This is a genomic window from Pseudomonas sp. OVF7 (genome assembly GCF_030644265.1).
In the GTDB taxonomy this organism is placed as follows: Bacteria; Pseudomonadota; Gammaproteobacteria; order Pseudomonadales; family Pseudomonadaceae; genus Aquipseudomonas; species Aquipseudomonas gorinensis.
Genome location: NZ_CP128996.1, coordinates 7,097,240 through 7,152,981, shown reverse-complemented (window position 1 = coordinate 7,152,981; position 55,742 = coordinate 7,097,240). Strand labels below are relative to the sequence as shown.

General features: G+C 60.9%; 57 protein-coding genes (2 of these 57 running past the window's edge). 32 read left to right on the top strand and 25 right to left on the bottom strand.

Annotation, left to right across the window (positions count from 1 at the left end; genetic code table 11):
- Window positions 1-427, top strand: partial view of a hypothetical protein gene (locus QU606_RS32700; RefSeq protein WP_024072557.1) — the 3' portion only. Its footprint begins 11 nt before the window's first position; only the last 427 of its 438 coding nucleotides appear in the window; its start codon lies beyond the left edge, outside the window; it ends in the stop codon at window positions 425-427.
- 155 nt (window positions 428-582) lie between these two features.
- Here QU606_RS32700 and QU606_RS32695 read toward each other — a convergent pair whose 3' ends face one another.
- Window positions 583-1,305, bottom strand: a complete 723-nt coding sequence (locus tag QU606_RS32695; protein ID WP_024072558.1) for a response regulator transcription factor — start codon at window positions 1,303-1,305, stop codon at window positions 583-585.
- A gap of 293 nt (window positions 1,306-1,598) precedes the next feature.
- On the opposite strand from QU606_RS32695, the gene QU606_RS32690 reads away from it, so the two are divergent.
- Window positions 1,599-2,531, top strand: a complete 933-nt coding sequence (locus tag QU606_RS32690) for a FecR domain-containing protein (RefSeq protein WP_304998008.1) — start codon at window positions 1,599-1,601, stop codon at window positions 2,529-2,531.
- A gap of 3 nt (window positions 2,532-2,534) precedes the next feature.
- Window positions 2,535-4,814: a CHASE2 domain-containing protein gene (locus QU606_RS32685; RefSeq protein ID WP_024072560.1), complete on the top strand. Its 2,280-nt coding sequence runs from the start codon at window positions 2,535-2,537 to the stop codon at window positions 4,812-4,814.
- 181 nt (window positions 4,815-4,995) lie between these two features.
- Here QU606_RS32685 and QU606_RS32680 read toward each other — a convergent pair whose 3' ends face one another.
- From QU606_RS32680 to glyQ, 4 genes are all read right to left on the bottom strand, one after another.
- The gene (locus QU606_RS32680) at window positions 4,996-5,766 is read right to left on the bottom strand and encodes a 1-acyl-sn-glycerol-3-phosphate acyltransferase (protein WP_024072561.1); all 771 of its coding nucleotides are present in this window, start codon (window positions 5,764-5,766) and stop codon (window positions 4,996-4,998) included.
- A gap of 82 nt (window positions 5,767-5,848) precedes the next feature.
- Window positions 5,849-6,388 carry a D-glycero-beta-D-manno-heptose 1,7-bisphosphate 7-phosphatase gene (gene gmhB / locus QU606_RS32675; protein WP_172831391.1) on the bottom strand — a complete coding sequence of 180 codons (540 nt, stop codon included), beginning with the start codon at window positions 6,386-6,388 and terminating at the stop codon, window positions 5,849-5,851.
- Entirely contained in the window at window positions 6,388-8,442 is a 2,055-nt protein-coding gene (glyS, locus tag QU606_RS32670; RefSeq protein WP_024072563.1) for a glycine--tRNA ligase subunit beta, read from the bottom strand. The genes gmhB and glyS overlap by 1 nt, the downstream gene beginning before the upstream one ends.
- Window positions 8,439-9,392, bottom strand: a complete 954-nt coding sequence (gene glyQ / locus QU606_RS32665; protein WP_003213601.1) for a glycine--tRNA ligase subunit alpha — start codon at window positions 9,390-9,392, stop codon at window positions 8,439-8,441. The genes glyS and glyQ overlap by 4 nt, the downstream gene beginning before the upstream one ends.
- 81 nt (window positions 9,393-9,473) lie before the next feature.
- Between glyQ and QU606_RS32660 the strand changes: the two genes are divergently transcribed.
- Window positions 9,474-10,031, top strand: coding sequence for a DNA-3-methyladenine glycosylase I (locus tag QU606_RS32660; protein ID WP_304998007.1), 558 nt, complete (start codon window positions 9,474-9,476; stop codon window positions 10,029-10,031).
- A 40-nt stretch (window positions 10,032-10,071) separates the two neighbouring features.
- Window positions 10,072-10,959 (top strand): lysophospholipid acyltransferase, encoded by an 888-nt coding sequence (locus tag QU606_RS32655; protein ID WP_017848962.1) that lies wholly within the window; start codon window positions 10,072-10,074, stop codon window positions 10,957-10,959.
- Window positions 10,960-11,033: 74 nt separating this feature from the next.
- Here the strand turns inward: QU606_RS32655 and QU606_RS32650 are convergent, their stop codons facing one another.
- The 5 genes from QU606_RS32650 to def form a co-directional block, all read right to left on the bottom strand.
- The gene (locus tag QU606_RS32650) at window positions 11,034-11,345 is read right to left on the bottom strand and encodes a tetratricopeptide repeat protein (protein WP_024072566.1); all 312 of its coding nucleotides are present in this window, start codon (window positions 11,343-11,345) and stop codon (window positions 11,034-11,036) included.
- A gap of 18 nt (window positions 11,346-11,363) precedes the next feature.
- The gene (gene trkA, locus QU606_RS32645; protein ID WP_024072567.1) at window positions 11,364-12,737 is read right to left on the bottom strand and encodes a Trk system potassium transporter TrkA; all 1,374 of its coding nucleotides are present in this window, start codon (window positions 12,735-12,737) and stop codon (window positions 11,364-11,366) included.
- 22 nt (window positions 12,738-12,759) lie between these two features.
- Window positions 12,760-14,070 (bottom strand): 16S rRNA (cytosine(967)-C(5))-methyltransferase RsmB, encoded by a 1,311-nt coding sequence (rsmB, locus tag QU606_RS32640; protein ID WP_304998006.1) that lies wholly within the window; start codon window positions 14,068-14,070, stop codon window positions 12,760-12,762.
- A complete protein-coding gene (fmt, locus tag QU606_RS32635; RefSeq protein WP_069077290.1) occupies window positions 14,067-15,020 on the bottom strand; it encodes a methionyl-tRNA formyltransferase in 954 nt (317 codons plus the stop codon). Before fmt ends, rsmB begins: the two co-directional genes overlap by 4 nt.
- 69 nt (window positions 15,021-15,089) lie before the next feature.
- Window positions 15,090-15,596: a peptide deformylase gene (gene def / locus QU606_RS32630; protein ID WP_024072570.1), complete on the bottom strand. Its 507-nt coding sequence runs from the start codon at window positions 15,594-15,596 to the stop codon at window positions 15,090-15,092.
- Between the two features lie 135 nt (window positions 15,597-15,731).
- On the opposite strand from def, the gene QU606_RS32625 reads away from it, so the two are divergent.
- The 3 genes from QU606_RS32625 (at window position 15,732) to QU606_RS32615 (ending at window position 18,278) form a co-directional block, all read left to right on the top strand.
- Window positions 15,732-16,508, top strand: coding sequence for a peptidoglycan-binding protein (locus tag QU606_RS32625; protein WP_304998005.1), 777 nt, complete (start codon window positions 15,732-15,734; stop codon window positions 16,506-16,508).
- A 63-nt stretch (window positions 16,509-16,571) separates the two neighbouring features.
- Window positions 16,572-17,666: a DNA-processing protein DprA gene (gene dprA, locus QU606_RS32620; protein ID WP_024072572.1), complete on the top strand. Its 1,095-nt coding sequence runs from the start codon at window positions 16,572-16,574 to the stop codon at window positions 17,664-17,666.
- Between the two features lie 54 nt (window positions 17,667-17,720).
- Entirely contained in the window at window positions 17,721-18,278 is a 558-nt protein-coding gene (locus tag QU606_RS32615; RefSeq protein ID WP_024072573.1) for an L-threonylcarbamoyladenylate synthase, read from the top strand.
- A gap of 104 nt (window positions 18,279-18,382) precedes the next feature.
- Here QU606_RS32615 and QU606_RS32610 read toward each other — a convergent pair whose 3' ends face one another.
- Entirely contained in the window at window positions 18,383-19,360 is a 978-nt protein-coding gene (locus tag QU606_RS32610) for an NADPH:quinone reductase (RefSeq protein WP_277378922.1), read from the bottom strand.
- Window positions 19,361-19,536: 176 nt separating this feature from the next.
- Here QU606_RS32610 and hemF point away from each other — a divergent pair, with 176 nt between their 5' ends.
- A complete protein-coding gene (gene hemF / locus QU606_RS32605; RefSeq protein ID WP_024072575.1) occupies window positions 19,537-20,469 on the top strand; it encodes an oxygen-dependent coproporphyrinogen oxidase in 933 nt (310 codons plus the stop codon).
- Window positions 20,469-21,287 carry a shikimate dehydrogenase gene (gene aroE, locus QU606_RS32600; RefSeq protein ID WP_168233014.1) on the top strand — a complete coding sequence of 273 codons (819 nt, stop codon included), beginning with the start codon at window positions 20,469-20,471 and terminating at the stop codon, window positions 21,285-21,287. The genes hemF and aroE overlap by 1 nt, the downstream gene beginning before the upstream one ends.
- 53 nt (window positions 21,288-21,340) lie before the next feature.
- Here the strand turns inward: aroE and QU606_RS32595 are convergent, their stop codons facing one another.
- From QU606_RS32595 to betC, 3 genes are all read right to left on the bottom strand, one after another.
- Window positions 21,341-22,909: a SulP family inorganic anion transporter gene (locus QU606_RS32595; protein ID WP_024072577.1), complete on the bottom strand. Its 1,569-nt coding sequence runs from the start codon at window positions 22,907-22,909 to the stop codon at window positions 21,341-21,343.
- A gap of 314 nt (window positions 22,910-23,223) precedes the next feature.
- On the bottom strand, window positions 23,224-24,138 hold the full coding sequence (choX, locus tag QU606_RS32590) for a choline ABC transporter substrate-binding protein (RefSeq protein ID WP_024072578.1): 915 nt from the start codon (window positions 24,136-24,138) through the stop codon (window positions 23,224-23,226).
- A gap of 14 nt (window positions 24,139-24,152) precedes the next feature.
- Window positions 24,153-25,670, bottom strand: coding sequence for a choline-sulfatase (gene betC, locus QU606_RS32585; RefSeq protein WP_024072579.1), 1,518 nt, complete (start codon window positions 25,668-25,670; stop codon window positions 24,153-24,155).
- Window positions 25,671-25,773: 103 nt separating this feature from the next.
- Between betC and QU606_RS32580 the strand changes: the two genes are divergently transcribed.
- From QU606_RS32580 to QU606_RS32555, 6 genes are all read left to right on the top strand, one after another.
- Window positions 25,774-26,724: a LysR family transcriptional regulator gene (locus QU606_RS32580; protein ID WP_024072580.1), complete on the top strand. Its 951-nt coding sequence runs from the start codon at window positions 25,774-25,776 to the stop codon at window positions 26,722-26,724.
- Window positions 26,725-26,755: 31 nt separating this feature from the next.
- Complete coding sequence (locus tag QU606_RS32575) at window positions 26,756-27,082, top strand: DOPA 4,5-dioxygenase family protein (RefSeq protein WP_041161068.1); 327 nt, start codon at window positions 26,756-26,758, stop codon at window positions 27,080-27,082.
- A gap of 177 nt (window positions 27,083-27,259) precedes the next feature.
- Window positions 27,260-28,225 carry a 2-dehydro-3-deoxygalactonokinase gene (locus QU606_RS32570; protein WP_102623678.1) on the top strand — a complete coding sequence of 322 codons (966 nt, stop codon included), beginning with the start codon at window positions 27,260-27,262 and terminating at the stop codon, window positions 28,223-28,225.
- Window position 28,226: 1 nt separating this feature from the next.
- Window positions 28,227-28,847, top strand: coding sequence for a 2-dehydro-3-deoxy-6-phosphogalactonate aldolase (locus tag QU606_RS32565; protein WP_024072583.1), 621 nt, complete (start codon window positions 28,227-28,229; stop codon window positions 28,845-28,847).
- A 60-nt stretch (window positions 28,848-28,907) separates the two neighbouring features.
- Entirely contained in the window at window positions 28,908-30,056 is a 1,149-nt protein-coding gene (gene dgoD / locus QU606_RS32560) for a galactonate dehydratase (RefSeq protein ID WP_010565827.1), read from the top strand.
- 188 nt (window positions 30,057-30,244) lie between these two features.
- Window positions 30,245-31,549, top strand: a complete 1,305-nt coding sequence (locus QU606_RS32555; RefSeq protein WP_024072584.1) for an MFS transporter — start codon at window positions 30,245-30,247, stop codon at window positions 31,547-31,549.
- Between the two features lie 159 nt (window positions 31,550-31,708).
- On the opposite strand, the gene QU606_RS32550 is transcribed toward QU606_RS32555, so the two are convergent.
- From QU606_RS32550 to trpB, 3 genes are all read right to left on the bottom strand, one after another.
- A complete protein-coding gene (locus QU606_RS32550; RefSeq protein WP_024072585.1) occupies window positions 31,709-32,149 on the bottom strand; it encodes an anti-virulence regulator CigR family protein in 441 nt (146 codons plus the stop codon).
- Between the two features lie 136 nt (window positions 32,150-32,285).
- Window positions 32,286-33,095 (bottom strand): tryptophan synthase subunit alpha, encoded by an 810-nt coding sequence (gene trpA, locus QU606_RS32545; protein WP_024072586.1) that lies wholly within the window; start codon window positions 33,093-33,095, stop codon window positions 32,286-32,288.
- The gene (gene trpB, locus QU606_RS32540; RefSeq protein WP_024072587.1) at window positions 33,096-34,322 is read right to left on the bottom strand and encodes a tryptophan synthase subunit beta; all 1,227 of its coding nucleotides are present in this window, start codon (window positions 34,320-34,322) and stop codon (window positions 33,096-33,098) included.
- A gap of 110 nt (window positions 34,323-34,432) precedes the next feature.
- Between trpB and QU606_RS32535 the strand changes: the two genes are divergently transcribed.
- Window positions 34,433-35,329, top strand: coding sequence for a LysR family transcriptional regulator (locus QU606_RS32535; RefSeq protein WP_024072588.1), 897 nt, complete (start codon window positions 34,433-34,435; stop codon window positions 35,327-35,329).
- 8 nt (window positions 35,330-35,337) lie between these two features.
- Here QU606_RS32535 and QU606_RS32530 read toward each other — a convergent pair whose 3' ends face one another.
- Entirely contained in the window at window positions 35,338-35,664 is a 327-nt protein-coding gene (locus QU606_RS32530) for a YqjD family protein (RefSeq protein ID WP_003170746.1), read from the bottom strand.
- A 156-nt stretch (window positions 35,665-35,820) separates the two neighbouring features.
- On the opposite strand from QU606_RS32530, the gene QU606_RS32525 reads away from it, so the two are divergent.
- Together QU606_RS32525 and QU606_RS32520 are read left to right on the top strand one after the other, a co-directional pair.
- A complete protein-coding gene (locus QU606_RS32525) occupies window positions 35,821-36,036 on the top strand; it encodes a dodecin (protein ID WP_003214895.1) in 216 nt (71 codons plus the stop codon).
- A gap of 115 nt (window positions 36,037-36,151) precedes the next feature.
- The gene (locus tag QU606_RS32520; RefSeq protein WP_024072589.1) at window positions 36,152-36,373 is read left to right on the top strand and encodes a DUF1161 domain-containing protein; all 222 of its coding nucleotides are present in this window, start codon (window positions 36,152-36,154) and stop codon (window positions 36,371-36,373) included.
- A 60-nt stretch (window positions 36,374-36,433) separates the two neighbouring features.
- On the opposite strand, the gene QU606_RS32515 is transcribed toward QU606_RS32520, so the two are convergent.
- Window positions 36,434-37,435 carry an LLM class flavin-dependent oxidoreductase gene (locus QU606_RS32515; protein ID WP_304998004.1) on the bottom strand — a complete coding sequence of 334 codons (1,002 nt, stop codon included), beginning with the start codon at window positions 37,433-37,435 and terminating at the stop codon, window positions 36,434-36,436.
- A gap of 218 nt (window positions 37,436-37,653) precedes the next feature.
- On the opposite strand from QU606_RS32515, the gene QU606_RS32510 reads away from it, so the two are divergent.
- Both QU606_RS32510 and QU606_RS32505 read left to right on the top strand, forming a co-directional pair.
- On the top strand, window positions 37,654-38,085 hold the full coding sequence (locus QU606_RS32510; protein WP_024072591.1) for an OsmC family protein: 432 nt from the start codon (window positions 37,654-37,656) through the stop codon (window positions 38,083-38,085).
- Between the two features lie 145 nt (window positions 38,086-38,230).
- Window positions 38,231-38,470: a DUF1161 domain-containing protein gene (locus QU606_RS32505; RefSeq protein ID WP_193690006.1), complete on the top strand. Its 240-nt coding sequence runs from the start codon at window positions 38,231-38,233 to the stop codon at window positions 38,468-38,470.
- Here QU606_RS32505 and QU606_RS32500 read toward each other — a convergent pair whose 3' ends face one another.
- Window positions 38,471-38,893 (bottom strand): hypothetical protein, encoded by a 423-nt coding sequence (locus QU606_RS32500; RefSeq protein WP_024072593.1) that lies wholly within the window; start codon window positions 38,891-38,893, stop codon window positions 38,471-38,473. It abuts the gene before it with no gap.
- A 142-nt stretch (window positions 38,894-39,035) separates the two neighbouring features.
- Between QU606_RS32500 and QU606_RS32495 the strand changes: the two genes are divergently transcribed.
- Entirely contained in the window at window positions 39,036-40,073 is a 1,038-nt protein-coding gene (locus tag QU606_RS32495; RefSeq protein WP_304998003.1) for an aminopeptidase, read from the top strand.
- 309 nt (window positions 40,074-40,382) lie between these two features.
- Here QU606_RS32495 and QU606_RS32490 read toward each other — a convergent pair whose 3' ends face one another.
- Window positions 40,383-41,042: an HAD family hydrolase gene (locus tag QU606_RS32490; RefSeq protein WP_304998002.1), complete on the bottom strand. Its 660-nt coding sequence runs from the start codon at window positions 41,040-41,042 to the stop codon at window positions 40,383-40,385.
- Complete coding sequence (locus QU606_RS32485) at window positions 41,039-41,581, bottom strand: gamma carbonic anhydrase family protein (RefSeq protein WP_024072596.1); 543 nt, start codon at window positions 41,579-41,581, stop codon at window positions 41,039-41,041. The genes QU606_RS32490 and QU606_RS32485 overlap by 4 nt, the downstream gene beginning before the upstream one ends.
- 101 nt (window positions 41,582-41,682) lie before the next feature.
- Here QU606_RS32485 and prlC point away from each other — a divergent pair, with 101 nt between their 5' ends.
- Both prlC and QU606_RS32475 read left to right on the top strand, forming a co-directional pair.
- Window positions 41,683-43,734, top strand: a complete 2,052-nt coding sequence (gene prlC, locus QU606_RS32480) for an oligopeptidase A (RefSeq protein ID WP_150055490.1) — start codon at window positions 41,683-41,685, stop codon at window positions 43,732-43,734.
- A complete protein-coding gene (locus QU606_RS32475) occupies window positions 43,731-44,003 on the top strand; it encodes a YheV family putative zinc ribbon protein (RefSeq protein ID WP_024072598.1) in 273 nt (90 codons plus the stop codon). Before prlC ends, QU606_RS32475 begins: the two co-directional genes overlap by 4 nt.
- Before the next feature lie 109 nt (window positions 44,004-44,112).
- Here QU606_RS32475 and QU606_RS32470 read toward each other — a convergent pair whose 3' ends face one another.
- A complete protein-coding gene (locus QU606_RS32470; protein WP_024072599.1) occupies window positions 44,113-44,769 on the bottom strand; it encodes a tyrosine-protein phosphatase in 657 nt (218 codons plus the stop codon).
- Between the two features lie 274 nt (window positions 44,770-45,043).
- On the opposite strand from QU606_RS32470, the gene QU606_RS32465 reads away from it, so the two are divergent.
- The 3 genes from QU606_RS32465 to QU606_RS32455 are packed head-to-tail and all read left to right on the top strand — an operon-like array spanning window position 45,044 to window position 48,855.
- The gene (locus tag QU606_RS32465) at window positions 45,044-45,796 is read left to right on the top strand and encodes a gluconate 2-dehydrogenase subunit 3 family protein (protein WP_069074958.1); all 753 of its coding nucleotides are present in this window, start codon (window positions 45,044-45,046) and stop codon (window positions 45,794-45,796) included.
- Window positions 45,797-45,798: 2 nt separating this feature from the next.
- Window positions 45,799-47,583: a GMC family oxidoreductase gene (locus QU606_RS32460; protein WP_024072601.1), complete on the top strand. Its 1,785-nt coding sequence runs from the start codon at window positions 45,799-45,801 to the stop codon at window positions 47,581-47,583.
- A gap of 12 nt (window positions 47,584-47,595) precedes the next feature.
- Window positions 47,596-48,855, top strand: a complete 1,260-nt coding sequence (locus QU606_RS32455) for a cytochrome c (protein ID WP_150295402.1) — start codon at window positions 47,596-47,598, stop codon at window positions 48,853-48,855.
- A gap of 81 nt (window positions 48,856-48,936) precedes the next feature.
- Here QU606_RS32455 and QU606_RS32450 read toward each other — a convergent pair whose 3' ends face one another.
- Complete coding sequence (locus QU606_RS32450) at window positions 48,937-49,194, bottom strand: hypothetical protein (protein ID WP_024072603.1); 258 nt, start codon at window positions 49,192-49,194, stop codon at window positions 48,937-48,939.
- Window positions 49,195-49,416: 222 nt separating this feature from the next.
- Here QU606_RS32450 and QU606_RS32445 point away from each other — a divergent pair, with 222 nt between their 5' ends.
- The 3 genes from QU606_RS32445 to QU606_RS32435 all read left to right on the top strand — a co-directional run bounded on the left by QU606_RS32445 (window position 49,417) and on the right by QU606_RS32435 (window position 53,067).
- On the top strand, window positions 49,417-50,475 hold the full coding sequence (locus tag QU606_RS32445; RefSeq protein ID WP_069074955.1) for a PA0069 family radical SAM protein: 1,059 nt from the start codon (window positions 49,417-49,419) through the stop codon (window positions 50,473-50,475).
- A gap of 227 nt (window positions 50,476-50,702) precedes the next feature.
- Window positions 50,703-51,434 (top strand): carbonic anhydrase, encoded by a 732-nt coding sequence (locus tag QU606_RS32440; protein WP_024072605.1) that lies wholly within the window; start codon window positions 50,703-50,705, stop codon window positions 51,432-51,434.
- A gap of 85 nt (window positions 51,435-51,519) precedes the next feature.
- The gene (locus tag QU606_RS32435; RefSeq protein WP_150055494.1) at window positions 51,520-53,067 is read left to right on the top strand and encodes a SulP family inorganic anion transporter; all 1,548 of its coding nucleotides are present in this window, start codon (window positions 51,520-51,522) and stop codon (window positions 53,065-53,067) included.
- Between the two features lie 222 nt (window positions 53,068-53,289).
- On the opposite strand, the gene QU606_RS32430 is transcribed toward QU606_RS32435, so the two are convergent.
- A complete protein-coding gene (locus tag QU606_RS32430; RefSeq protein WP_069074953.1) occupies window positions 53,290-53,937 on the bottom strand; it encodes a hypothetical protein in 648 nt (215 codons plus the stop codon).
- 368 nt (window positions 53,938-54,305) lie between these two features.
- Between QU606_RS32430 and coxB the strand changes: the two genes are divergently transcribed.
- Together coxB and ctaD are read left to right on the top strand one after the other, a co-directional pair.
- On the top strand, window positions 54,306-55,433 hold the full coding sequence (gene coxB, locus QU606_RS32425) for a cytochrome c oxidase subunit II (protein ID WP_024072608.1): 1,128 nt from the start codon (window positions 54,306-54,308) through the stop codon (window positions 55,431-55,433).
- Window positions 55,434-55,491: 58 nt separating this feature from the next.
- On the top strand, window positions 55,492-55,742 hold the 5' portion of the coding sequence (ctaD, locus tag QU606_RS32420) for a cytochrome c oxidase subunit I (RefSeq protein ID WP_024072609.1). Its footprint extends 1,339 nt past the window's final position; the window shows 251 of its 1,590 coding nt (coding positions 1-251); its start codon is at window positions 55,492-55,494; the stop codon falls past the right edge of the window.

The following is a 55,742-nucleotide window of genomic DNA, read 5'->3' as shown; positions in this document are numbered from 1 at the left end:
CACACATGAGAAAATCGTACGCGTTGGCGCTATATACGACATTCTTGCAATGGCCCCATTCGCCTTGCCGATGGTGTCCGTCTGGGCCTATTCAATGATCCAATGGGTCGACCAACAACTGGGCTTCAACAGCCGCTTCTCGACGCTCGACCCCACGGCCATGTTCCTGCTCAACATCGGCGCCTGGGCATACCTTGTGTGGGGCTTTGTGCGTTGGCGAGCCCCCACACGCGAACATGCCCGTCTCAGCGCCTTGCTGCGCGTGATCGTCGTGGTACTGCAGGTATTGGCCGTCAGCGGTGGCGCTTCGCCTTTCTTGCTGGTGCTGGGTGTCGTTCAACTGTTGCTGGCGGTACTGGAGTTTTCCCACAGATTATTCGAGCGCAACGTCGCCAAACCCACCCGAGAAGGGGCCCGTTCTTACTGATGGTTGGCGCCGATGCCGAGTTGACCCAGTTGCCGAGATTTCACCGATCGGTCAATCCCGGGGTCGGCATCAACACGACAATCCTGTTGGAACCGAGAACGGCCTGGACTGCTCAGGCCGTTTTTTAAAATGCTCCACGTGGAACATCGTGATTTTCAGCGTTGAGTCGCCGGCGCCACACTCTCCAATCGATACCCATACCCATAGATGGTCAACAGCTGCCAACCCCGGTCGGCCGTCAGGCCAAGCTTGTTACGCAGCCGATAGATATGCGTATCCAACGGTCTTGAAGAGACCATTTCCTCATGGCTCCAGAACCGCTCATAGAGGTACTCTCGGGAAAGCGGCCGTGCCAGGTTGGCAAACAAGCAACTGGCCAATCGGTACTCGCGTTCGGTCAGGTTGATTGGTTTGCCCGCACGGGTAACGGTGAGTTCGGCGTCATCGAAGGTCAGGTCGTTGAAGCTTTGTACTTCGTTGTTCGCGGACTTCTGAAAACCATGCCGACGCAAAACGGCGGTGACTCGCGCTTTGAGCTCATTGGGTCGAAAGGGTTTGCTGACGTAATCATCGGCGCCGCTGTTGAGCGCAGTGACAATATCGCTCTCGGCATCACGGCTGGTCAGCATGATGACCGCGGGGGGCGCTTCCATGTGTTCGCGTGTCCAGCGCAGTATCGCGATGCCACTGATATCAGGCAATTGCCAGTCGAGTATCAGCAGGTCAAAAGTTTCGCGGCGCAGTTGGCGCAGCAGGTCTTCACCGCGTTCGAAGCAATGCAGAGACCAGGGCTGTTCCGTGATACTGGGGATTTGTCGCAGTGTCTGTTCCACCCGCCGCAGTTCAGCGGGTTCGTCATCCAGTATTGCGACACGCATGTCGAAGGTCCTTTCTTCTAATATTAGGCAGCCGACGGCCTTGGATATATGGCACATACTGCACAGTTGCCGGCCTCTGAATCTGAAGAATTGTGGTCAGATTCAACGCCCCCTTGGAACTCTCGGTACGCTGATATCAAAGGGCCGTTAAGCCATTGAAAGTCCTCGATACCCAGGTGGGAAAGATACCGGCTCCCGATCGTAAGTAAAAGGATCAGCCGACAGGTACGCTGCCGCCAACACCTGCGCGTTGATGTCAGATGCCTTCTGGAACCCATACCTTAATGAGCACCATGACCCTCTCTCCCCGCGCGACGCGCCGTACCCTCCCCGCCCTGTTGATCCTGGTAGCTTCGGCCAGCGCCGGTGCCAAGACGCGTCCCCCCTACCTCGAAGATGATTTTCTTTGCCGTGCGCAACCTTTGCCGGCCGTCGTCCAGCATGTCACCGGGGATGCCTGGAAACTCGACCCGCGAGGCAAGGCGATGCCTTTGCAGGAAGGCATGACCATCGATGAGCAGGAGGGTGTGAAGACATCGGCGTCGGCGTTTGTCAGCCTGTCGTTGGGGGATGGCTCGCGGCTGGTGCTGCCCTCCAGTTCCCAGGTGCGCTTGCGCCTGGTCGAGAAGCGGTCGATTCCGCAGGTCATACTCGAACAAGGCCAGGTTGAAGCGTATGTGATCAAGCGAGCCAGTGATTACGACCGGTTCCAGATCATCACCCCTGTCGGGGTGTTGGGTGTGCGAGGCACGCACTTTCGAGTACGTGATGACGGTGAACAGTCCATGCTGGAGGTGCTTGATGGTCAGGTGGCGGTCAATCGCGCCCTGAAAACCGCGCCTGCCGAAGCAGAGGTCAAGGTCGATGGCCGGCAAGGCCTGCTGTTCAAGCAACAAGGTGATCTTCACCCCGTTGAGTTACTGTCCGCGCCCAGGCTTATCGGCCAGGATGGGCAGAAAGGTGATGCGCCGGTCTGGCGTTTGTACCTGCGACCGTTGCCCGGTGCCCGGCGGTATCGCGCCCAAGTGGCGACTGATAAAGCCTTTATGAACATCCAGCAGGAAAACTTTTCCAGTGAGCCGAAAATGAGCTTCACTGGGCTCAAGGCATCGTTCTATCACGTTCGTGTATCGGCGTATGACGAGCATGGCCTGGAAGGAGAAACCGGGGTCTATGACATCTTCTACTACCCGCCCGCCACGCAGGCGCAGGCTTCCGGTGGCTGACCAATGATGTTCTGGCGCAAGGCCGAGAAACGCCAACCCACCCATGCCCAACGCCTGTTCCACGGGTTGGTCCGCGAGTGGTTGTGGATCGGTTTACTGTTGCTGCCGATCACGGCCTATCTGTCCTTGAGCCCCGGCCTCGCCCTGAACAATCCGTTGTATGACAGCCTGCGCCGTCTTACCCCCTTACCCGTTGACCCACGCATCTTGCTGGTAACAATTGATGACGCGAGCTTGAAAAAGCTCGGCCAATGGCCCTGGCCACGCAGCTTGCACGCCGACTTGATCGATCGCCTGAGTGCCGCGCAACCGGCAGGCATTCTGTTTGATGTGATCTTCAGCGAGCCCGGCAACGCTGCCAACGACAAACGCCTGGCCGAGGCAGTGTGCAACGCGGGGAATGTGCTGTTGCCACTGGTGCGCGAGGGCACCGCCAGCTACAGCGAGCCAGGGGAGCAGATGCTGCCGCTGCTCAAATGCGCCAAGGGGGTTGGGCATATTAATGTTGAGGCGGACAGCGACGGCGTGGTGCGCAGCCTGTACATGCGTGAAGGACCGCCCGCAGCCACCGCCGCGCAGTTGGCGTGGTTGGCGTACCAGTTGAGCGGCGAAGCCCAGGCCATGCCGGGGGAGCCCCAGGATTCAAGTGCTCAAACGTGGCATCGCGAGCACGCCATCCGTATCCCTTTCATCGCGCCGCACACTCATTTTCCCAGCGTGTCCTACGTCAGCGTATTACACGGTGAAGTCCCTTCCGAACTGCTACGTAATCGCCTGATCCTGGTGGGGGCTACCGCTTCGGGGATGGGGGACCGGTTCGTCACACCCCTCTCCTCCACCGTGGGCACGACCGCGGGGGTGGAGATCCAGGCCAACGTGCTCAATGGCTTGCTGCAAGGGCGCAGCATTGTCGATCTGCCTGGCTGGTTGGCGGCAACGATGGCGACGTTCCTGGTGGCGTTGTTGCTCGGCCTGCTGCTGTACCGGCCGCGCTATGCATTGTGGATGACGCTGGGCTGCATGGCGGTTGCGCTGCTCGGTTCCTGGGCGTTGTTACGCCTGGGGCACTGGTGGTCGCCGGCAGCCTGCCTGATTGGCCTGCTGCTGAGTTACCTGATCTGGAATTGGCGCCGCCTGAGTGTGATCCTCGCCTATTTCGGCTGGGAACTGGCGCGGCTGGATAACGAACCCAAAGTACTGCCCGAACGCCGTCGTGCGCCGGCCAGCAAGGGGGATGTGTTGCAGGCGCGCATCTTCGCCCTTGAGCAAGCTGTCGGTCGTACGCGGGACACTCGCCGCTTTATGGCCGATGGCCTGGAGTGCCTGCCGGTGGCGACGCTGATCACCGACCCCAAAGGCAACATCCTGCTGGCTAACCGCATCGCCCGCGATGTGTTCGGTAATGACCTGGTCAGCGAAAACCTTCTCGAACAACTCGCTGACCTGGGGTATCCACCGTTGCATAACGGCGTGCGACCCGCGCTTGCGGCGCTCGAACTCGTCGAGTTCCGCGACATTCATCAACGCAGCCTGCGAATGGAACTTGCGCCGCTGTTGCCCGCCGACGGTGACGTCGCACTCGGATGGCTACTGAGCCTGACAGACCTGAGTAAGGAACGTGAGGCCCAGCAGCACCGCGAGACGATGCTGCGCTTCCTCTCTCACGACTTGCGCGCACCCCACTCGGCGATCCTCGCGCTGTTGGATGTGCACAATGGTGAGTCGCCCGTATTCGCCCAGATCGAGCAACAGGTTCGACGCGCCTTGAGCCTCACCGAGTCCTTCGTGCAATTGGCCAAGGCGGAAGCTGACGGCTACCAATTCCAGCCGACGCTGTTCGCCATGCTGGTGATGGATGCCTTCGACCAGGTGGCGCTGATTGCGCAGCTCAAGGGCATTCACTTGGTCCATGACCTCGACGAGGCGGACGAAGGCATGGTTTCAGCCGATCAATCGTTGCTCACGCGTTCGTTGTTCAACGTGCTGGAGAATGCGATCAAGTATTCCCCGTCCGGTACCACGGTAAGGTTGAGACACAGCAGCGCACAAGGCTGGTTGGAATGCCGCATCAGCGACCAGGGCCCGGGGATTGCCGCTGAAGATTTACCCGAGCTGTTCAGCCAGTATCGGCGCTTCGAGTCCGCCCAAGGCAGTGAAGGTCTTGGATTGGGGCTGACCATGGTCAAGGCCGTTGTAGAGCGCCATGGTGGCCTTATCAGGTGTGAAAGCGTGGTAGGCAAAGGCACCACATTCAGCCTGCAACTGCCCTTGTTGGAAGACTGACCCACGTACTATTCGGCTGTGTATAAAAAACCGGTCTCAAGGACCGGTTTTTTACTGCGCAAAAAACTTATGCACGTTTTTATGGATTTTATGATGCAGGGAAATATGTAATTAAATCAGGTTGTTAGACGGTAAAAATGCCAATTTGCCAACAATCCGTACACAGGTTATCCACAGAACCTCAAATCACCGGCGTCTCGACCACCACCGGCTCCGGTGGCAGCGAACCCATGGCGCGTTGCTGGGCTTCGTTCCACGCGGCAGCGCGGTCATTCAGCGCGGCAATGGCCCGCGGCCCTTCCCCCTCGGCGTACATAGGTTCGCCAATCACCACGGTGATAGTTCCAGCACGCTTGGCCCAACCGGTCTTTGGCCAGAACTTGCCGGCGTTGTGGGCAATGGGCAACACAGGCAGGTGGGCATTGACCGCCAACGCGGTGCCGCCCCGGGAGAACTTGCCGACGGTACCGTAGGGCACGCGTGTACCTTCCGGAAAGATCAGCACCCACACACCGTCCTTGAGCAACTCATCACCCTTCTTGGCCACGTGCTTGAGTGCGGCCTTGGGGTTGTCACGGTCGATGGCGATCGGCCGCAACATGGCCATGGCCCAGCCGAAGAACGGCACGTACAGCAGTTCACGCTTGAGCACCTGGCTCAGGGGCGAGAAGTACGCCGACAGGAAGAATGTCTCCCAGGTGCTCTGGTGGTTCGACAGAATCACGCAAGGCTGGTCCGGGACGTTTTCCGCGCCCTTGACCTCGAAACGGATGTTCAGGAACACCTTGGTCAGCCACAACGCACAGCGGCACCAATAGACGTTGATGAAGCGATAGCGCGCCTTGAACGGCAGGAAGGGCGCGATAAAAAAGCTCAGGGTGCACCAGAGAAACGAGCTGGTGCCCAACAGCAGGTAAAAGAAGAAGGTTCTGATGGCCTGCAAAATCGACATGGCGGCATTTACCGTTGCGGGACAACGCCCGCCTGTTAAAAGCGCACTCCCGAACAGTCCTTGGTCAGGAAGTCGAGGGCGGCTAGTTGTTGATAAGTTCTGCGGCAACCGCCGCCAGATCGTCAAAAATCAAGGTGCCTACCGGCAGGTTTTTCGCCTGGGTCTTTTCGCCTTTCCCGGTCTTAACCAAAACTGGCTGAGAGTCGACGGCTTTGGCCGCCTCCAGGTCACCGAGGCTGTCCCCGACGAACCATAGCCCAGCCAGGGGCACGTTGTAATGTTCTGCAATGGTTTTCAGCATGCCAGGCTTGGGTTTGCGGCAATCGCAGCCCTCATCCGGCCCGTGGGGGCAGTACACCACCAGCCCCACCTCACCGCCCTGCTCGGCCACCAATGTGCGCAAGCGCGCGTGCATGGCGTCCAGTGTGGCGATGTCGTAATAGCCGCGGGCGATGCCGGACTGGTTGGTGGCAATGGCCACCGTCCAGCCGGCTTTGCTCAACTGCGCGATGGCCTCGATCGAACCGGGCAATGGAATCCATTCCGCCACCGACTTGATGTAAGCGTCGGAGTCGTAATTGATGACTCCGTCCCGATCGAGAATCAGCAGTTTCAACATGATCAGCCCAGTACGGAAATGTCAGCGATGTTGATGAACAGGCCGCGCAGACGCGCCAGCATGGCGTAGCGGTTTTTCCGCACGCCAGCATCTTCGGCATTGATCATCACCGCTTCGAAGAACGCGTCCACCGGCTCACGCAAGGTGGCCAGGCGTGCCAGGGCTTCGGCGTAGTTACGTTCGGCGATCAGCGGCTTCACCGCGTTTTCGGCCTTGGCGATAGCCGAGTTCAACGAAAACTCCTTGGCATCGGCGAACAGGCCAGGGTCGACATCGGCGTTGCCCAGGCCTTCGGCCTTGCTCAGCAGGTTCGATACACGCTTGTTCACGGCGGCCAGGGCATCGGCTTCCGGCAGCTTGCGGAACGCTTGTACGGCCTGTACGCGTTGGTCGAAGTCCAGCGCCGAACCCGGTTGCAGGGCACGTACCGACAGGTACACCGAAACGTCCACGCCTTCATCTTCGTAACGCGCACGCAGGCGGTCGAATACGAATTCGAGTACCTGTTCAGCCAGGCCGGTTTGCTTGACCTTGCCACCAAACTGGCCGACAGCGAACACCACGGCCTGGGTCAGGTCGAGGTCGAGCTTCTTGTCGATCAGGATCCGTAGCACGCCCAGCGCCGCCCGGCGCAGGGCATAGGGGTCTTTGCTGCCAGTAGGCAGCATGCCGATACCGAAGATACCCACCAGGGTGTCGAGTTTGTCGGCGATGGCCACGGCCGCACCGGTCAGGGTGGTCGGCAACTCGGCGCCAGCACCGCGCGGCATGTACTGCTCGTTCAGTGCCAGGGCGACATCGTCCGGCTCGCCGTCATTGAGGGCGTAGTAGTAACCGGCAACGCCTTGCATCTCCGGAAACTCGCCCACCATCTCGGTGGCCAGGTCGCACTTGGACAGCAGGCCGGCACGCGCGGCCCATGCCGCGTCACCCCCAATGCGCGGGGCAATGTAGGCCGCCAGCTTGGAAACCCGTACGGCTTTGTCGTAGACGCTGCCGAGTTTTTCCTGGAACACCACGTTTTGCAGGCGCAGGTTGAAGTCTTCGAGCTTCTGCTTCTTGTCTTGCTTGAAGAAGAACTCGGCGTCGGTCAGGCGCGGGCGCACGACTTTCTCGTTACCGGCGATGATCTGCTGCGGGTCCTTGCTCTCGATGTTGGCCACGGTGATAAAGCGCGGCAACAATTTGCCGTCCACGTCCAGCAGGCAGAAGTACTTCTGGTTGTCCTGCATGGTGGTGATCAGCGCTTCCTGCGGCACGTCGAGGAAGCGTTCCTCGAACGAGCACACCAGCGGCACCGGCCATTCAACCAGGGCGGTCACTTCGTCGAGCAGGTTTGGCGGCACGATGGCAGTACCTTCCTGCAGGCGGGCCAGCTCTTCGGTGCGCTTGCTGATCAGCTCGCGACGCTCATTGGCATCCGCCAGCACGTACGCTGCACGCAGGTCATCGAGGTAGTTGGCCGGCGCGGTGATACGTACGCTTTGCGGGTGGTGGAAGCGGTGACCACGGGAATCGCGGCCGGCTTTCTGGGCAAGGATGGTGCAGTCGATGACCTGGTCACCGAGCAGCATCACCAGCCACTGGGTCGGGCGCACGAACTCTTCCTTGCGTGCCCCCCAGCGCATGCGCTTAGGGATCGGCAGGTCGTTGAGGGAGTCTTCAACGATCGTCGGCAACAGGCTGGCGGTCGGCTTGCCCTTGATGACCTGGCTGAAACGCAGTTTCGGGCCGCTCTGGTCGATCTCGCTCAGCTCGACGCCACACTTCTTGGCGAAGCCCAGTGCGGCTTGCGTCGGGTTGCCTTCGGCGTCGAAAGCCGCCTGGCGTGGCGGGCCGTCGAGGTTGATGCTGCGGTCCGGCTGCTGGGTTTCCAGCGCGGTCAGCAACACGGCCAGGCGACGTGGCGCGGCGTAGACTTTTTTCGCGGCAAACTTCAGGCCGGCGGTCTGCAGGCCCTTTTCGATACCGGCCAGGAACGCATCGGCCAGGGTGTTCAATGCCTTGGGTGGCAGCTCTTCGGTGCCCAGTTCAACCAGGAAATCTTGAGCACTCATTGTGCAGCCTCCAGCTTAGCCAACACTTCATCACGCAGGTCCGGGGTTGCCATCGGGAAGCCCAGCTTGGCGCGTGCCAGCAGGTAGGCTTGGGCGACGGAACGCGCCAGGGTGCGTACACGCAGGATGTATTGCTGACGCGCGGTTACCGAGATGGCACGGCGGGCGTCCAGCAGGTTGAAGGTATGGGAGGCCTTCAACACCATTTCATAGCTCGGCAACGGCAGCGGCTGATCCAGTTCGATCAGGCGCTTGGCTTCGCTTTCATAGAAGTCGAACAGTTCGAACAGCTTCTCGACGTTGGCATGTTCGAAGTTATAGGTCGACTGCTCCACTTCGTTCTGGTGGAACACATCGCCGTAAGTCACTTTGCCGAACGGGCCGTCAGCCCACACCAGGTCGTAGACCGAGTCCACGCCTTGCAGGTACATGGCCAGGCGTTCAAGACCGTAGGTGATCTCGCCGGTCACCGGGTAGCACTCGATGCCGCCCGCTTGCTGGAAGTAGGTGAACTGCGTCACTTCCATGCCGTTGAGCCAGACTTCCCAGCCCAGGCCCCAGGCGCCCAGGGTTGGCGACTCCCAGTTGTCTTCGACGAAACGGATGTCGTGGACCAGCGGGTCCAGGCCGACATGTTTCAGCGAGCCCAGGTACAGCTCCTGGAAGTTGTCCGGGTTCGGCTTCAGTACCACCTGGAACTGGTAGTAGTGCTGCAGACGGTTCGGGTTCTCGCCGTAGCGGCCGTCAGTCGGGCGACGACTGGGCTGCACATAAGCGGCGTTCCAGGTTTCCGGGCCGATGGCCCGCAGGAAGGTAGCGGTGTGGAAAGTGCCGGCGCCTACTTCCATATCGTAGGGCTGAAGTACCACACAACCTTGCTCGGCCCAGTATTGCTGGAGGGCGAGGATCAAGTCTTGGAAGGTACGCACGGCTGGCGTAGGCTGGCTCACGAAATTCACCTGTTACTTGGGCTGCGATTTAAAGAGCGGGAGTATACCCGATTCGGCCGCGCCACCATCCCCTGGAGCCTTATGCCACGCTGCTTTTGGTGTTCTGAAGATCCGCTGTACATGGCTTATCACGATCAGGAGTGGGGAACGCCGCTGCGCGACGCGCAGGTTTTGTTCGAGTTGCTTTTGCTCGAAGGGTTCCAGGCGGGCCTTTCCTGGATCACCGTTTTACGCAAACGCGAGCATTATCGAAAGGTCTTGTTCGGTTTTGATGCGCAGCGGTTGGCGCGCCTGACCGACGCTGAGATCGAAGCGTTGATGCTCGACCCAGGCATTGTGCGCAATCGCTTGAAGCTCAACGCGACCCGCCGAAATGCCGCGGCCTGGCTGGCGCTGGAGGACCCCGTGGGATTGCTCTGGTCGTTTGTCGGCGGCGTGCCCAAGATCAATCATTTCAAGGACCGCAACGAAGTCCCGGCGATTACGCCGGAGGCTGAGGCCATGAGCCGTGCCCTGAAAAAAGCCGGTTTCACCTTTGTCGGCCCGACCATTTGCTACGCGTTCATGCAGGCTTCAGGCATGGTCATGGACCACACCCAGGACTGTGACCGTTACGCGGACCTGGCCAACGCCGGTTAGAATGCGCGCTTTGCGCACTACACACGATCAGGAGTGACCTGTGGAAAAGTTTAAAGGCGCCTTGCTGGTAGGCGCTCTTCGGTTGTTTGCCCTGCTGCCTTGGCGCGCGGTGCAAGCCGTGGGTTCGGCCATTGGCTGGATCATGTGGAAAACCCCCAACCGCTCCCGCGACACGGTGCGGATCAACCTCTCCAAGTGCTTCCCGGACATGGACCCGGCCGAACGCGAGCGCCTGGTGGGCCGCAGCCTGATGGACATCGGCAAGTCCTTGACCGAAAGCGCCTGCGCCTGGATCTGGCCGGCGCAGCGTTCCATCGACCTGGTGCGCGAGGTCGAGGGCCTGGAAGTGCTGCATGAAGCCCTGGCCTCAGGCAAAGGTGTAGTCGGTATCACCAGCCACCTGGGCAATTGGGAAGTGTTGAACCATTTCTATTGCAGCCAGTGCAAACCGATCATTTTCTACCGCCCGCCCAAGCTCAAGGCCGTGGACGACTTATTACGCAAGCAGCGCGTGCAACTGGGGAACCGCGTGGCCGCCTCCACCAAGGAAGGCATCCTCAGTGTGATCAAGGAAGTGCGCAAAGGTGGCCAGGTGGGCATCCCCGCCGACCCTGAACCGGCGGAATCCGCCGGGATCTTCGTGCCGTTCTTCGCTACGCAGGCGCTGACCAGCAAGTTCGTGCCGAACATGCTCGCCGGCCATAAGGCCGTCGGTGTGTTCCTGCATGCGCTGCGCCTGCCGGATGGCTCGGGCTACAAAGTGATTCTGGAAGCGGCGCCGGAAGACATGTACAGCACCGACACTGCTACGTCCTGCGCGGCGATGAGCAAGGTGGTGGAGCGTTACGTCGGCGCCTACCCAAGCCAGTACATGTGGAGCATGAAACGCTTCAAGAAACGCCCGCCGGGTGAGGCGCGGTGGTACTGACCCAGCGCTGACCCAAGGCCAATACAAAACCAAATGTGGGAGGGGGTAAGCCCCCTCCCACATTTGAGTTCCGCTCAAGCCTGGCGGTCGAGTTTTTTCAGGAATACCGCCATCTCTTTTTCGGCCTGTTTGTCGCCATGGGCCTGTGCCGCTTCAATGCCCTTCTCCCAGGCCTGTCGTGCAGCCGGATGATTGCCCAATCCGGCGTAAGACTTGCCCAGCAGCTTCCACGCCGCTGAATACTTCGGATCGAACTCGACACACTTGTGCAAATGCTCCGCCGCCTTGGCGTTGTCCTTCAAGTCCAGATAGCCCTTGCCCAGCCCAAAGCGCAGCAGCGCGTTATCCACACCCTTGGCGAGCATTTTTTCCAGGGATTCGAGCATGTCGGTCACTCCGGTTAATCAGAAAAAGCTCAACCCCACGTGGAACAGCTTCTCCACATCGCGGATATGTTTCTTATCCACCAGGAACAGGATCACATGGTCCCCGGTGGCGATCATCGTGTCGTCGTGGGCGATGATCACTTCTTCATCCCGAATGATCGCGCCGATGGTCGTGCCCGGTGGCAGGCCGATATCCCGAATGGCTTTGCCAATCACTTTGCTCGACTTCGAATCCCCGTGGGCAATCGCCTCGATGGCTTCCGCGGCGCCTCGGCGCAGGGAGTGCACGCTGACGATATCGCCACGGCGCACATGGGCAAGCAAGGTGCCGATAGTGGCCAGCTGCGGGCTGATAGCGATGTCGATATCGCCGCCCTGGATCAGGTCGACGTAGGCCGGGTTGTTGATGATGGTCATCACCTTCTTGGCCCCCAGCCTTTTGGCCAGCAGTGAAGACATGATGTTGGCTTCATCATCGTTGGTCAGGGCCAGGAAGATATCGGCGTCGGCAATGTTTTCTTCCATCAACAGGTCGCGGTCCGAGGCGCTGCCTTGCAGGACCACGGTGCTGTCGAGGGTGTCGGACAAATGCCGGCAGCGTGCCGGGCTCATCTCGATGATTTTTACCTGGTAGCGGCTCTCGATCGCCTCGGCCAAGCGCTCGCCGATCTGCCCGCCACCGGCGATGACGATGCGTTTATACGTCTCGTCGAGCCGACGCATTTCGCTCATCACCGCACGAATATTGGCTTTGGCGGCGATGAAGAAAACTTCGTCATCGGCTTCGATCACCGTATCGCCTTGGGGCAGGATCGGCCGGTCACGGCGGAAAATCGCCGCCACGCGGGTTTCCACATTCGGCATGTGTTCGCGCAGCTGGCGCAGTTGCTGGCCCACCAGCGGGCCACCGTAGTAAGCCTTCACCGCGACCAGTTGCGCCTTGCCGTCGGCGAAGTCGATGACCTGCAAGGCGCCAGGAATTTCGATCAGGCGCTTGATGTAGTGAGTCACCACTTGTTCGGGGCTGATCAACACGTCCACCGGGATCGCATCATTGTCGAACAGGCCGGCGCGGGTCAGGTACGCAGCTTCGCGAACACGGGCGATCTTGGTCGGGGTATGGAACAGGGTGTGGGCGACCTGGCAGGCGACCATATTGGTCTCGTCGCTGTTGGTGACGGCGACCAGCATGTCGGCATCGTCGGCACCCGCCTGACGCAGCACCGTAGGAAACGATGCACGGCCCTGCACAGTACGAATATCCAGGCGGTCGCCCAGGTTACGCAGGCGCTCGGCATCGGTGTCGACCACGGTGATGTCGTTGGCTTCGCTGGCCAAGTGTTCGGCCAACGTGCCACCGACCTGCCCTGCCCCGAGGATGATGATTTTCATCCGGTCACTCCCTTAAACCCATTCAGCCGCGTGCGGCGGCAATCTTGATCAGTTTGGCGTAGTAGAAGCCATCGTGTCCGCCTTGCTGTGCAAGCAGTTGGCGGCCATGGGGCTGCTTGATGCCGGCGCTCGTGGCGAGGTCCAGTTCGCGCGCACCGCTGGTGCGCGCAAGGAAGGCCTCGATGACCTCGGTGTTTTCGGTGGGCAACGTAGAGCAGGTGGCGTAGAGCAGGATGCCGCCGACCTCCAGGGTCGGCCACAGGGCGTCGAGCAGTTCGCCTTGCAGCACGGCCAGGGCGGCGATGTCGTCGGGTTGACGGGTGAGCTTGATGTCCGGATGGCGGCGGATCACACCGGTGGCGGAACACGGCGCGTCGAGCAGGATGCGCTGGAACGGTTTGCCGTCCCACCAGGTGGCGGTGTCGCGGCCGTCGGCGGCGATCAGTTCGGCGCTGAGCCCAAGGCGTGCGAGGTTTTCGCATACGCGCACCAGGCGCTTGGCTTCAAGATCGACAGCTACTACACCGGCCAGGTCCTTTTCAACTTCGAGGATGTGACATGTCTTACCGCCTGGAGCACAGCAGGCGTCCAGCACGCGTTGGCCGGGAGCCAGGTCGAGCAGGTCGGCGGCCAGTTGCGCGGCTTCGTCCTGGACGCTGATCCAGCCTTCGGCGAAACCCGGCAGGCTGCGCACGTCGGTGGCCGCTTCCAGCACAATGCCGTCGGTGCTGTACACGCATGGCGTGGCGTTGATGCCTGCGTTCGTCAGCAATTGCAGATACGCATCACGGCTGTGATGGCGACGGTTGACCCGCAGGATCATCGGCGGGTGCGCATTGTTGGCCGCGCAGATGGCTTCCCATTGCTCAGGCCAGAAGGCTTTCAGGGATTTCTGTAGCCAGCGCGGGTGTGCGGTGCGCACCACCGGGTCATGCTCCAGCTCGGCCAGCAGCGCTTCGCTTTCGCGTTGGGCGCGGCGCAGTACGGCGTTGAGCAGGGCCTTGGCCCAGGGTTTTTTCAGTTTGTCGGCGCAACCAACGGTTTCACCGATGGCTGCGTGGGCCGGCACGCGGGTATAGAGCAACTGATAGAGGCCCACCAACAGCAGCGCCTCCACATCGGCATCGGCCGCCTTGAAGGGCTTTTGCAGCAGCTTGGCCGCCAGCGCCGACAAGCGTGGCTGCCAGCGCGCGGTGCCAAAGGCCAGGTCCTGGGTGAAACCGCGATCACGGTCTTCGACCTTATCCAGCTGGGTGGGCAGCGAACTGTTCAGCGAAGCCTTGCCGTTGAGCACGGCGGCCAGGGCCTTGGCGGCGGCCAGACGCGGGTTCATTGGGCTACCGCCCCGAGGATCGTGCCCAGGGAAAATTTCTCACGGCGACTGTTGTACAAATCGCTGAAATTCAGCGCCTTGCCACCTGGCAATTGCAGGCGGGTCAGGCACAGTGCCTGCTCACCGCAGGCGACCAACAAGCCCTCTTTGCTGGCGCCGATGATTTCACCGGGGGCGCCTTTGCCGTTGGCCAGGGTGGCGGCCAGGACTTTCAAGGCTTCGCCACTGAGTGTGCTGTGGCAGATCGGCCACGGATTGAACGCACGCACCAGGCGCTCCAGCTCTACAGCCGGGCGGTTCCAGTCGATGCGGGCTTCGTCCTTGTTCAGCTTGTGGGCGTAGGTGGCCAGGCTGTCGTCCTGCACCTCACCCTGCAGGGTTCCGGCAGCGAGACCGGCAATGGCCTGGATCACGGCGGGCGGGCCCATCTCGGCGAGGCGGTCGTGCAGGCTGCCACCCGTGTCTGCGGCCGTGATCGGGGTGGTGACTTTGAGCAGCATCGGGCCGGTGTCCAAACCCGCCTCCATGCGCATCACGGTCACGCCGCTCTCGCTGTCGCCCGCTTCCACGGCGCGCTGGATCGGCGCGGCGCCGCGCCAGCGTGGCAGCAGCGAGGCATGGCTATTGATGCAACCGAGGCGCGGGATATCCAGCACCACCTGCGGCAAGATCAAGCCATAGGCCACCACCACCAGCAGGTCCGGTTTCAGCGCGGCCAGTTCGGCCTGGGCATCGGCGTTACGCAGGGTTGGCGGTTGCAGCACGGGGATGTTGTGCTCGAGCGCCAATTGCTTGACCGGGCTCGGCATCAGTTTTTGCCCGCGCCCGGCCGGGCGATCCGGCTGGGTGTACACCGCGACGATGTCATAAGGGCTGGCGAGCAGCGCCTTGAGGTGTTCGGCGGCGAATTCAGGGGTACCGGCAAAAACAATGCGCAGTGGCTCGGTCATGGGCGTTCTCGGTTAAAAGCAGTCACAAAAGAAAAAGGCTTGCCGCAGCAAGCCTTTGGAAGAAGGGCATCAAGCTTGCTGGCGATGCTTTTTTTCCAGCTTTTTCTTGATCCGGTCACGTTTGAGCGTGGACAGGTAATCGACAAACAGCTTGCCGTTGAGGTGGTCGCATTCGTGCTGGATGCACACCGCGAGGAGGCCTTCGGCGACCAGCTCGTAGGGGTTGCCGTCGCGGTCCAGGGCCTTGATCTTCACGCGCAGCGGGCGCTCGACGTTCTCATAGAACTCCGGCACCGACAGGCAGCCTTCCTGGTATTCGCCCATCTCGTCGGTCAGCGGCTCGAATTCGGGGTTGATGAACACCCGTGGCTCGCTGCGATCTTCCGACAGGTCCATGACCACGACACGCTGATGCACATTGACCTGGGTGGCGGCGAGGCCAATGCCCGGGGCTTCATACATTGTTTCAAACATGTCATCGACCAACTGACGAACCTTGTCGTCCACTACGGCCACCGGTTTGGCGATCGTGCGCAGGCGCGAGTCGGGGAATTCGAGGATGTTCAAAATAGCCATAAGCGTAATTGCTGCACATGTGAGGTAGAGGCAAATCGGCGTCGGGACGGACCCAGGCAGCCGGTGTGAAACGTTCGAAAGCCGCGAAGGCCAAGGCATTTCACGCGAACGCACATAATAAAGGAGATTCACCCCATGAGGAAATCGCTGCTCGTCTTACTGCTGTGGGCCCCCTTCGCAATGGCCTTGCTGCCACCGTCCGGCCAGCGCCTGGACCCCGCCACGCAACAGGCCATCCAGCGTTTTTTGTTACATAACCGTATTCTCGATTCGCCCCAGGACCTGGACAACGCGCCGTACATTGTCGCGGCAGACGCGGGGCGAGTGTTGGGCGCCAGTGGCGAGCGCGTGCATGCCAGGGGCGACCTGGATCCGACCCAGCCCAGCTATGGGATCTTTCGCCGGGGCAAGGTCTACACCGACCCCCAAACCCAGGAATGGCTGGGTATCAATGCCGACGATATCGGCACCGCACGCTTCATGATGGCCGGCGACCTCACCACCCTGGCTGTGCAACGGGTGACCCAGGAAGTGCGCCCCGGCGACCGCCTGCTGCGCAACCAGCCACCCGTTGAACTGGCCAACCTGGAGACGCCAACGGCGACGCCCTTTATCCAGGGGCAAATCATCGATATTCCCAAGGCCGTGAGCCAGATTGGCGTGCTGGACGCCGTGACCTTGAACAGAGGCCGCCGCGATGGTCTGGTCGAAGGCCATCTGCTAACGGTGATCAAAGCCGGTGCCAGCGTACGCGACGTCCTGACGGGCGCATCCGTGACACTTCCCGATGAGCGCGCCGGCACCCTGCTGGTGTTTCGCACCTATGAAAAGCTCAGTTATGGCTTGGTCCTCAGCGCTTCGCGTTCATTGGCCGTGATGGACCGTTTCGAGACTGCCCGTCAAACGCAATAAATAGCCTGCTAAATAAGTTACCAACAGAGTTATCCACAGCTTGTTCCGGTCAAGGATGATCCGATGTTTCCGATAAACCGCAGTGAAATTTCCCCGTCCGAACTGGAAGCGCGACTGCGCTTGCACAGGTTGCCGGAACTGGGTCCAAAGCGTTTTCGCCTATTGATCGAGGCATTCGGCTGCGCCTCGAAGGCGCTCAGCGCGCCCGCCAGTGCCTGGCGTTCCCTGGGGTTGCCGGCCATCAGTGGCGATGCCCGGCGGAGCCACGAAGTCCGCGATGGTGCCAGTGCGGCATTGGCGTGGCTGGGGCACCCGGCCCAGCATTTGCTGATGTGGGACCAACCTGAGTACCCCGCCCTGCTTGCCGAGATCGACGATGCACCGCCGCTGTTATTCGTTGCTGGCGACCCTTTTATCCTGGAAAAACCACAGCTGGCCGTGGTCGGCAGCCGCCGCGCTTCGCGCCCTGGAATGGACACTGCCGCCGCCTTTTCCCGCAGCCTGGCGAGCGCCGGTTTTGTCATCACCAGTGGCCTGGCCCTGGGCATTGACGGTGCGGCGCATCAAGCGGCATTGGATGTTGGTGGGCAGACAATTGGCGTGCTGGGCACCGGGCTCGAAAACTTTTATCCACAGCGCCACCGACGGCTCGCGGCGGCGATGATTGCCCAGGGCAGTGCCGTGGTTTCCGAGTTTCCACTCGATGCCGCGCCCCAGGCCGGTAATTTCCCTCGGCGCAACCGCATTATCAGCGGCCTGTCCCTCGGTGTGCTGGTGGTGGAAGCCAGCATGGCCAGCGGTTCGCTGATCACCGCACGGCTGGCGGCCGAACAAGGGCGCGAGGTGTATGCGATCCCGGGCTCCATCCACCATCCCGGGGCCAAGGGGTGTCACCAGTTGATCCGCGACGGCGCGGTGCTGGTGGAAACCATCGAGCACATCCTCGAAGGTTTGCGCGGCTGGCAGGCGTTGTCGCGCCCCGCGCCGATGCCGGTCACTCATCCGCTGGTGGCGTTGCTGCATGCGGCGCCCCACACCAGCGAAGCCTTGGCGATTGCCAGCGGGCGCCCCTTGCCAGAGCTACTGGCTACCCTGACCGAGCTGGAGCTGGAAGGTCAGGTGATCTGTGAAAGTGGGCGCTGGCTCGCGCGCTGCTAGGTTTTGTAACGAAGATCGGTAAACTGCGCAGAGCTTTAGTCCGGAGAGTGAGCAATGGTCAACAGGTGGCGTGTGCTGGAAGCCGCACGAGAAATTCGCGCAGGCGCGGTGATTGCCTATCCAACCGAGGCGGTCTGGGGCCTGGGCTGTGATCCGTGGAACGAAGACGCAGTGGACCGACTGCTGGCGATCAAGAACCGTTCGGTGGACAAGGGCCTGATCCTGGTGGCGGACACTATCCGCCAGTTCGATTTTCTCTTCGAAGATTTCCCGCAGGAATGGATCGACCGCATGGCCAGCACCTGGCCGGGGCCGAATACCTGGCTGGTACCCCACCAGGATTTGCTGCCGGAGTGGGTCACGGGTGTGCATGACACCGTGGCGTTGCGGGTCAGCGATCATCCGTTGGTGCGGGATTTGTGCGCGCTGGTGGGCCCGCTGATCTCGACCTCGGCCAACCCCCAAGGGCGCCCGGCGGCGCGTACGCGGATCCGGGTGGAGCAGTATTTCCGTGGCCAGGTCGACCTGGTATTGGGGGGCGCCCTGGGTGGGCGCAAGAACCCCAGCTTGATTCGCGATTTGGCGACCGGTGAGGTGGTGCGGCCTTCTTGAGACCTCGTCGCGGCCATCGGGAGCAAGCCCCCTCCCACATTTGACCGTGGTGTCATGACGGACAGGGTTCAAATGTGGGAGAGGGCTCGCCCTCGAAGAGGCCCTCAAGGCAACAGAATGGTCGACCCCGTGGTGCGCCGCGCCGACAACTCGGTCTGGGCCTTCGCCGCCTCCGCCAGCGGGAAGCGCTGGTTGATATCAATGCGCACCTTGCCGCTCTTGATCATCGAAAACAGATCATCCGCCATCACCTGCAGGTTCGCCGGATTGTTGGCGTAGGTCGCCAGGGTTGGCCGCGTCACGTACAGCGAGCCTTTGGCTGCGAGTATCCCCAGGTTCACCCCATCCACCGCGCCCGAGGCATTGCCAAAGCTCACCACCAGACCGCGTGGCGCCACGCTGTCCAATGAGGTCAGCCATGTGTCCTTGCCGACGCCGTCGTACACCACGGGCACCTTTTTGCCGTCGGTCAATTCCAGCACGCGTTGTGCGACGTTTTCCTTGCTGTAGTCGATGGTCTCCCAGGCGCCCAGGGATTTGGCCAGTGCGGCTTTCTCCGGCGAGCTGACGGTACCGATCAGCTTCACACCCAGGGCCTTGGCCCATTGGCACGCCAGGGAACCCACGCCACCGGCAGCGGCGTGGAACAGGATGGTTTCGCCCCCCTTCAACTCATAGGTCTGGCGCAGCAGATACTGCACGGTCAGGCCTTTGAGCATGGCGCCGGCGGCCTGTTCGAAGCTGATGTCGTCCGGCAGGTGCACCAGGTTGGCGGCGGGCAGCACGTGCAATTCGCTGTAGGCGCCGAGTGGGCCACTGCCGTAGGCCACGCGGTCACCGACCTTGAATTGGGTGACCTCACTGCCCACCGCATCGACGATACCCGCGCCTTCCGCACCCAGTCCCGATGGCAGGGCCGGCGGCGTATACAACCCGCTGCGGTAGTAAGTGTCGATGAAGTTCAGGCCAATGGCTTTGTTAAGCACTCGAACCTGCTGCGGTCCTGGCTCAGCCGGCGTGTAGTCCACATATTCAAGTACTTCAGGGCCGCCGTGGGCGCTGAACTGGATTCTTTTGGCCATCTGCACTTCTCCTGAGGTCGAAATCGCGTAGCCCCCTATCGGACTCCTAAGCTTGATCTTCGTCAACAGCGACGCACCTAAGTGCAGTGGTATGCAGGTGCAGTGGTATCCTGTGCGCCCATTTGCCGCCGACGCCGCATGGCCTCGCGTAGCTTTGCCCGATTCAAGGTGATGCCATGACTACCCGCACCGAGGCTGTAAAAGCCTACCTGCTTGACCTGCAAGACCGCATTTGCAGCGCCCTGGAAACCTTCGAGGCGGACACTCGTTTTATCGAAGACGCCTGGACCCGGCCAGCCGGCGGCGGCGGTCGCACCCGTGTGATCGAAAACGGTTCGGTGATCGAAAAAGGCGGCGTCAATTTTTCCCACGTGTTTGGCAGCGGCCTGCCACCGTCCGCCAGCGCGCACCGCCCCGAGCTGGCCGGTCGCGGTTTTGAGGCCCTGGGCGTATCGCTGGTGATCCACCCGCACAACCCTCATGTGCCGACTTCCCATGCCAACGTGCGTTTCTTCATCGCCGAAAAAGAAGGCGAAGAACCGGTGTGGTGGTTTGGTGGCGGTTTTGACCTCACGCCCTACTACGGCAACGAAGAAGATTGCATCCACTGGCACCGCGTCGCCGAGCAGGCCTGTGCGCCGTTTGGCCCGGATGTGTATTCACGCTACAAAGCCTGGTGTGACACCTACTTCCATATCAAGCATCGCAACGAACCGCGCGGCATTGGCGGCCTGTTCTTCGATGACTTGAACGAATGGGACTTCGACACCTGCTTCGCTTTTATCCGCGCCATCGGCGACGCCTACATCGATGCGTACCTGCCCATTGTGCAGCGTCGCAAAGCCATGGCTTATACCGCGCAACAACGTGAATTCCAGGAATTCCGCCGTGGTCGCTACGTGGAGTTCAACCTGGTCTACGACCGCGGCACCCTGTTCGGCCTGCAATCGGGTGGGCGTACCGAATCGATCCTCATGTCGCTGCCGCCGCAAGTGCGCTGGAGCTACGACTGGAAAGCCGAGGCCGGCAGCGAAGAAGCGCGCCTTACCGATTACTTCCTGCAAGACCGCGACTGGCTCGGCGTTGCTACGCCTAAGGCGGCGGTTTGATGGATCGTTATGTGGTGTTTGGCAACCCCATCGGCCACAGCAAGTCGCCGTTGATTCACCGCATGTTCGCCGAGCAGACCGGCGAGCAACTGGACTACAGCAGCTTGCTCGCGCCGCTGGAGGATTTCATCGGTTGTGCCCGTGAGTTTTTCCAGCATGGCCGTGGTGCCAACGTCACCGTACCGTTCAAGGAGGACGCCTACCGCCTGGCCGACACCCTGACCGAGCGCGCCGAGCGTGCCGGCGCGGTGAACACCTTGAGCAAGCTGGCCGATGGCAGCTTGCTGGGCGATAACACGGATGGCGCCGGCCTGGTGCGCGACCTGACGGTCAACGCCGGGTTGAGCCTGCAAGGTAAACGCATCCTGTTGCTCGGCGCCGGTGGTGCGGTACGTGGCGCATTGGAGCCATTGCTGGCCGAGCGACCTGCCTCATTGATCATCGCCAACCGCACGGTGGAAAAAGCTGAAATGCTCGCCGAATTGTTCGACGACCTGGGCCCGGTGTCTGCCAGTGGTTTCGATTGGCTGCGTGAGCCGGTGGACGTGATCATCAATGCCACGTCCGCCAGCCTGTCAGGCGATGTACCGCCGATTGCCAGTAGTTTGATCGAGCCGGGCAAGACGTTTTGCTACGACATGATGTACGCCAAGGAACCGACCGCGTTCTGCCACTGGGCCACCCAACAGGGCGCGGCAGTGGCGATGGATGGCCTGGGCATGTTGGTGGAGCAGGCGGCGGAAGCGTTCTTCCTGTGGCGTGGTGTGCGGCCGGATTCGGCGCCGGTGTTGGCCGAGTTGCGCCGCCAGTTGGCCTGACACTCAACAAACTGTGGGAGGGGGCAAGCCCCATCCCACCTGTTTAACCGTATTCAGTCTTCAAAATGGATGGGGCATTGGTCGGCCCCTTCCAGTTTTTTCAACTCCTCCACCACCTGCGGCCTGGCGCGGCGCAGTGTCAGGCTACGCCCCAGCCCTCTTAAGCGACGCGCCTCCTGGTGCAGCATCTCCACCCCGGAATAGTCGATAAAGTTGATCTGCTGCGCCTCGATCACTACCCGTACACCCTGCAAGCTTTGCAAGCGCACTTGCAGGTAATGGCTGGCGCCAAAGAAAATCGACCCGCCGACGCGCAACACATCTTCGTCCCCGTCACGCCATTGTTGAACCCGTGGCTGGGACGTGCGCTTGAGGTAGAAAAACAACGACGCCAACACCCCCGCATAAATCGCCGTTTGTAACTCCAGAAGCAAGGTGGCGACGCAGGTCAGGCTCATCACTACGAATTCTGCCCGGCTCACGCGGAACAACGCGCGAATACCCCGACGATCCACCAGGCCCCAGGAAATCAGCAAGATGCTGGCGGCCATGCTTGGGATCGGAATATGCGCGATCAGTGCGGCGCCGAACAGCGCAAACAAGGCCACCCATAAGGCGGAAAACACCCCTGCCAACGGCGAACAGGCGCCCGCCTCATAGCTGAGGCCAGAGCGGGTGAAGGAACCGGCTGACAAATACCCGGAGAAAAATCCACCAACGATATTGGATAAACCCTGCGCACGAACTTCCTGGTTGGCATCGAGCAGTTGTTGCGAGCGAGCTGACAGCGAACGGGCAATCGACAGGCTGGTCACCAGCCCCAGCATGCCCACCGCAACGGCGCTGGGCAGCAGGCGCAGGATCATGTCCGGATCCAGCGGCAACGGGCTGAACGGCGGCAGTTTGCCGATGAACGCGCTGACCCGCGCCACATGCCCGAACATCCCCGGCCACAGCCATGCCGCCAGGCTACCCAAGGCCAGCGCGATCAGCAGCGTTGGCCAGCGAGGCACAAGGTATTTGAGCAACGCGCCCACCAGCAAAGTGCCGAGCCCGAGGGCGAGCGATGCGTGGTCCCATTCGCCGCTATGGTGGATCAGTGCGAGCAGGCTATTGATTGCCGTGGCCTGGCTCGGCAAATCCAGGCCCAGCAGGTTAGGCAACTGCCCCAGGGCAATCACCACGGCGGCGCCCAGGGTGAAACCCAGCACCACCGAATGCGAGACGAAGTTCACCAGCGCGCCAAAGCGCAGCATGCCCAGCAACCACTGGAACAGCCCGGCCAGGAATGTCAGCAACAGGATCAGGGTGATGTAGTCCTGAGACCCGGGCACGGCCAACGGGCTGACGCTGGCGTACAGCACAATGGAAATCGCCGCCGTAGGGCCACAGATCAAGTGCCAGGACGAGCCCCAGAGGCAGGCGATCAGTACCGGGATAATTGCGGCGTACAGGCCGTATTCGGCGGGAAGACCGGCAATGAGGGCGTAGGCAATCGACTGCGGCAAGGCGAGGACGGCGCCGCTGAGCCCGACCATCGCGTCCCGACCGACGCTGGCTCGGGTTTGACGCGGCAGCCAGCTCAGGAAGGGGAAGAGTGTGTGGCGGTTGGGCCTGTGCATCGCAAACTCGGATAGAAAGGTTCGGGGCAGATTATCAGGTTGTGGCGAGCGGACTTGTTGTGGTGATCGGGCTTGTTGTGGCGAGCGGGCTTGCCCCGCGTTGGGGCGCGAAGCGGCCCCAAAACCAGACGCTCCAGATCCCACGGTTAGGATTGCGCGGCCTTCACTGGGGCTGCTGCGCAGCCCAACGCGGGGCAAGCCCGCTCGCCACAACAAGCCCGATCACCACAACAAGCTCGTTTGCCACAGAAAGTCAGCTTGTCAGAGCAAGCAAGCCTGTCACGAGGCCCCTCTCCAAAGGGCGGAGGTGTCATCTAGAGTTTGGCTTTTACCGCTGGCAACGCATCCTGGCCATCCACGGTTTTCACGCCATCGAGCCACTTTTCCAGCACTGCCGGGTTGGTCTTGAGCCACGTCTTCGCCGCATCCGCGTTGCTGACCTTGTTGTTGACTACCTCAGCCATGATGCTGTTCTCCATCTCCTGGGTGAAACTCAGGTTGGTCAGCAGCTTTCCAACATTCGGGCAGGCTTGTGCATACCCTTTACGGGTCAGGGTATACACGCTGCCGGTGTCACCGAAGTATTTCTCGCCGCCTTTGAGGTAGTGCATTTTCAACTGCACGTTCATCGGGTGTGGTGTCCAGCCGAGGAAGGTGACGAAGCGTTGTTTCTTCACGGCCCGTGACACTTCGGCGAGCATTGCCTGTTCGCTGGACTCGATCAGCTTCCACTGGCCCAGCTCGAAGTCATTCTTCTTGATGATTTCCTGCAACGAGATATTGGCCGGCGCACCGGAGCCGATCCCGTAGATCTTCTTGTCGAACTTGTCGGCAAATTTGTTCAGGTCGGCAAAGTCATGCACCCCGGCGTCCCACACATAGTCCGGCACGGCGAGGGTGAACTCGGTACCGTCGAGGTTTTTCGCCAGTTGCACCACCTCGCCATTGGCCACGAACTTGTCATAGAAGCCCTGCTGCGCCGGCATCCAGTTACCCAGGAACACATCCACCTGGCCGTCCTTGAGCCCGCCAAAGGTAATCGGCACCGCCAGGGTGTCGACCTTGACCTTGTAGCCCATGCCGTTCAACAGAAAACCAGTGATGGCATTGGTGGCGGCAATGTCGCTCCAGCCCGGATCGGCCATTTTTACCGTGTCACAGCTGGTGTCCGCATACGCATTGGCGCTACTCAGCACCAACATGCCCACTACCGCAGTCAACTTTTGCATGGCCTTCCCTCTGTCTATTTATTAGTTTGGCAGGGTTGTGGATAACGTGCCTTGCGCTCCAGGTCATCGAGGTCGATATGGTTGCGCATGTATTGCTGACTGGCGTCGACCAGTGGCTGGTGATCCCAGCTCTTCAGCTTGCCTTGGGTCAGCGCCTCGAACACCAGGCGACGACGGCGTTGGCTGGCGAGCACCTGCTGGTGGATCGCCGGGATGTCCCATTTGGCCCGCGCTTCACTCAAAAACGCCTCGAACAGTGGTCGGTGTTCCGGTGACTGGCTGAGGTCTTCCCGCTCGTGCGGGTCGTTTTGCACATCGAACAGTAAGCACGGGTCGTCTTCGCTGTAGATGAATTTGTACGCGCCACGGCGAATCATCATCAGCGGGCTGATGGTGCCTTCGGCCATATATTCGCCGAACACTTCGTCATGCCCGCCCTTGCCCTGTAAGTGCGGGACCAGTGAGCGGCCATCCAGCGGCAAGCGCGCGTCCAGTTCGCCACCGGCCAGTTCCACCAGGGTTGGCAGCAGGTCGGCGGTGGAGACAGCCTGGGTCACGCGACCCGCCGCGAACTGCCCCGGTGCACTGACCAGCAGCGGCACGCGCGCGGCCATTTCAAACCAGTGCATTTTGTACCAGAGGCCGCGCTCGCCAAGCATGTCGCCATGGTCGCCGGAGAAGACGATGATCGTATCGTCGGCCAGGCCGGTGTCTTCCAGGGTTTGCAGGAGCTTGCCGACATTGCTGTCGATGTAGCTGCATGCGCCGAAATAAGCACGGCGCGCGTCGCGGATCTTGTCTACCGGCAGCGGCTTGTCCCACAGGTCGTAGACCTTGAGCAGGCGTTGGGAGTGCGGGTCGAGATCGGCCTGGGCGGGCGTCGCAGGCAAAGGGATGTCGCTGTCGTCGTACAGGTCCCAGAACGGCTTGGGAATGGTGTACGGGTCGTGAGGATGGGTCATCGACACGGTCAGGCAGAACGGCTGGTCACCGGCCTCGCGGATATGGTCGAACAGGTACTGCTGGGCCTTGAACACCACCTCTTCATCGAAATCCAGCTGGTTGGTACGCACACACGGGCCGGCTTGCAGCACCGATGACATGTTGTGGTACCAGGTGGGTCGTACGTCGGGTTCGTCCCAGTTCACCGCCCAGCCATAGTCGGCCGGGTAGATGTCGCTGGTCAGGCGCTCTTCGTAGCCGTGCAACTGGTCCGGGCCGCAGAAATGCATCTTGCCCGACAACGCGGTGCGGTAGCCCAGGCGACGCAGGTAGTGGGCGTAGGTCGGCACATCGGCGGGAAAATCGGCCGCGTTGTCATAGGCGCCAATCTTGCTCGGCAACTGGCCGCTGACCAGGGTAAAGCGCGACGGTGCACACAGCGGGCTGTTGCAATAGGCGGCGTCGAACACCACGCCTTGCGCCGCGAGGCGGCTCAGGTTCGGCAGTTTGATCGGGGAAGATCCGTAGAACGGAAGCAGCGGCGCGGCCATTTGATCGGCCATGATGAAAAGAATGTTCTTGCGCTTCATGGGTCTTCGGCATTCCATAGGCGGTGTTTATGCGAATGAGCATGCAGCCCATGCAGAATGGGGTAAAGCCCATGAAAGGCAATGTCTAGGATAAGCACAGCTTATGTATGAAGCCCTCGGCGATGTATCCCTCGACCTGCTGCGTGCGTTCGAGGCGGCGGCGCGCCATCGCAGCTTTACTGCTGCCGCGGTAGAGCTGGGCACTACCCAGCCCGCCATCAGCCAACAGATCAAGCGTCTCGAAGAACAACTGGCGATCCGCCTGTTTGATCGCATCTACCGTGGCATCGAACTGACCGATGCCGGCGCCCTGCTGTTCGAGCATGTGCAAGGCGGTTTGCAAGCCATCAATCACGGCCTGAGCGTGATCACCCAGCAGGACCAGCATGAAGTGCTGCAAGTGGCCACCGACTTCGCCTTCGCCGCCTACTGGCTGATGCCGCGCCTGCATCGCTTCCACGCGGCCAACCCCCAGGTGGATGTGAGCCTGGTCACCAGTGAGCGCAACCATGCGACCCTGCGTAGCGACATCGACGTGGCAGTGTTATTCGGCGATGGCCGTTTCAAGCAGGGCGACAGCCTGTGGCTGTTCAACGAAGAAGTGTTCCCCGTGTGCAGCCCGCAGTGGCTCAGGGACCAGGCCACGCCATTGACGGTGCAGAATTTGCCGGACTATCCCCTGCTGCACCTGCGCCAGGAAAACAACAGCCAATGGTTCGACTGGAGCGGCGTGTTTCGCGAGCTGGGCATTACCCGGGCTCCGACCCCTGGCCAATTGCGCTTTGATAACTACACCCTGCTGATCCAGGCGGCGATTGCTGGCCAGGGAGTGGCCATCGGCTGGCGTCACCTGGTCGATAACCTGCTGGAACAGAAGTGGCTGTGCCGGCCGATCAGCGACACGGTGATCTCGCGCTTCGGCTATTACGTGGTGCAACCCCAGCGCAAACGTCGGGGCCAATTGGTGGAGCGTTTTGTCGACTGGTTGCTGGCGGAACAGGCGAGCAGCGCACAGTCGTTGACCGGGCTGGCCCTGCCGTCGATTGCGGTCTAGGATTTGCCGCACATTGGACGCGGATTTCGCCATGCAACGTATCAAGGGCTATCACGCCCATGTCTACTTCGACGCCAGCACCCTTGACCAGGCGCGCCAGTTCTGTGAGGACGCCGCCAGGCTGTTCCCGCTGCACATGGGCCGTGTGCATGAGCGGCCGGTCGGCCCGCACCCGGACTGGAGCTGCCAACTGGCGTTCGACCCGGAATACATCGGTGTGGTGCTGCCGTGGCTGGCGCTCAATCGCAATGGCCTGGTGGTGTTCCTGCACCCGGACACCGGCAATGACCTGAAGGACCACACCGACTACGCGATCTGGATGGGCGCGATGCGCGAGCTGGATCTGTCGGGTTTTTAACTTCCCTTCCCCGATAAACCGATTTCTTCCTGCTTGTTACCAGGCGCGGAAGTCTCGGGATTCACATTGCCTTGTCTCACTATATGGGACTGATATTTATATATTGAGATATTCGCCAGCATAGGTTTATATTCGCCCATCTGCTTTTTTCAGCACCCACTCATTTCAGGTGAAGCGATGCAGGCGCAATTGATCGCGCTCGACTGGGGGACCAGCTCCCTTCGTGCTTATAAACTTGGCCCGGCTGGCGTCGTGCTCGAACAGCGCTCGCTGGCGTTCGGGATCATGCACTTGCCTGTTGAGCCACGGGACATCGCTGGCACACGCTGCAGCAATGGCTTCGAGTTGGCATTCGATGCCGCCTGCGGTGATTGGCTCGATGCTCAACCGACCCTTGCGGTCATTGCCTGTGGCATGGTCGGCAGCGCCCAGGGCTGGAGCGAGGCGGCCTATCGCAATACCCCTGTCGATGTCGCCAGCCTGGGCCAGGCATTGCACCGCGTACGCAGCCTGCGCGGGGTGGATGTGTATATCGTGCCCGGCGTTATCGAACAGGTCGGCTTGCCCAATGTGATGCGCGGCGAAGAAACCCAGGTGCTGGGCGTGCTGCAACACCTGCGGGCCGGTGGTGAGTTATTGATCGGCCTGCCCGGCAGCCATTCCAAATGGGTCGAGGTCGCCGACGGCTGCATCACCCACTTCGACACCTTCATGACCGGCGAGCTGTTCGCGGTGCTGAGCAAGCACAGCATTCTCGGCCGCACCCAGAAGACCCCCGAGCATTTCCAGGCCGACGCCTTCGACCGAGGCGTGCAGGTTGCGCGCTCGTCGGACGGCCAGCGCGGGGTGCTGTCGACCTTGTTCAGTGCACGCACCCTGGGGCTGACCGCCGAACTCGGCGCCGAGCAGCAACCCGATTACCTCTCCGGCCTGCTGATCGGTCATGAACTCGCTGGCTTGCCGGCTGGCGCCAAACACACGCCGATCATCCTGGTCGGTGCCGCGCCACTCTGTGCCCGCTATCAACGCGCCCTCGCGCTCTGCGACTTCGCCCACGTCAGCCTGGCGCAGGAAGCCACCGAGCGCGGCCTATGGCAACTGGCGCTGGCGGCCGGGCTCATTCAACCTGCCCTGGAGGCCTGACATGCTCAAGCAAGCACTTGCACACAACGGTTTGATCGCCATCCTGCGCGGCCTGCGCCCAGACGAAGCCGAGGCGGTCGGCCAGGTGCTGTACGAGGCCGGGTTCCGGGTAATCGAAGTTCCGCTCAACTCACCCGACCCTTACACCAGCATCCGCACCCTGCGCGACAGCCTGCCCGACGATTGCCTGATCGGCGCCGGCACGGTGTTGACGCCCGAGCAGGTCGAGCAGGTCAAGGCCGCCGGCGGCCAGGTGATCGTGATGCCGCACAGCGATGCCAAGGTGCTGCGCGCCGCGAAAGCCGCGGGCCTGTACCTGTCGCCCGGCGTTGCCACCCCGACCGAGGCGTTCGCCGCGCTGGCCGAAGGTGCGGATGTGTTGAAGCTGTTCCCGGCCGAGCAAATGGGGCCGGCGGTGATCAAGGCGTGGCTGGCGGTCTTGCCGGCGGGCACGCTGTTGCTGCCGGTAGGTGGCGTGACCCCGGACAACATGCAGGTGTATTTCGACGCAGGCGCCAGGGGCTTTGGCCTCGGCTCGGGGTTGTTCAAGCCGGGCATGTCCGTGGACCAGGTGGCGAGCAGTGCCCAAGCCTATGTCGCGGCCTGGAACGCGCTGAATTGATGCCCTGAACTGATCGCAAGCTTTGCGCCTTGGCGCTGCATCGACAAGAGAGATAAGAAGATGAAAATCACCAAACTGACGACCTTTATCGTTCCACCGCGCTGGTGCTTCCTCAAGATTGAAACCGACCAAGGCGTGACCGGCTGGGGCGAACCTGTGGTCGAAGGCCGCGCCCACACCGTGGCGGCGGCGGTCGAGGAACTGTCCGATTACCTGATCGGCAAGGACCCACGCAATATCGAAGACATCTGGACCGTGCTCTACCGCGGCGGCTTCTATCGCGGTGGCGCCGTGCACATGAGCGCCTTGGCCGGCATCGATCAGGCGCTGTGGGACATCAAGGGCAAAGCCCTGGGAGTGTCGGTCAGCGACCTGCTGGGCGGTCAGGTGCGCGACAAGATCCGCGTGTATTCATGGATCGGCGGCGATCGCCCCGCCGACACCGCTCGCGCCGCCAAAGAAGCCGTGGCCCGTGGCTTCACTGCGGTGAAAATGAACGGCACCGAAGAATTGCAGTTCGTCGACAGCTTTGAAAAGGTCGACCTGGCCCTGGCCAACGTCGCCGCCGTGCGCGATGCCGTGGGCCCTAACGTGGGCATTGGCGTCGACTTCCATGGCCGCGTGCACAAGCCCATGGCCAAGGTGCTGATGAAGGAACTGGATCCGTACAAACTGATGTTTATCGAAGAGCCGGTGCTCAGCGAAAACTATGAAGCGCTGAAAGAACTCGCACCGCTGACCAGCACGCCGATTGCCCTGGGCGAGCGCCTGTTCTCGCGTTGGGACTTCAAGCGTGTGCTCAGCGAAGGCTATGTCGACATCATCCAGCCGGACGCTTCCCATGCCGGCGGTATTACTGAAACCCGCAAGATCGCCAACATGGCCGAAGCCTACGACGTGGCCCTGGCCCTGCACTGCCCGTTGGGCCCGATAGCCCTCGCGGCGTGCCTGCAACTGGACGCGGTTTGCTACAACGCGTTTATCCAAGAGCAGAGCCTGGGCATTCACTACAACGAGAGCAACGACCTGCTCGACTACGTGCGCGATCCGGGCGTGTTCGACTATGACCAGGGCTTCGTGAAGATCCCCAACGGGCCGGGCCTGGGCATCGAGATCAACGAGGAATACGTGATCGAGCGCGCGGCCATCGGCCACCGCTGGCGCAACCCCATCTGGCGTCATGCCGATGGCAGCTTTGCCGAGTGGTAACAGCCTCTGACTGAATCAATGCGATCAAAAAATGTGGGAGGGGGCTTGCCCCCGATTGCAGTCTGCCTGCTATGGATGTGCTAGCTGACACACCGCTATCGGGGGCAAGCCCCCTCCCACATGTTGATCCGATTTCTTCAGTCAGCTCAGTTTCAGTCCTCAATAAACATAAGAAGAGGCAACCCCCCATGCACCCTGAATCCTTCACCGGGCAGGCTTCTTTAGTCACGCCTACCAGAAAGCGTTTTTTCATCATGGTGCTGCTGTTTATCACCGTGGTGATCAACTACCTCGACCGCAGCAACCTGTCGATTGCCGCCCCGGCGTTGACCAGCGAGCTGGGCATCGACCCGGTGCATGTCGGGTTGATTTTCTCCGCGTTCGGCTGGACTTACGCCGCCATGCAGATCCCCGGCGGCTGGTTGGTCGACCGCGTGCCGCCGCGCATTCTCTACACGGCGGCCCTGCTGCTGTGGTCGATTGCCACCGTGATGCTGGGCTTCGCCGCCAGCTTTATCGCGCTGTTCGTCCTGCGCATGGCGGTGGGTGCCCTGGAAGCCCCGGCGTATCCCATCAACAGCCGCGTGGTCACTACCTGGTTTCCTGAGCGTGAGCGGGCCACTGCGATTGGCGTCTATACCTCCGGGCAATTTGTAGGGCTGGCGTTCCTCACGCCGGTATTGGCCTGGCTGCAGCACGCATTCGGCTGGCATATGGTGTTTGTAGCCACCGGTGGCGTGGGCATTCTGTGGGCGCTGGTTTGGTACGCGGTGTATCGCGAGCCTAAGGATTTTAAAGGCGCCAACGTGGCCGAGATCGAGCTGATCCGTGAAGGCGGCGGTTTGGTGGATATGCAGGCGAAAGCGGTCAAGGCACCGTTCAGTTGGGTTGACCTGGGGATTGTGCTGAGCAAGCGCAAACTCTGGGGCATCTACCTCGGCCAGTTCTGCCTGAACTCCACGCTGTGGTTCTTCCTGACCTGGTTCCCGACCTACCTGGTGAAATATCGCGGCATGGACTTCATCAAGTCCGGCCTGCTCGCGTCGTTGCCATTCCTGGCGGCGTTCGTGGGTGTGCTGTGTTCCGGGATTTTCTCCGACTGGCTGATTCGCCGGGGGGCGTCGGTAGGGTTTGCACGCAAATTGCCGATCATTGGCGGGCTGCTGATTTCCACGGCGATCATTGGCGCCAACTATGTGGATTCGACGGCGTGGGTGATTGCGTTCCTGGCGGTGGCGTTCTTTGGCAATGGCTTGGCGTCGATTACCTGGTCGCTGGTGTCGACCCTGGCACCTGCGCGCTTGTTGGGGCTGACCGGTGGGGTATTTAACTTCATCGGCAACCTGGCGGCGATTGCCACACCGATCGTAATTGGCTTCCTGGCCAGCGGCGATTCGTTTGCACCGGCGATTACCTACATCGCGGTGCTGGCGTTGCTTGGGGCACTTTCCTACATATTGCTCGTAGGCAAAGTCGAACGCATCGAGCTTTAACACAACCGTTTAACTGTAGGAGCGAGGGGGACGCCTAGTTCTTGCTCGCGAAAAACGTCCTGACGACGCGCTCATCCAGAATGCCCGCGTTATCGTTGACGATCTTCGCGAGCAAGAACTAGGCGTCCCCCTCGCTCCTACAGTGGGCTGTGGAAAGGCTTAGTTGAGCACACCGTCCAGAATCTCGTAGACGATGCCTGTCCCTACGGCAATCAGCACCACATCCGGCCCCGAACGGCGCCATTCATAACCTGGGTAGACCGGCAGGCGTGCCAGGGCGCGGTTGTCCAGGCGTTCGCCGTAGTACCCACGGGGTAGCGGCTGACCGCGTACCAGGCGCACGTTGGGCGGTGGCGGCGCGCCCCGGGAGAACTGGCCGTGGTTGTCATGGATGATCTGGCGCACGGGGCCGAAGTCCCGGGGCGGGCCGCCACGTCGATCGTCCGGTGGGCCCCGATGGTCATCGCCACGCTGCTCGTGCTGGCCTTGCGGGCCGCCACGGTCGTCATCGCGCTGGTCGGGCGGTGCGGCGTGCACCAGGGCGCTGGCGCCAAGCACCAGCACACCAAGACCGGCAATCACGGATTTAGGCATTTTCATCGGGTATTCCTCAGGGCACACATACAAAAAAAGGGATCTCGGACGAGGTTCGAAATCCCTTGGTCTTGCTGTTTAGGCCGTGATTGCGCGCGTTGATTCCTCTGTATCAGGAACTTTACCTCTGGCTACATGGCGTTTACTTACGGGCGTTACGGACACCTTCCGACAGCGCCGCGCACAGGCTCAATACCCCATCGATCGCTTGTTGATCGTTGCTGGCGTTGGCGATGTGATCGATCAGGGCTGAGCCCACCACTACACCATCGGCCAGGCGCGCGATGGCCGCGGCTTGTTCCGGCGTGCGGATACCAAAACCGATACTGATCGGCAGGTCGGTATGCCGACGCAGGCGGGTCACGGCTTCTTCGACGTGTTCCAGGGTGGCGGCGCCAGCCCCCGTCACACCGGCCACGGACACGTAGTACACAAAGCCCGAGCTGCCGTTGAGAACGGTGGGCAGGCGCACGTCGTCGGTGGTCGGCGTGGTCAGGCGGATAAAGTCGATGCCTGCTGCCTGAGCCGGGTCGCACAGCTCACCGTTATGCTCAGGCGGCATGTCGACCACGATCAGGCCGTCCACACCGGCTTCCTTGGCGTCGGCAATAAACTTCGGCACCCCATATTTGTGGATCGGGTTGAAGTAACCCATCAGCACCAGCGGAGTGTCGTGGTTGTCTTTACGGAACTCACGCACCATCTGCAGGGTTTTCACCAGATTCTGCTTGGCCTCAAGTGCACGGATGTTGGCCAGTTGGATGGCGGGGCCGTCGGCCATCGGGTCGGTGAACGGCATGCCCAGTTCGATGACATCGGCGCCGGCAGCCGGCAAACCCTTGAGAATCGCCAGGGAGGTGTCATAACCCGGGTCGCCAGCGGTGACGAAGGTCACCAAGGCGGCGCGGTTTTGTTCCTTGAGTTGCGCAAAGCGAGTGTGCAGGCGGCTCATTTAGTGTTTCTCCTGCTGGGACTGTTCCATGTGGTGCATCACGGTCTGCATGTCTTTGTCGCCACGGCCGGACAGGTTGACCACCATCAGGTGATCCTTGGGCAGGGTTGGCGCACGCTTGAACACTTCGGCCAGGGCGTGGGCGCTTTCCAGGGCGGGGATGATCCCTTCCAGGCGGCAGCATTTGTGGAAGGCGTCGAGCGCTTCGTGGTCGGTCACCGAGGTGTACTGGACGCGGCCGATGTCGTGCAACCAGGCGTGTTCAGGGCCGATGCCGGGGTAGTCGAGGCCGGCGGAAATCGAGTGGGCGTCGATGATCTGGCCGTCGTCGTCCTGCAACAGGAACGTGCGGTTGCCGTGCAGCACGCCCGGTACGCCGCCGTTGAGGCTGGCGGCATGCATGCCGGTTTCGATGCCGTGGCCGGCCGCTTCGACGCCGATGATTTCGACGCTGGTGTCATCCAGGAAGGGGTGGAACAGGCCCATCGCGTTGGAGCCGCCACCGATGCATGCCACCAGGCTGTCGGGCAGGCGGCCTTCCTGGGCTTGCAGTTGGGTACGGGTTTCCTTGCCTATCACGGCCTGGAAATCACGCACCATCGCCGGGTAGGGGTGCGGGCCGGCCACGGTGCCGATCAGGTAGAAGGTGTCGTCGACGTTGGTGACCCAGTCGCGCAGGGCTTCGTTCATCGCGTCTTTCAGGGTGCCGGTGCCGGCGACCACCGGGATCACCTCAGCGCCCAGCAGTTTCATGCGGAACACGTTGGCCTGCTGGCGCTCGATGTCGGTAGTGCCCATGTAGATCACGCATTGCAGGCCGAAGCGCGCGGCCACGGTGGCGGTGGCCACGCCGTGCATGCCGGCGCCGGTCTCGGCGATGATGCGTTTCTTGCCCATGCGCCGCGCCAGCAGGATCTGGCCAATGCAGTTGTTGATCTTGTGCGCGCCGGTGTGGTTCAGCTCTTCGCGCTTGAGGTAGATCTTGGCGCCGCCGCAGAACTCAGTCAGGCGCTCGGCGAAGTACAGCGGGCTTGGACGGCCCACGTAGTCGCGCTGGAAGTAGGCCAATTCCTCATTGAACGCCGGATCAATCTTGGCCGCTTCGTATTCGCGGGCCAGGTCGAGGATCAACGGCATCAGGGTTTCGGCCACGTAGCGGCCGCCGAATGCGCCGAACAGGCCATTGGCGTCGGGGCCGTTGCGCAGATCGGTCTGGGACTGAGTCATGGGGCGCTCCTGGAAAGAAGGTGTGTAAGAAACAATGACGGCCACTCTACCCCTGACGCCTGACGCTGAAAACCGATAAGATCGACGCAACCTGTCAGGAAAACTCACAGATGAGCCGAGACCTTCCCCCCCTTAATGCCTTGCGCGCATTCGAAGCCACTGCCCGCCTCAACAGCGTCAGCCAGGCAGCCGAGCAGTTGCATGTGACCCACGGTGCGGTCAGCCGTCAGCTGAAAGTGCTGGAGGAACATTTGGGTGTCAGCCTGTTCGTCAAGGATGGACGCGGCCTCAAACTCACAGATGCCGGTGTTCGCCTGCGGGATGCGAGTGCCGAGGCGTTCGAGCGGTTGCGGGATGTGTGCGCCGAACTCACGCAAAGCAGCGCCGATGCCCCGTTCGTGCTCGGCTGTTCCGGCAGTTTGCTGGCGCGCTGGTTCATTCCTCGCTTGGGCCGTTTGAATGCCGACCTGCCCGACTTGCGCCTGCATTTGTCGGCCGGCGAAGGCGATCTCGACCCGCGGCGGCCCGGGCTGGACGCCCTATTGGTATTTGCCGAGCCACCGTGGCCGGCGGATATGCAGGTGTATGAGCTGGCCAGCGAGCGCATCGGCCCGGTAATGAGCCCGCGTTTCGCCGGTTACGAGCGCTTGCGCCAAGCGCCCGCCTCGGCGCTGTGCGGTGAAGCACTGTTGCACACCACCTCGCGCCCGCAAGCCTGGCCGAGTTGGGCGCAGCAGTACGGCATCGAGCCAGGAGCATTGAAGCTCGGGCAAGGGTTTGAGCATTTGTATTATTTGCTGGAGGCGGCAGTGGCTGGGCTGGGGGTGGCGATTGCGCCGCAACCGCTGGTGGCAGAGGACCTGCGAGCGGGTCGCCTGGTAGCGCCGTGGGGGTTCAGTGAAACCCCGGCGCACCTGGCATTGTGGCTGCCCAAGCGCGCCGCAGACGGGCGCGCTCGGCAGCTGGCGCAGTGGCTCAAGGCTGAGCTGTTGCGCCAACCGGGCTAGCCGGCGTATCAGTCACCGCGCTTGCACAGCAGGTAAGCCGCCAGCAGGCCCAGTGCGCCAACGGCAACGCCGGCGGTGGTCCATGGGTGCTCTTGTGCGTAGTCGCGGGTGGCGACACCGGTTTCGCGGATTTTGACTTTGCTTTCTTCGTAGGCGTCGCTGATCAGGTGGCGCGAGTGCTTAAGGGCATTCTCGGCGTTGCTTTTCAGGGCCTTCAGGGTTTTGCGCGACTCATCGGACGCATCATCCTTGAGGCTCTCAAGGGACTTGAGCAGGCTCGAAATCTCGGCTTCCATGCTTTCCAGCGACGCTTTGCGTAAAGAAGTGTTGGCCATGTGGACTCTCCTGAAGTGATTGAGTGGCGTGTGTAGATACCGACTGCGCCGGTTTCAGAAAGTGCAGTAAATCTGAACTTTCAGGCCGTAATGGTCGCCAGAAGCAGTATGAACATTGACTGCTAGGCTTTATTGACCATTCTCAGGAGAAACCCCATGTCTGATCACCACACCTACAAGAAAGTCGAATTGGTCGGCTCGTCGACCACCAGCATCGAAGATGCGATCAACAACGCCCTGGCCGAAGCCAGCAAGAGCATCAAGCACTTGGAGTGGTTCGAGGTGACGGAAACCCGTGGCCATATCAAGGACGGCAAGGCCGCGCACTTCCAGGTGACGCTGAAGGTGGGGTTCCGAATTGCCAGTAGTTGATCGAGTCGGTTGAACTTGCCGGCTGGCCGATTGCCATAACCTGCGCTACAAACAATGGGGGCCGATGCGACAAGCATCGGCATGCTCTTTTCGATCAGCGCAAGGAAAGTAACGGATGAAGAAGTTCCTGTTGGCGGTAGGTTTGTTGAGCATGGCGGGCACAGCCCTGGCGGCGGGCAAGCCTTGTGAAGAGCTGAAAAGCGAGATTGCAGCAAAGTTGGATGCGAAAGGCGTTCAGCATTATTCGCTGGAAGTGGTGGATAAAGGCGCCTCGTCCGAAAAAGTGGTCGGCACCTGCGAAGGTGGCACCAAGGAAATCGTCTACAAGCGCGGTTAATCCCGTGCTCCGGACATAAAAAACCGACGCAGGTGCGTCGGTTTTTTTTTCGCCTGGGGTTTAGCCCTTCATCAACTGCGCCAGCAGTTCGTAGGAATGAATCCGGTCGGCGTGCTCGTACAGGTCGCAGGTGAAGATCAATTCGTCGGCGCCGGTCTGTTCGATCAACACCTCCAGTTTGGCGCGGATCTTCGCCGGGCTGCCCACCATCGCCAGGCCGAGGAAGCTGCCGACCGCGTCTTTTTCATGGGGCAGCCACAGGCCATCCATGGTTTTCACCGGTGGGCGCTGCACCAGGCTCTGCCCGCGCATCAGCGCCAGGATGCGCTGGTACACCGAAGTGGCCAGGTAATCGGCTTGCTCATCCGCATCCGCGGCCACCAGCGGAATGCCGAGCATCACGTAGGGCTTGTCGAGCACGGCGGAAGGCTTGAAGTGGTTGCGGTACACGCGAATCGCCTCATGCATCAGGCGTGGTGCGAAATGGGAGGCGAAGGCGTAGGGCAAACCGCGCTCCCCCGCCAGTTGCGCGCTGAACAGGCTGGAACCCAGCAGCCAGACCGGCACGTTGGTACCGGTGCCCGGTACGGCGATCACCCGTTGGTCGGGGGTGCGTGGGCCCAGGTAGGCCATCAGTTCGGCCACATCTTCCGGGAAGTCGTCGGCGCTGCCGGAGCGCTCACGGCGCAGGGCACGGGCGGTCATTTGGTCGGAGCCGGGAGCGCGGCCCAGGCCCAGGTCGATACGACCGGGGTAGAGGCTTTCCAGGGTGCCGAACTGCTCGGCGATCACCAGCGGCGCGTGGTTGGGCAGCATCACGCCACCGGAGCCGACGCGGATGGTCGAGGTGCCACCGGCCAGGTAGCCCAGCAGTACCGAGGTCGCCGAACTGGCGATACCGTCCATATTGTGGTGTTCCGCCACCCAGAAACGGTGGTAGCCGAATTTTTCCACGTGCTGGGCCAGGTCCAGGGAGTTGCGCAGTGACTGCGCCGGACTGCCGTTGGCCCGTACGGGCACCAGGTCGAGGGTTGAGAACTTCACGTCGGACAGCGATTTCATAAGCCTGCTTCTCCAAATGGGGGGCGCAGGCTTTTTAGACGAACCAAAACCTGCCGCTTCATGTGCATGTTCTATGCAATGAGGGCATATACCCGAGATTCAATAGCGAGGGTGAAATTTCCTACTAAATTGCTAGGTTTCTCCGACAAGATGAACTTTGCAGGGGCGACTATCCTCAGAACCCTTACTGACGCAAAACCACGTTCGAGGAGACAGCTATGAGTATCGTTAAAAAAGCATCCGCGCATTGGGAAGGTGATCTGAAGACTGGCTTGGGTTCCATTTCTACGGAAACCGGCGTACTGCGCGAAGCGCCCTACGGCTTCAAGGCCCGTTTCGAAGGCGGCAAGGGCACCAACCCTGAAGAACTGATTGGTGCGGCCCACGCCGGCTGTTTCTCCATGGCCTTTTCCATGATCCTGGGCGACGCCGGGCTCAAGGCTGACAGCATCGACACCCAGGCCGAAGTGACCCTGGACCAGGTCGAGGGCGGCTTTGCGATCACCGCCGTGCACCTGGTGCTCAAGGCCAAGATCCCCGGCGCCAGCCAGGCGCAGTTCGATGAATTGAGCAAAAAGGCCAAGGAAGGGTGCCCGGTGTCCAAGGTGCTGAATGCGAAAATCAGCCTGGATGCCACGCTGGTCAACTGACACCGTCTTAAAAATGTGAGAGGGGCAAGCCCCCTCCCACATTCAGTTGTGCGTTAAATCAGAACTCGTGTTTCCCCGATGTGGTCCTATAGCCTATGCAGCCTTAGGCGCACACCCGTGCGCATGCATTCAGGGAGCTTCACACATGAAACGTTTTGCCTTGGCGATCATCTGCGCTGCGCTGGCCACATCGGCCGTGGCCGCTCCAAAAGATTGTGAAGAGCTCAGGAAAGAGATCGAAGTGAATATCCAGGCCAAGGCGATTCCGTCCTACACCCTGGAAATCATCACCGCCGAAGAAGCCAAGAATCATGACAGCGCGATGATTGTCGGTACGTGCGAAAACGGCACCAAGCGCATCCTCTATCAGAAAAATAACGACTGATCACAGGCAGTTGACGCTGCGTTCTTCAGCCAGCAATTGGCGAGCGGCGTTATACAGCCGGATATTCGGCGTGAAGGCCAATGAGCGCCCTTCCAGGCGATAACGTTGGCCGGCCTCGAAATGGTCATACTGCAGGGTGATGAAACAGGTACGGTCGCTCGTTTGCCCAAAGCCATTGAGGCTGCCGCCGGTCGGCACCTCGAAATCAAAGCGCACCATCAACTCATGACTGCCCGGCGGCACCTGGAAGAAGCGTCCGTCCGGAAGGTTCTTGCCGTCCAGTCGCTGGGCCATCACCAGTTTTGCGCCCGGTGTCGGCGTGGCGAAATCGACCCAGGCCTGTTTGGGGTCGACCGGCGGGATGGGCGTCGAGGCACAGGCGCTGAGAAACAGGGCGGCGACGGTAAGCAATAGCGGACGCATGGCAGGCACTCAACGAAAGAAAAGGTATGAGCCCGCTGCCGATGGCAACAGACTCCCCATGAGTATAAACATGCCCAGGCATGGAAAAATTCCGTGCTGGCGCGATAGGCTGGCGAGCAAATTACCCAGGAGCAGTCGGGGCATGGTCAGGCGTTTTCTTCCGGGGTTGTTGGTGGGGCTGCTCAGCGGTTGCTCCAGTGTCAGTTATTACAGCCAGTTGGCGAGTGGCCAGTGGCAGTTGTTGCAGGCCCGGGAGCCGGTGGCGCAGGTCATTGCTGATCCCTCTCGCCCGCAATCATTGCGTGACCGCCTTGCACAAGCGCAGAAGGCCCGCACCTTCGCCAGCCTGCATCTGCACCTGCCCGACAATCAGAGCTACCGCCTGTACGCCGATATTGGCCGGCCCTATGTCGTGTGGAATGTCTTCGCCACCGAGGAATTTTCCCTCTCCCCCCAGAACCATTGCTTCCCCATTGCAGGCTGCGTGGCCTATCGCGGCTATTACAGCCAGGGCGCGGCACGGGGCGAGGCGGCGTTGCTCAAGCAACAGGGCATGGATGTATCGATCGGAGGGGTCGAGGCCTATTCCACCTTGGGCTGGTTCAATGACCCGATCATGAGTTCAATGATGAATTGGGGGGACGAGCGCCTGGCCACGTTGATCTTCCATGAGCTCGCGCACCAGCGCTTCTATGTGAAGGACGACACCGAATTCAATGAGTCCTTTGCCAACTTCGTCGAACAGGAAGGCACGCGACAATGGCGCGCCGCCCGTGGCCTGGCGCCTTTGAGCGATGCAGCGTTGCAACAGCGCGATCAGTTTATCCGCCTGATTCTTGATACCCGCAAACGCCTGGAGGCCTTGTACGCACAGCCGTTGTCGGCTGCGTTGATGAGGCGGGCCAAAGCGGCGGAATTTGAGCGCTTGCGCAGTGACTACCAGCGCATGCGCGACAGCCAGTGGGGCGGCGACAAGCGTTATGACGCCTGGATCAACCAACCCATGAACAACGCGCGGTTGTTGCCGTTCGGGCTGTATGACCAATGGGTGCCGGCGTTTGCCGCGTTGTTTCGGCAGGAAGGCGGGGATTGGCTGAAGTTCTATGCGGCGGTGGAGACGCTGGGCGAGTTGCCGGTGGGGGAGCGCAAGGCTGCGTTGAGGCAGTTGGAAGGGGGTTGATCTGTAAGGCCTCATCGGGGCATAGGTATCTACACAACTTAGGCTCAACGCTGCCCCCCCGGCAGACAGGGCTGTTGTGGCGAGCGGGCTTGCCCCGCGTTGGGCTGCGAAGCAGCCCCACTAAGATCACCGCGCTGTTTCAGATAGACCGCGGACTGAGGTTTTAGGGCTGCTGCGCAGCCCAACGCGGGGCAAGCCCGCTCGCCACAGGGAGAGTTCTCAAGGTCTGAAAGTTGCGTAGATACCCATGCTCATCGGGGGCAAGCCCCCTCCCACATTTGATCGGCGAACTTGCCTCCGATGGCGGTCTCAGGGCCGCTGCAAAAACGCCTGATGCATCTGCGCCAACGTCTCAAAATGCCAGGTCGGCGCCTCAGCATTCAACTCTTCGAAACTACCAAACCCATAACCGACGGCCGCCGAATCCAGCCCATTGCTGCGTGCGCCGATCAGATCATGCTTGCGATCACCGATCATCAGGGTGGTGGCCGGGTCCAGCCCCTCCTCGCTGATCAGGTGGGCGATCAGCTCGACCTTGTTGGTGCGCGTGCCGTCCAACTCGCTGCCGTAGATCACCTTGAAATGTTTGGCAAAATCGAAATGCCGCGCAATTTCGCGAGCAAACACCCACGGTTTGGACGTGGCCACGTACAGTTGGCGTCCCTGGCCGTTCAATTCTTCCAGCAACGGCATAACCCCGTCGAACACCCGGTTTTCATACAGCCCGGTGACCTTGAAGCGCTCACGGTAGAAATTCACCGCCTCCCACGCCTTCGCCTCGTCGAAACCGTAGAACTGCATGAACGCTTGCAGCAACGGCGGGCCGATAAAGTGTTCCAGTTTGGTCAAGTCAGGCTCATCGATCCCCAGTTTGCCGAGGGCGTACTGGATCGAACGGGTGATGCCTTCGCGTGGGTCGGTCAGGGTGCCGTCGAGGTCGAATAAAACGGTCGGATAGTGCAGGTTCACTGGTCGAACCCCTCTGCCAGGTGCAGGTCTTTGAGCTTTACGTAGTTCGCGGCGCTGTAGGTAAAAAAGGCGCGCTCCTTGTCCGTCAGCGGGCGAATTTGCTTGACCGGGCTGCCGACATACAAAAAACCGCTGTCCAGTTTTTTGCCCGGTGGCACCAGGCTGCCAGCGCCGATGATCACATCGTCCTCCACTACCGCGCCGTCCATCACGATGCTGCCCATGCCGATCAGGATACGGCTGCCCACGGTGCAGCCATGCAGCATGACTTTGTGGGCGATGGTCACGTCGTCGCCGATCAGCAGTGGGAAACCCTCCGGGTTGAACGGCCCCGCGTGCGTGATGTGCAGTACGCAACCATCCTGCACGCTGGTACGCGCACCGATGCGGATGCGGTGCATGTCGCCACGGATCACGGTCAGCGGCCAAACGGAGCTGTCGGTGCCGATTTCGACATCGCCGATCACCACTGCCGAAACGTCGACAAAAGCCCCGGCGCCCAGGGTTGGCGTGTGGTTCTGATAGGTGCGAAGGGTCACGATAGCCTCTCTCTCTTCTGCTGATAGCTGCGGTGGGCGTTGATTGTAATTAAGATGGCCCCATCTTTGTCTTACCCGTTTCTTCAGCCAAGGTGCCAACCGTGAGCGCGAACAACCCTCTTTTGCAGTCCTACGACCTGCCGCCGTTCTCGGCGATCCGTGCCGAGCACGTGCAGCCGGCCATTGAACAGATCCTCGCGGACAACCGTGTTGCCATCGAAGGCATCCTGCAAAGCCAGGGGAAAAATCCGACATGGGCCGGCCTGGTCCTGGCCATGGACGAACTCAACGACCGCCTGGGCGCCGCCTGGAGCCCGGTCAGCCACTTGAATGCCGTATGCAACAGCGCCGAACTGCGTGAAGCCTACGAGGCATGCCTGCCGGCATTGAGTGCCTATTCGACCGAGATGGGCCAGAACCGTGAACTGTTCCAGGCTTATGAAGCGCTGGCCAACAGCCCGGAAGCCGCCGGTTTCGACGTGGCGCAAAAAACTATCCTGGAACACTCCCTGCGCGATTTCCGCCTCTCGGGTATCGATTTGCCGCCCGAGCAGCAAAAACGTTATGCCGAAGTGCAGAGCAAACTCTCCGAACTGGGCAGCAAATTTTCCAACCAACTGCTGGATGCCACCCAGGCCTGGACCAAGCACATCACCGATGAAGCCACGCTCGCCGGCCTGACCGACTCGGCCAAGGCGCAGATGGCCGCCGCTGCCCAGGCCAAAGGCCTCGACGGCTGGTTGATCACCCTGGAGTTCCCCAGCTATTACGCGGTGATGACCTACGCCCAGGACCGCGCCCTGCGTGAAGAAGTCTACGCCGCCTACTGCACCCGGGCGTCGGACCAAGGCCCGAATGCCGGTCAGAACGATAACGGCCCGGTGATGGAACAGATCCTCGACCTGCGCCAGGAACTGGCCAAGCTGCTGGGTTTCGCTTCGTTCTCCGAACTGAGCCTGGCCACCAAGATGGCCGAGTCCAGCGACCAGGTGTTGAGTTTCCTGCGTGACCTGGCCAAACGCAGCAAGCCGTTTGCCGCCCAGGACCTTCAACAGCTCAAGGCCTACGCCGCTGAACAAGGCTGCGCTGACTTGCAAAGCTGGGACAGCGGGTTCTACGGCGAAAAACTGCGTGAGCAACGCTACAGCGTGTCCCAGGAAGCCCTGCGCGCCTACTTCCCGATCGACAAAGTGCTCAGCGGCCTGTTCGCCATCGTGCAGCGCCTGTACGGCATTGAAATCGCCGAACAGAAAGGCTTCGACACCTGGCACCCGGACGTGCGCCTGTTCGAAATCAAGGAGAACGGCCAGCATGTCGGTCGCTTCTTCTTCGACCTGTACGCCCGCGCCAACAAGCGTGGCGGTGCCTGGATGGACGGCGCGCGTGACCGCCGTCGTACCATCGACGGTGTGCTGCAGAGCCCGGTGGCCAACCTGGTGTGCAACTTCACCCCGGCCGACAGCGGCAAGCCGGCCCTGCTGACCCACGATGAAGTGACCACCCTGTTCCACGAATTCGGCCACGGCCTGCATCACCTGCTGACCCGCGTTGAGCACGCCGGCGTTTCCGGCATCAACGGCGTGGCCTGGGATGCGGTGGAGTTACCGAGCCAGTTCATGGAAAACTGGTGCTGGGAGCCGGAAGGCTTGGCGTTGATCTCCGGCCACTATGAAACCGGTGAGCCGCTGCCCCAGGACCTGCTGGAAAAAATGCTGGCGGCAAAGAACTTCCAGTCCGGCCTGATGATGGTGCGACAGTTGGAGTTCTCGTTGTTCGACTTCGAATTGCATGCGACACATGGCGACGGACGCAGTGTGGCGCAGGTGCTCGAAGGGGTGCGCGACGAGGTCTCGGTGATGCGTCCACCCGCCTACAACCGTTTCCCCAACAGCTTTGCGCACATTTTTGCTGGCGGTTATGCCGCGGGTTACTACAGCTACAAGTGGGCTGAGGTGCTGTCGGCCGACGCCTTCTCCAAGTTCGAAGAAGAAGGCGTGCTCAATGCCGAGACCGGCCGCGCATTCCGCGAAGCCATCCTGGCCCGTGGCGGCTCCCAGGAGCCGATGGTGCTGTTCGTCGACTTCCGCGGACGCGCGCCGTCGATTGACGCACTCTTGCGCCACAGCGGCCTGAGCGAGGGCGCGGCAGCATGAGTGACGGGCCTGTGATCACCAAGAAGCAATTTATCGCCGGGGCGGTTTGCCCGGCGTGCAGCGAGCCGGACAAGCTCAAGATGTGGACCGAGGACAGCGTCCCGCACCGCGAATGCGTGGCTTGCGGGTATACCGATACGCTGAATGATCAAGGTTTGTCGGTGCCCAAGGAGTTGGGCACGCGGGTCAATACGTCGGCGTTGAAAGCGCCGGATCCGAAGGTGCAGGCGGTACAGTTTTTTCCTAATCCGAAGCTGAAGAAAGACTGACGCACCCACGCAAGCCCCTGTAGGAACGAGCTTGCTCGCGAAAAACGCGAGGACGCCGCGGGCATTCAGGATACCCGCGGCGTCGTTGAGGCTCTTCGCGAGCTTGCGCCTACAGTTTTTCCTCTGGCTTGCCGGAGGTCGTAATCCAATCCTTCATCGAACACAGGGCAAAGGCGCTGGTGCTGCAATCGCCCTTCGCCAAGGCTGTGCGCAACTTGTCGATATCGGCTTTCATCATGTAGCGAATGCCATCCTTGAAGCCGTTGCTGGTACCGAACCCGCCCAGGGTCATTTCGTTCAACGCCTCTTCCTTGCTCCATCCCTGAACCACGACGCGATACATCGCCGCCATCAGGCCGGTGCGGTCCGAGCCGTGCTTGCAGTGCATGAGCACCGGGCCATTGGCCTGGGCCTCCTGGATCGCGCGGAGCGCTGCCAGCACGTCGGTGTCATCGACATGGTTGGTGCGATAAGCCAACTGCACCTGCCGGATGCCAGGGGCCTTGAGCCAGCTGGCGTCGGATTCCGGCAGGAAGTTGATCACGGTGCCGATCTTGAGTTTTTCCAGCAGGGGCGCCGCGTTGCTGTCCGGCAGCGCGCTGCGGTAGAGCGTGGGTGTCATCTGGTGCAGGTTGTACTGGTCGCCCACGGGTTGCGCCCACTCCGGCGAACGGATGGACGAGTTTTCATCGGCGTGGGCGTGAGCCGTGGCGAACAAGGCCATGAATGCAAGACCAAGGGCTGGCAGTAATTGTGGCTTGAACATGGGCGACGTGACCGAATGGGGGAAGTAGGTTGATGGCGCCCAGAGTCGATGAACAGGGGTCAACAGGGCGTGAGGCGGCTGTCAAAGAATCGTGAAGCAATGTTCTTTTCTTGATGAACCGATTCTCCTGATCCTTAGCCTGCTATCATTTGTAACTATTGATTGCCGCTGCGTTCTATCTCCTTGGATCGGTTGGATCCAACTTGCTGCCGCTAACTTCAAGCTGCTCCCTAGAAGCCGCTGATAAACCCGTGACCCCATGATGAGGTGCCCCATGTCTGATCAAGATCAAGACAACCCCCGGCGTGACTTCCTGCGCAAATCCTTGACCTTGATCCCGGTGGTCACGGTTGCCAGCACCGGCCTTGGCGGTTCGATGCTGATGGCTACGCCCGAGCCTGCCCAGGCCGCGCCGGCCCAGCCTGCGGCCAGCGGCAAGGCCTATGAGCCGAGCTATTTCACCGCTGAAGAGTGGGCGTTTATCAACGCTGCTGTCGCGCGCCTGATTCCCGCCGATGCACAAGGCCCGGGCGCCCTGGAAGCGGGCGCGCCGGAATACATCGACCGTCAGATGAACACGCCTTACGCCAGCGGCGCACTGTGGTTCATGCAAGGGCCGTTCAACGCCGATGCCGCGCCGGAGATGGGCTGGCAAAGCAAATTGGTGCCCAAAGAGATCTACCGACTGGGTATTGCCGCCACGGATGCCTGGTCGAAAGCGTTCAACGGGAAGGTTTTTGCCGCGCAAGACAGCGCTACCCAGGACGATATGCTCCACCGTCTGGAAGCCGGCGGCAGCGAAGTGAACGCGCATTTCGACGCGGTACCGCCGAAGATGTTTTTCAACCTGCTGCTGCAAAACACCAAGGAAGGGTTCTTCTGCGACCCGATCCACGGCGGCAACAAGGGCATGGTCGGCTGGACCATGATCGGCTTCCCCGGCGCGCGCGCCGACTTCATGGATTGGGTGGAACGCAACGAGCAATACCCCTTCCCGGCTGTTTCCATTCGCGGCGAGAGGGCATAAACGTGGCGACCATCATGAAGAAAGTGGATGCGGTGATCGTCGGCTTCGGCTGGACCGGCGCGATCATGGCCAAGGAGCTGACGGAAGCTGGCCTGAATGTGGTCGCGCTGGAGCGCGGCCCGATGCAGGACACCTATCCGGATGGCAACTATCCCCAGGTCATCGATGAACTGACCTACAGCGTGCGAAAAAAACTCTTCCAGGACATTTCCAAGGAGACGGTGACGATTCGCCATAGCGTGAACGACATCGCCCTGCCCAACCGTCAATTGGGGGCATTCCTGCCGGGCAATGGCGTGGGCGGTGCCGGCCTGCATTGGTCAGGCGTGCATTTTCGCGTCGACCCTATCGAGTTGCGCATGCGCAGCCATTACGAAGAGCGCTATGGGAAGAACTTCATTCCCAAGGACATGACCATCCAGGACTTCGGCGTCAGCTACGAAGAGCTGGAACCGTTCTTCGACTATGCGGAAAAAGTCTTCGGCACCTCTGGCCAGGCCTGGACCGTCAAAGGCCAGTTGGTCGGCGAAGGCCGTGGCGGCAACCCCTACGCGCCCGACCGCTCCAACCCGTTCCCGCTGGAAGCGCAAAAAAATACCGTGTCGGCCCAACTGTTCCAGAAGGCCGCCACCAGCGTAGGTTATAAACCCTACAACCTGCCGTCAGCCAACACTTCGGGGCCCTACACCAACCCCTATGGCGCACAGATGGGCCCGTGCAACTTCTGCGGTTTTTGCAGTGGCTACGTGTGCTACATGTATTCCAAGGCGTCACCGAACGTGAACATCCTGCCGGCACTGCGCCAGGTGCCTAACTTCGAACTGCGGCCCAACTCCCATGTGCTCAAGGTCAACCTCGACAGCACCAAGAGCAAGGCCACCGGCGTGACCTATATCGACGCCCAGGGCCGGGAATGCGAGCAACCGGCGGACCTGGTGATCCTCGGCGCGTTCCAGTTCCACAACGTGCGCCTGATGCTGTTGTCCGGTATCGGCAAGCCCTACGACCCGGTGACCAACGAAGGCGTGGTGGGTCGCAACTTCGCCTATCAGAACATGGCTACCATCAAGGCGTTCTTCGACAAGGACACCCACACCAACAACTTCATCGGGGCTGGTGGCAATGGCGTGGCCATCGACGACTTCAATGCGGATAACTTCGACCACGGGCCTCATGGCTTTGTCGGGGGCTCGCCGATGTGGGTCAACCAGGCCGGCAGCCGGCCGATCGCCGGCACCTCCAACCCTCCGGGCACTCCGGCCTGGGGCAGCGCCTGGAAACGCGCTACGGCTGATTACTACACCCACCAGGTGTCGATGGACGCCCACGGCGCCCATCAATCCTACCGGGGGAACTACCTGGATCTGGACCCGGTGTACCGCGATGCCTACGGCCTGCCGCTGCTGCGCATGACGTTCGACTGGCAGGAAAACGACATCAAGATGAACCGCTTCATGGTCGAGAAAATGGGCAAGATTGCCGAAGCGATGAACCCCAAGGCCATTGCCGTGTTGGGCAAGAAGGTCGGGGAGCATTTCAATACCGCGTCGTACCAGACCACCCACCTTAACGGTGGCGCGATCATGGGCACCGACCCGAAAACCAGCGCTTTGAACCGCTACCTGCAGTGCTGGGATGTCCACAACGTATTTGTCCCGGGTGCGTCCGCGTTCCCACAAGGCCTGGGTTACAACCCCACAGGCCTGGTGGCAGCGCTGACCTATTGGTCGGCCCGGGCGATCCGCGAGCAGTACCTGAAAAACCCCGGCCCGCTGGTTCAGGCATAAGGAGCGATGACCATGAAAGCACTTGTTATCGCCTCCCTGGCGTTGCTCAGCAGCTGTTCGGTAAGCGCAGCCGAAACCGACCTGATCCAGCAGGGCGAATACCTGGCCCGCGCCGGAGACTGCGTGGCCTGCCACACGGCCAAGGGTGGTAAACCGTTCGCGGGCGGCCTGCCGATGGAGACCCCCATTGGTGTGATCTATTCCACCAACATCACCCCGGACCAGACCGGCCTGGGTGGCTACAGCTTCGAGGACTTCGACAAGGCCGTGCGCCATGGCGTCGCCAAGAGTGGTAGTACGCTTTACCCGGCGATGCCCTACCCGTCTTACGCCCGTGTCAGCGAGAGCGATATGCGGGCGTTGTATGCGTACTTCATGAAAGGCGTGGAGCCCGTCGCGCAGGAGAACAAAGACAGCGACATTCCTTGGCCGCTGAGCATGCGCTGGCCGCTGGCGGCGTGGCGTTGGATGTTCGCGCCTGAGGTGGCGCACGACCAGGCGGCGGGTGCTGACCCGGTGATCAGCCGGGGTGCCTATCTGGTGGAAGGGCTTGGCCACTGCGGCGCGTGCCATACGCCGCGTGCCCTGACCATGCAGGAAAAAGCCCTGAGTGCCACTGACGGCAACGCGTTCCTGTCCGGCAGTGCGCCGCTGGAAGGCTGGATCGCCAAGAGCCTGCGCGGCGACCACAAGGACGGCCTCGGCAGCTGGAGCGAGGCGCAACTGGTGCAATTCCTCAAGACTGGCCGCAGTGATCGCAGTGCCGTGTTTGGTGGCATGAGCGATGTGGTCGTCCACAGCATGCAGTACATGTCGCAAGACGACCTGACTGCTATCGCCCGCTATCTCAAGAGCCTGCCTGCGGTAGATCCCAACGACGCACCGCACCAGTACGACAAGCAGGTGGCTGAAGCGCTATGGAAAGGTGATGACAGCAAGCCGGGCGCGTCGGTGTACATCGACAACTGCGCGGCCTGTCACCGTACCGACGGCCATGGTTATACGCGGGTGTTCCCGGCGCTGGCGGGTAACCCGGTGTTGCAGACGGCGGATGCCACGTCGCTGATCAACATTGTGTTGAACGGTGGGACCTTGCCGGCAACGCACACAGCGCCGTCCACCTTCACCATGCCGGCGTTCGCCTGGAGGCTGTCGGACCAGGAAGTGGCGGATGTGGTCAGTTTCGTGCGGGGTAGCTGGGGTAATAAAGGTGTTGCAACAAGTGCTGCGCAAGTTGCGGAGTTGCGTAAAAAACAGGGCGATAAGAACTAAATAAGTTCGGGTGTCGCGCGCCCAACTTATATAGGGTGATTTATATAAGTTGGGCGTTTTCTATTTCTTGGAACGCTTCGTTTAATTTGACTTTCGCTGGCAGGTCTTCGCGAAGGCATTGGCCATAGTCAGGAAAATTGCCTTGTCTTCGTTATCGAAGTCGCCGTCATTGTCCAGGTCCGTTGGGCTGGAGGTCGTGTCGTAATGCCCATCTTTCTTGGATGAAGAGGCATACATAGCGTACGAAAGATCCCCATTGGTAAAACGCTCGAGTAAGATTTCCGGGCTGTTATCTTTCTCAAAGTCTTCACAAGTCAAACGTATTTCGTCCTGAGACATACTTGGATCCTTTTGGTGTTTATTAAGTTGGGACAGGATCATAAGTGCATGCTGAAAGCTTAATCCATGAACTAAGTGTGGCGATTTGTTACTTGAAAGCTCACATGTAATACCTTGCACTTACACATGTAAGTAAATTGCCTGGCGACTTCCTGCCCAACGGTGCTGGCGCGAAACGTCGGGTTGAAATACTGTATGTAGATACAGTATTGAGGTATGCCCATGAATTCCCCCCTACCGCCCCGTGGCCGGGGCACGGCCACCAACCTGCACAACCGCTTTGCGCCCACCGCCAGCGTGGCCGAGGACGACGGTTGGTACCAGGAAGTGCCGCCGACCCAGGGCACCGAAGTGCGCATCGAGACGGCCAAGACCATCATCACCCGCAACAACTCGCCAGACCTGCCGTTCGATCGCTCGATCAACCCGTATCGTGGCTGCGAGCATGGCTGCATCTACTGCTATGCGCGACCCAGCCATGCCTATTGGGACCTGTCGCCAGGGCTGGATTTCGAGACCAAGCTGATTGCCAAGAGCAACGCGGCCGAGGTACTGGAGCAGCAACTGTCCAAACCGGGTTACGTGTGCGCGCCGATCAACCTGGGCTCCAATACCGATCCATACCAACCCATTGAGCGCGAATACAAGATCACCCGGCAAACCCTTGAAGTGCTGCTGCGTTATCGGCATCCGGTGACCATCATCACCAAGGGCTCGCTGATCCTGCGCGATCTTGACCTGCTGACCGAACTGGCCCGGCAGCGGCTGGTGGCGGTGATGATCAGCCTCACCAGCCTGGATGACGAGCTCAAGCGCATCCTGGAGCCGCGCACGGCAGCGCCCAAGGCGCGGTTGCGGGCGATCCGGGTGATGCGCGAGGCCGGTATCCCGGTGGGGGTGTTGTGCTCGCCGATGATCCCGATGATCAATGACAGCGAGCTCGAAAGCCTGTTGGCCGAGGCCCACGCCGCGGGTGCGCAAAGTGCGGCCTACATGATGTTGCGCTTGCCGTTGGAGGTGGCGCCTTTGTTCGAGGAATGGTTGGCGGCGCATTACCCGCAGCGCGCGGCCCATGTGATGAGCCTGGTGCGCCAGGTGCGCGGCGGCGAGGTGTATGACAGCCGGTTCGGCGTGCGCATGCGGGGCGAGGGGCCGTTCGCCGATCTGCTGGCGCAACGTTTTGCCAAGGCGATCAAGCGCCTGGGCCTCAATCGTCGGGAAGGCTTTAATCTCGATTGCACGGCGTTCTGCCCACCGGGCAGACAAATGGTGTTGTTGTAGAATGATAAAGAAGAATGCACTCTTCCTGTAGGAATAGTCGCGTTTTGACATCACTGAAACCCGCGATCTAGAGCGGTTCATTCAGTTTGAGTTAAGTTTTGGCGGTTACCTTGTTCAGCGAGTGACTGATGAGTCGGCGCCTATCATTGTGGGATTTTTCAACTAATCCACTGAACGCGCGTCGAACTGACCTGACAACTCCCCTGCATTAATCAAGAGGATGAATCATGAGTGACAAGGATAAACAGCCGTTGGCTGCGTCGGCTTCAGCCCCTCAGGTGGCGGAATCCGCCGATGCAGCGCTAAAGCATATCGTTGACGGCTTTTTGCATTTCCATCACGACGTCTTCCCCCAGCAGGAAGAACTCTTCAAGAAACTCGCCACGGCCCAGAGCCCACGGGCGATGTTCATTACCTGCGCCGACTCGCGCATCGTGCCCGAGCTGATCACCCAAAGCTCCCCCGGCGACCTGTTCGTGACCCGTAACGTCGGCAACGTGGTGCCACCCTACGGGCAGATGAACGGCGGCGTTTCCACCGCCATCGAGTACGCGGTGCTTGCCCTGGGCGTGCAGCACATCATCGTATGCGGGCACTCCGACTGTGGCGCGATGCGCGCGGTGCTCAACCCCCAGAGCCTGGAGAAGATGCCGACGGTCAAGGCCTGGTTGCGTCATGCCGAGGTCGCCAAGGCCATGGTCCACGACAACTGCGACTGCGCCAATGAAGGCGAGAGCATGAAAGTGCTGACCGAAGAAAACGTCATCGCCCAGTTGCAACATTTGCGTACCCATCCTTCCGTGGCTTCGCGCATGGCCAATGGTCATTTGTTTATCCATGGCTGGATCTACGACATCGAGACCAGCGAAATCCGGGCCTACGATGCGGAACAGTCGGCATTCCGACCCTTGAACGGCACCGAGCCGATTCCATCCGCGACGCCTAAAGCGCGCTTCTAACACACTTCCCTGCCGGGTAAAGCGGTGGCTGCCATGGATGCAGCCAGGCTTTGCCGCGCCCGGCGAATGCCTCGGGAGAGTCATCATGCGTGCTGCTCAATTGAAAGCTGTATTGCCACGGGAGCTCCTCGCCTCCGTGGTTGTGTTTCTGGTTGCCCTGCCCTTGTGCATGGGGATCGCGATCGCTTCCGGCATGCCACCGGCCAAGGGCCTGATCACCGGGATTATCGGTGGCCTGGTGGTGGGCTGGATGGCGGGGTCACCGCTGCAGGTCAGCGGCCCGGCAGCGGGCTTGGCGGTGCTGGTATTCGAACTGGTGCGCCAGCACGGCATGGCGATGCTTGGGCCGATCCTGTTGCTGGCGGGCTTCCTGCAACTGGTGGCCGGGCGCTTGCGCCTGGGCTGCTGGTTCCGTGTCACGGCGCCGGCGGTGGTCTACGGCATGCTGGCGGGGATCGGTGTGCTGATTGTGCTATCGCAGATTCATGTGATGCTCGATGGCGCGCCCAAGCCCTCGGGGCTGGATAACCTGGTGGGTTTCCCGGCAGCCTTGGGCGAGGCGATTCCAACCCTGGGTGGCGGGCTCGGCTGGCAGGCCGGCCTGCTCGGTTTATCCACCATGCTGGTGATGTACCTGTGGGACAAATTCCGCCCGCAGACGCTGCGGTTTGTGCCGGGGGCCTTGCTGGGCGTGGGGCTGGCCACGGTCGCCAGCCTGGTGCTGGCGTTGCAGGTCAAGCGTGTGGAAGTGCCGGAAAACCTCGCCGACGCCATCGACTGGCTGCGGCCCGGCGACCTGCTGAACCTGGCTGATCCGCAGTTGTTGATTGCTGCGTTCGCCGTTGCGTTTATTGCCAGTGCCGAGACCCTGCTCTCTGCGGCAGCCGTCGACCGCATGCACAGCGGCCAGCGTTCTGACTTCGATAAGGAGCTGTCTGCCCAGGGCGTGGGCAACATGCTCTGTGGCCTGGTCGGCGCCCTGCCGATGACTGGCGTGATCGTGCGCAGTTCGGCGAACGTGCAGGCGGGTGCCACCACACGCCTGTCGGCGATGCTCCATGGCGTATGGCTGCTGGGGTTCGTGTTGCTGCTGTCGAGCGTGCTGCAGAGCATTCCTGTGGCGAGCCTCGCGGGCGTACTGGTGTACACCGGGATCAAGCTGGTGGATATCAAGGCATTTCGGGCTCTGGGGCGTTATGGGCGTATGCCGATGTTTACCTATGCGGCCACGGCGTTGGCGATCATCTTCACCGACCTGCTGACCGGTGTGCTGGTGGGCTTCGGGCTGACGTTGGTCAAGCTGGCATTCAAGGCTTCGCGCCTGAAAATCAGCTTGGTCGACCTGCCCCGGGACGGTGAAATGGAACTGCGCCTGGTTGGGGCGGCGACCTTCCTGAAAGTGCCGGCGTTGACCCAGGTACTGTCGACCGTGCCTGCCGGGACCCTGCTGCATGTGCCGCTGAGTAACCTCAGCTATATCGACCATTCCTGCCTGGAGCTGCTGGAGGAATGGGGTCGGGCCAACGCGGCCAAGGGCTCGAAGCTGATGATCGAGGCACGCGGGTTGAAGCGCCGGTTGGAAGGCCGGGTCAGGACGACGACGGGGATAGGTTCGGCGCCATCGATCGGCTGAGGGAACCGGATCAAAACGTGGGAGGGGGCAAGTCCTAATGCCGGTCAGTTAAGGCTTTTTTGTAGGAGCGAGGGGGACGCCTAGTTCTTGCTCGCGAAGAACTCACAGGCGCCGCGTTGATTCAGGAAGCACGCGTTATCGTTGACGTTTCTCGCGAGCAAGAACTAGGCGTCCCCCTCGCTCCTACAGAAGGCGATGTACGCTTAGCGTCAGCCTGAAAGTTTAAGCCGGCTGATCCAACGCCAACTCAACCCCCAGCTTGCGGGACAGGCACGGCCAGCGTTTCCACGCGGCTTCCGTGTACGGGCTTTTCAGCTGTTCGCGATAAGCCTCGACTGACTCCAGCGCAAAGCTGTCTTCGTTGAGCATTTCATCCACTGCCAGGTGCACCGCTTCGTCCAGCTGGTTGGCGAATGCTTCGCCGATCAACTGATGGGCAATCACGTTAGCCACGGTGGTATCTGCCGGAATCAGTGGCTGGCCAAAATGCTTGATATACAGATCATTGACTTCTTCAACCAGGCGATGAGCCAGGTAGGCCTCGTCCAACAGGCCGTCGAGTCCTTCATGGCCAGCCAGGATCGCGGGCGGTTGCAGGAAGAATTGTTCGGCGATCTTCAATACTGGCTTGATCTGGCTCTCGATACCGGCTTCGCGGGCCACATCGTTGGCGGCGTCCAGCAAGTCGGGGACAAGTTCGATGTAAGCCGTGACAAAGCGGGTCATGACAATGTTGCGATCGCCGTCAGCCAGGGAGATGGCCGAATGCAGGTGCGGCAATTGTTTTTCCAGCTGCTGGGCAAGCTGGCCAGTGCGGGCTTCATGTTGATGGGCATGGGAAATCTGCTCGCGCAATGCGGCGGTGTTCATGAAAGCTCCAGTGATGCAGGCGTTGGGAATAGGGAGAGCATAAGGTAGCTCGTTTATACGAGATCCTAAGACGCATTTGTCATAATTATTTCATGGTTATGCGTCCACGTTATATCGAATTGCCATCGTTTGTCGGATAAACGATTCCGCCCCCGGTTTTATTGGCTTTGGCGGTTCATTTTCGCTCATTTGCCCCTACACATTGCGGGGTTGCAGACCCTGTCTATACTCGGGTTTGTACGCAATTAGCTGATGACGCCAGACTGCATAAGCAGGTGAGGCTAAGCGGTTGTAAGCAGTATGGAAGCCGCTCCCTTCGACGCAGGTGCAAACCGGCGGGATAACAAGAACGATAAGGGGAACCCGCAATGACGCGACATCCACACGTTTGGATGGGCCTTCTGTTGTGGTCAGTATTCGGTCAGGCGCACGCCGCCTGGACAACGAATATGGCGCCAGGGGCGACTGAAGTCAGTCACGCTGTGTTCGACCTGCACATGACCATTTTCTGGATCTGTGTGGTAATCGGCATTGTTGTGTTTGGCGCAATGTTCTGGTCGATGATCCTCCACCGCCGCTCTACGGGCCAGGTCGCGGCCAAATTCCACGAAAGCACGACCGTGGAAATCCTCTGGACCGTGGTGCCCTTGCTGATCCTGGTGGCCATGGCCATTCCGGCGACCAAGACGCTGATCAACATCTACGACAGCAGTGAATCGGATATCGATATCCAGGTCACTGGCTACCAGTGGAAGTGGCATTACAAATACCTGGGCCAGGACGTGGAGTTCTTCAGCAACCTGGCCACGCCCGCCGAGCAGATCCACAACCAGGCGACCAAGGGCGAACACTACCTGCTGGAGGTCGATCAGCCGTTGGTACTGCCGGTGGGGGCCAAGGTGCGCTTCCTGGTGACGGCCGCCGACGTGATCCATTCCTGGTGGGTGCCGGCCTTTGCGGTCAAGCGCGACGCCATCCCCGGGTTCGTCAACGAGGCCTGGACCCGTATCGAGAAGCCCGGCATCTATCGTGGCCAATGCGCTGAACTGTGCGGCAAGGACCACGGTTTCATGCCGATCGTGGTCGAGGTCAAGTCCAAGGCCGACTACGACACCTGGCTCGGCGAACGCAAGGCCGAAGCCGCCAAGCTCAAGGAGCTGACCTCCAAGGAGTGGACGCTTGAAGAGCTGGTGGCCCGTGGCGATAAGGTCTACCACACCACCTGCGTGGCCTGTCATCAGGCCGAAGGCCAGGGCCTGCCGCCAATGTTCCCGGCGCTCAAGGGCTCGCCGATTGCCACCGGCGCCAAGGAAGACCACCTGCACCGCGTCTATTTCGGCAAGCCCGGCACCGCCATGGCGGCGTTCGGCAAGCAACTGTCCGAGGTGGATATCGCTGCGGTTGTGACCTACGAGCGCAACGCCTGGGGTAACAACAAAGGCGACATGGTCACGCCTAAAGACGTGCTGGCCATCAAGCAGGCGGAAAGCAAATGACTTCATTCATTGCATATGCCCCGAACCGCCCCGCCCACTCGCTTGCAGGAGAACGGCCATGAGCGCTGTGATCGATGACCATGGCCACGCCGGTGACCATGCCCACGGCCCCGCCAAGGGTTTGATGCGCTGGGTGCTGACCACCAACCACAAAGATATCGGCACCATGTACCTGTGGTTTGCCTTCACCATGTTCCTGTTGGGCGGCTCGTTTGCCATGGTGATCCGTGCCGAGCTGTTCCAGCCCGGCCTGCAGATCGTGGAGCCTGCGTTCTTCAACCAGATGACCACCATGCACGGCTTGATCAT

Coding starts and splice junctions, on each gene's coding strand:
- fmt (WP_069077290.1), bottom strand. CDS start 15,020: ATGACCGAGCCACTGCGCATTGTTTTTGCCGGTACCCCTGAATTCGCC.
- QU606_RS32435 (WP_150055494.1), top strand. CDS start 51,520: ATGCGTGCTGCTCAATTGAAAGCTGTATTGCCACGGGAGCTCCTCGCC.
- QU606_RS32475 (WP_024072598.1), top strand. CDS start 43,731: ATGAGTGACGGGCCTGTGATCACCAAGAAGCAATTTATCGCCGGGGCG.
- dprA (WP_024072572.1), top strand. CDS start 16,572: ATGTTTCCGATAAACCGCAGTGAAATTTCCCCGTCCGAACTGGAAGCG.
- QU606_RS32495 (WP_304998003.1), top strand. CDS start 39,036: ATGGTCAGGCGTTTTCTTCCGGGGTTGTTGGTGGGGCTGCTCAGCGGT.
- QU606_RS32510 (WP_024072591.1), top strand. CDS start 37,654: ATGAGTATCGTTAAAAAAGCATCCGCGCATTGGGAAGGTGATCTGAAG.
- aroE (WP_168233014.1), top strand. CDS start 20,469: ATGGATCGTTATGTGGTGTTTGGCAACCCCATCGGCCACAGCAAGTCG.
- QU606_RS32650 (WP_024072566.1), bottom strand. CDS start 11,345: ATGCTCGAATCCCTGGAAAAAATGCTCGCCAAGGGTGTGGATAACGCG.
- QU606_RS32530 (WP_003170746.1), bottom strand. CDS start 35,664: ATGGCCAACACTTCTTTACGCAAAGCGTCGCTGGAAAGCATGGAAGCC.
- glyS (WP_024072563.1), bottom strand. CDS start 8,442: ATGAGTGCTCAAGATTTCCTGGTTGAACTGGGCACCGAAGAGCTGCCA.
- rsmB (WP_304998006.1), bottom strand. CDS start 14,070: ATGAACCCGCGTCTGGCCGCCGCCAAGGCCCTGGCCGCCGTGCTCAAC.
- QU606_RS32570 (WP_102623678.1), top strand. CDS start 27,260: ATGCAGGCGCAATTGATCGCGCTCGACTGGGGGACCAGCTCCCTTCGT.
- QU606_RS32610 (WP_277378922.1), bottom strand. CDS start 19,360: ATGGCCAAAAGAATCCAGTTCAGCGCCCACGGCGGCCCTGAAGTACTT.
- QU606_RS32465 (WP_069074958.1), top strand. CDS start 45,044: ATGTCTGATCAAGATCAAGACAACCCCCGGCGTGACTTCCTGCGCAAA.
- QU606_RS32565 (WP_024072583.1), top strand. CDS start 28,227: ATGCTCAAGCAAGCACTTGCACACAACGGTTTGATCGCCATCCTGCGC.
- betC (WP_024072579.1), bottom strand. CDS start 25,670: ATGAAGCGCAAGAACATTCTTTTCATCATGGCCGATCAAATGGCCGCG.
- QU606_RS32520 (WP_024072589.1), top strand. CDS start 36,152: ATGAAGAAGTTCCTGTTGGCGGTAGGTTTGTTGAGCATGGCGGGCACA.
- QU606_RS32625 (WP_304998005.1), top strand. CDS start 15,732: ATGAGGAAATCGCTGCTCGTCTTACTGCTGTGGGCCCCCTTCGCAATG.
- QU606_RS32505 (WP_193690006.1), top strand. CDS start 38,231: ATGAAACGTTTTGCCTTGGCGATCATCTGCGCTGCGCTGGCCACATCG.
- QU606_RS32550 (WP_024072585.1), bottom strand. CDS start 32,149: ATGAAAATGCCTAAATCCGTGATTGCCGGTCTTGGTGTGCTGGTGCTT.
- QU606_RS32680 (WP_024072561.1), bottom strand. CDS start 5,766: ATGTCGATTTTGCAGGCCATCAGAACCTTCTTCTTTTACCTGCTGTTG.
- QU606_RS32440 (WP_024072605.1), top strand. CDS start 50,703: ATGAGTGACAAGGATAAACAGCCGTTGGCTGCGTCGGCTTCAGCCCCT.
- choX (WP_024072578.1), bottom strand. CDS start 24,138: ATGCAAAAGTTGACTGCGGTAGTGGGCATGTTGGTGCTGAGTAGCGCC.
- trkA (WP_024072567.1), bottom strand. CDS start 12,737: ATGAAAATCATCATCCTCGGGGCAGGGCAGGTCGGTGGCACGTTGGCC.
- dgoD (WP_010565827.1), top strand. CDS start 28,908: ATGAAAATCACCAAACTGACGACCTTTATCGTTCCACCGCGCTGGTGC.
- QU606_RS32690 (WP_304998008.1), top strand. CDS start 1,599: ATGACCCTCTCTCCCCGCGCGACGCGCCGTACCCTCCCCGCCCTGTTG.
- QU606_RS32515 (WP_304998004.1), bottom strand. CDS start 37,435: ATGAAATCGCTGTCCGACGTGAAGTTCTCAACCCTCGACCTGGTGCCC.
- QU606_RS32445 (WP_069074955.1), top strand. CDS start 49,417: ATGAATTCCCCCCTACCGCCCCGTGGCCGGGGCACGGCCACCAACCTG.
- QU606_RS32525 (WP_003214895.1), top strand. CDS start 35,821: ATGTCTGATCACCACACCTACAAGAAAGTCGAATTGGTCGGCTCGTCG.
- QU606_RS32660 (WP_304998007.1), top strand. CDS start 9,474: ATGCCACGCTGCTTTTGGTGTTCTGAAGATCCGCTGTACATGGCTTAT.
- QU606_RS32595 (WP_024072577.1), bottom strand. CDS start 22,909: ATGCACAGGCCCAACCGCCACACACTCTTCCCCTTCCTGAGCTGGCTG.
- hemF (WP_024072575.1), top strand. CDS start 19,537: ATGACTACCCGCACCGAGGCTGTAAAAGCCTACCTGCTTGACCTGCAA.
- def (WP_024072570.1), bottom strand. CDS start 15,596: ATGGCTATTTTGAACATCCTCGAATTCCCCGACTCGCGCCTGCGCACG.
- QU606_RS32555 (WP_024072584.1), top strand. CDS start 30,245: ATGCACCCTGAATCCTTCACCGGGCAGGCTTCTTTAGTCACGCCTACC.
- QU606_RS32575 (WP_041161068.1), top strand. CDS start 26,756: ATGCAACGTATCAAGGGCTATCACGCCCATGTCTACTTCGACGCCAGC.
- QU606_RS32580 (WP_024072580.1), top strand. CDS start 25,774: ATGTATGAAGCCCTCGGCGATGTATCCCTCGACCTGCTGCGTGCGTTC.
- QU606_RS32535 (WP_024072588.1), top strand. CDS start 34,433: ATGAGCCGAGACCTTCCCCCCCTTAATGCCTTGCGCGCATTCGAAGCC.
- QU606_RS32450 (WP_024072603.1), bottom strand. CDS start 49,194: ATGTCTCAGGACGAAATACGTTTGACTTGTGAAGACTTTGAGAAAGAT.
- QU606_RS32615 (WP_024072573.1), top strand. CDS start 17,721: ATGGTCAACAGGTGGCGTGTGCTGGAAGCCGCACGAGAAATTCGCGCA.
- QU606_RS32695 (WP_024072558.1), bottom strand. CDS start 1,305: ATGCGTGTCGCAATACTGGATGACGAACCCGCTGAACTGCGGCGGGTG.
- trpA (WP_024072586.1), bottom strand. CDS start 33,095: ATGAGCCGCCTGCACACTCGCTTTGCGCAACTCAAGGAACAAAACCGC.
- QU606_RS32470 (WP_024072599.1), bottom strand. CDS start 44,769: ATGTTCAAGCCACAATTACTGCCAGCCCTTGGTCTTGCATTCATGGCC.
- coxB (WP_024072608.1), top strand. CDS start 54,306: ATGACGCGACATCCACACGTTTGGATGGGCCTTCTGTTGTGGTCAGTA.
- QU606_RS32500 (WP_024072593.1), bottom strand. CDS start 38,893: ATGCGTCCGCTATTGCTTACCGTCGCCGCCCTGTTTCTCAGCGCCTGT.
- QU606_RS32430 (WP_069074953.1), bottom strand. CDS start 53,937: ATGAACACCGCCGCATTGCGCGAGCAGATTTCCCATGCCCATCAACAT.
- QU606_RS32685 (WP_024072560.1), top strand. CDS start 2,535: ATGATGTTCTGGCGCAAGGCCGAGAAACGCCAACCCACCCATGCCCAA.
- QU606_RS32455 (WP_150295402.1), top strand. CDS start 47,596: ATGAAAGCACTTGTTATCGCCTCCCTGGCGTTGCTCAGCAGCTGTTCG.
- trpB (WP_024072587.1), bottom strand. CDS start 34,322: ATGACTCAGTCCCAGACCGATCTGCGCAACGGCCCCGACGCCAATGGC.